This is a genomic window from Falsiroseomonas stagni DSM 19981 (assembly GCF_900114315.1).
In the GTDB taxonomy this organism is placed as follows: domain Bacteria; phylum Pseudomonadota; class Alphaproteobacteria; order Acetobacterales; family Acetobacteraceae; genus Falsiroseomonas; species Falsiroseomonas stagni.
The window spans coordinates 55098-112190 of sequence record NZ_FOSQ01000008.1; the positions used below are offsets into that span (position 1 = coordinate 55098).

The window sequence follows — 57093 nt, forward strand, 5'->3', positions numbered from 1 at the left end:
GGGGCTGGCGCTGTCCGCCACCACCATCCCCGGCACGATCTGCGCCAGGCACTGATACAGCGCGCCGGACAGGAACAGCCCCGTCAGGTGCCGCGCATTCACCGCCGCGGGCCAGCGCGGGTTGAGGATGCTGCCCTCCGGCGCTGCCACGCTGACGGCGCGGTAGCTGCCCTCGTTCCGCGGCGTCAGCGGGTCCAGCGCGCATTTCAGCGGATAGACGGTGTAGGCGTAGGTGTAGTTCATCACGCTGTTGAGGCCGCGCGCGATCTGGGGCGAGGTGCCAGCGTAGTCGACGGAAAGCTGGTCGCCCGCGATGGTCAGCGCGCATTGGATGCGCGTCTCCTGGTCTTCGTACCCGTCGGCGTAGACGGTGCCGTGCCAGGTGCCGTCCGGCAGCGCGGCGATCGCCTTGCGCATGGCCGCATCCGCGCGGGCTTGCAGCGTGGCGGAGAGCGCGACCAGATCCTCCAGCCCCGTATCGTCCAGGAATTCCAGCACGCGCCGCGCGCAGACGCTGGTGGCCGTCACCTGCGCCTGGATGTCGCCCATCACCTGGTCCGGCACGCGGACATTGCCGCGGATGATGCGGGCGAGTTCGCGATTCTCCTTGCCCTCGATCAGGAATTTGGAGGGCGGGATGCGCAGCCCTTCCTCGAACACCTCCGTGCAATCCGCCGACCACAAGGTGCCACCGATATCGGGCATGTGGGACGTGGCACCGGCAAACCCCACCAGCTTGTCCCCGCGAAAGATCGGCTGGGCCATGGTGATGTCGAGGAGATGGCCCGTGCCCATCCAGGGGTCGTTGGTGATCAGGCAGTCGCCCGGCCGCAACTCCGCCAGCGGGATTTCCGCCAGCATGTGGCGCAGCGTCTTCGGCAGTAGGCCGACGAAGCTCGGGATGCCGATGCTGTTCTCCGCCAGGCTGTTGCCCTCCGCGTCCATGAGCACCGTCGCGAAATCATTGGATTCGCGGACGATGGTGGAGAAGGAGGTGCGGAGCAGCGCGGCCGCGGCCTCATCCGCCATGGAGATCAGCCGGCTCCAGAGGATCTGGAGCGTGACAGGATCGAAGGCGGGGCCTTGGGCGGTCATGCGGCGTCCTTGGTGGTTGGCGCGCAGTCTGGGGCGGGGCTGGCGGGGGGGAAAGGCGCGGGATAGGCTCGTCAGCCATGAGTTCAGCTCAAGGCATGGCCGGGTTGCCGTTGCAGGCACTCAGGGCCTTCGATGCGGCGGCGCGGCACCTCAACATGGCCCGCGCGGCGGCGGAGCTTGGCGTGACGCAGGGCGCCATCAGCCGGCAGGTCAAGGCGCTGGAGGAAAGGCTGGCGGAGCCACTCTTCACCCGGGGCCCGCGCGGGTTGCGGCTGACCGAGGCAGGCGACGTCCTGGCGGATTACGCCAGGCGGGGGCTGGAGACGCTGGAGAGCGGGCTGTTCCGCATCGGCCAGCCGCGCAGCCGCACGACGCTGGTCGTCAACGCCGCGCGCAGCTTCGCCATGCGGGTGCTGGCGCCGCGCATCGGCGATTTCGCCCGCGCCCATCCCTGGATCGACCTGCGGCTGGAAACGCATCGCTACTTCGCGCAGCTGCACGGCGCGGATGTCGATGTCGCGATCCGCACGGGGAACGGGGACTGGCCGGACTACGTCGTGCGGCGCCTGACGCGGGAGCAGATGCTGCCGGTCTGCACGCCGGCGCTGCGTACCACCCTGCCGGATGACGCCACCGCCGCCCTGCCGCGCGCGACGCTGCTGCATTACGCGGAACGCCCGTATTGGCGAAGCTGGGCGGAAGCCGCGGGGATCGACGCTGGCCTCGTCGCCGCCGGCCCGCGCTTCGATGAGACGGCGATGGCGCTGGCCGCCGCCGAGGCCGGCCAGGGAATCGGCATCGGCTGGGGCGTGCTGGTGCGGGACGCCATCGCGGAGGGCCGCCTGGTGCGGGCCTTCGACGGCGTGATGGAGGATGGCACGGGCTACCATTTGGTGATGACGGAAATGGCGGCGCGACGATCCACCGTGCAGGCGTTTTCGGAATGGCTGGCGCGGAGCCTGGGCACGGATTAGCGCAGCGCGGTATTGGCCGGCGCGTCGGAGGGCCAGAGATGCCGGCGCCAATGCAGCGCGATCGCCCCCGTGCAGATCAGCCCGAGCCCGGCATACATCGTGATGGTGCGCGTGAAGCCCATCCATTCGATAAGCGGCCCCGCCACCACCAGCCCGAGCGGCAGCCCATAGACCGCCAGGATCCGCAGCCCCATCACGCGGCCCCGGAAGCGTTCCTCCGCGCAGCGCAGCAGGATCACGGACATGGGCACGAGAGCAAAACTCTGCACGAAGCCGGCCAGGCCCATCAGCACCAGGCCCGTGCGGGGATCGGTGACGGTGGCGAAGGCGATCAGCAGGGGGAACCAGATGGCGCAGGCCACCAGCATCACGCGTCCCGGATAGGCCACGCCGCCGCGCCCGATCATCACGATCGACCCCAGCAACCCGCCGCCCGCGAAGCAGGCGATGAGGTAGCCGAGCACGGTGCGGTCCACGCCATAGACCTCCCGCGCCACATAGGGCAGCAGCCCGCCAGAGACGGGATAGGCGAGCAGATTCACCAGGAAGGCCAGCAGGATCGCCGCCATCAGCGGCGGGGTTTCCCGCAGATGGCCGAAGCCGTCGCGCAATTCCCGCAAGGGGGAGGCCGGTGCCGACGTGATGCGCCGTGGCGCCGGCACCGCCAGCGTCAGGCCAAGGCTCGTCAGGTACAGCCCCACGACGACGCAATAGGTCGCACCGATGCCGAGCATCGCCACAAGCCCCGCCCCCGCCAGCGCGCCCATCACGCGCGCCGTGTCCGCGGTGGTGCGGGAAATGCCCATCGCGGCCGGCATCTGCACCGCGGGCACGCTGGCCGCGATCAGCGCGTTGCGCATGCCCATGTCGGAAGGCCGCACCAGCCCCGCCACCGCGGCCACCGCCATCACCGCCACCGGCGTCATCGCCCCCGTCAGTGCCATCACGCCGATGACGGAAGCCAGCACCGCATAGAGCCCGCGCATGACGCACAGCACGCCGCGATGGCCCAGCCGGTCGCCCATCACGCCGAACATGGGCGACACCAGCGTGCCGAGATACTGCACGGAGGCGAAGGCGGTCAGCCACACGACCGATCCCGTGCTGACCAGGATGTACCAGCCCAGCACCAGGGTCTCGATCTCGAAGCCCCAGGATGTGGCGATATCGGCGGGGAATTGCCGCCGGAATCCCTTCTGGCGGAAGGGCGCCAGGCCGGGCAGGCGCATCATGCGCGCGCACCGGCGCCTGCGCGCCCTGCCCGTGTCGTTTCCTCCGTCATTCCGCGCAGTATGCGGGAATGGCGGCGCGCGCCTACCCCCCGAGGAAGTCGCGGATCGCCGCGTCGTAATGCGCCTCGCGCTGCAACCGCTTCATGGTCGCGCCATCGGCGATGCCCGGCAGGTCCTTGGGCGCGGTGCCATCGCGCAACGCCTGCAGCGTGTCCCGCATGGCCTTCACCGCGGCGGGGAAGGTGTGGTGGCCCTGCAGCGCCACGCGCGCGCCATGCGCCGCCAGCACGGCCGCGCCGCCGATCCCCGCCTTGGCGCTGCCGACCAGCAGCGGCAGGCCCGTCGCATCCCGCAGCGCATCCAACTGCGCCAGATCGGACAGCCCCGTGACGAAGATGCCGTCGGCACCGGCCCCTGCATAGGCGCGGGCACGGGCAATCGCGTCCTCCGTGGAGGTGACACCCAGCGCGCCAGTCCGCGCCACGATGACGAGCGAAGGATCGCTCCGCGCCGCCAGCGCCGCGCGGATCTTGCCCAGTCCTTCCTCCAGCGGCAGCAGCGCCGTGGCGTCGGGGCCGAAGGGGCGGGGCAGCAGCGTGTCCTCGATGGTCAGCGCCGCGACGCCGGCGGCTTCCAGTTCCTCCACCGTGCGCATCACGTTCAGCGCATTGCCGAAGCCGTGGTCCGCATCCACCAGCAGCGGCGGCGCGCCGCCGCGCGTGATGCGCCGCACCAAATCGGCCAGTTCCGTCAGCGTCAGGATGATGTGGTCCGGCGCGCCGAGCACGGCCTGCGAGGCGACGGAGCCGCCCAGGATCGCTGTCTCGAACCCGATCTCGGCGGCGATGCGGCCGGAGATGGCATCGAAGACGGAGGCGGGGTGCACGCAGGAATCCCCCGCCAGGATGGCGCGGAAGGCCTGGCGGCGTGCTGTGGCGTTCATGGAAATTCCCTGCCTGGATGATCCGGCCAGGGTAGCCACGGGAGGGGCGGGGCCGGAACCCCGCCCCCCTTCGTCAGCCCGCGTTCAGCGGCAGGGCGATGAAGGCTCGCCCGCCATCCCGCACCACCTGAAGCGCGATGGCCGGGCGGCCGGCGCTGCGGGCGGCGGCGACGGCCTCCGTCACATCCTGTGGGCGGCGCACCTCACGCTCCCCGGCGCGCAGGATCACGTCACCCGCCTGCATCCCGCGCGTGGCGGCGATGCTGCCGGGCTCCACCGCGGCCACCGTCACGCCATCGCCCGCCTTGCCGGTGGACAGGCGCAGGCCGAGCGAGGCCTGGCGCGGCGCCTCCGCCCCGCCGGCGCGGGCTTCCTGCCGCGGCGCCTCCCGCTGGCCGAGCGTCACCGCCTGGTCCACCCGCTGGCCGTCGCGCAGCAGGGTCAGGGTCGCGGTGCTGCGGGGGGAGGCCTCGGCCACCGCGATCGCCAGGTCCCGCGCCGCGGCAACCGGGCGGCCACCGATGCCCACCACCACGTCGCCGGGCTTAACGCCGGCCTGGGCCGCGGGGCTGCCGGGCTCCACCCCCGCCACCAGCACGCCGCGCGTATCCGGCAGGCGCAGCGCGCTGGCCAGTTCCGCGTTCAGCGGCTGCATGGAAACACCGAGCCAGCCGCGGGCCACGCGGCCATCCTGCTGGAGGTCCGTGATGACGTGCCGCGCCATCCGCGCCGGCACCGCGAAGCCGATGCCGACATTGCCGCCCGCCGGCGCGTAGATGGCGGTGTTGATGCCCACGACCTCCCCATTCGCATTGAACAGTGGGCCGCCGGAATTGCCGGGATTGATCGGCGCATCGGTCTGGATGAAGTCGTCATAGGGGCCCGCGCCGATCTGGCGGCCGCGGGCGGAGACGATGCCCGCCGTCACGCTGCCGCCCAGGCCGAAGGGATTGCCCATGGCCACCACCCAGTCGCCGACGCGAAGCTGGTCGCTGTCGCCCCAGGTCACGGCGGGCAACGGGCCACCGGCCTCCACCTTCAGCAGCGCGAGGTCCGTCTGCGGGTCCGTGCCGATCACGCGCGCCGGCAATTCGCGGCCATCGGTCAGCTCCACCTTCACGGAGGAAGCGTCGCCGACCACGTGGTTGTTGGTGACGATGTAGCCCGCGGCATCGATGATGAAGCCGCTGCCCTGGCCGACGCTCCGGCGCTGCTCCCCGCGCTGTTCCCCCCTGGGGGCGCGCTGCCCGCGCTCGAACTGCCGGAAGAATTGTTCCAGTGGCGTGCCGCGAAGCTCCGGCGGGATCTCGACCGAGGCCGGCGTCGCCTCCACCTGGCCCGTCACGGTCACGCGCACGACGGAGGGCGCGACGCGGGCGGCGAGATCGGCAAAGCCCTGCGGGCCGCGCTGGTGCGGCAGGACGATGGCGGGGGTGGTGGGCGCGGCGGGCTGGGCGCGCAGCGGCAGCGTCGTGAGCGCCGTGGTGCCGAGGGCCAGGGCCAGGAAACCGGCGGCCCAGAGGCGGCGTGTCTTACGGGCGGGCTGGGTCTTGTCACTCATGGTAGATCCCTCTGCGAAGCGTCCATCCCCGTGTGGGGTGGCGTGCCCTGGAGGTAGCGGGTCGCCCTCACGGGCTGTTCGCGGCAGGCATACGGATTGGTAAGGAGGCGCGGGGGTTGCGGATCCTGCTGGTGGAGGATGATGCGGCCACGGCCGCCGACATCGCCCGCGCGCTGGGCGGCGCGGGGCACCTGGTCAGCCATGTCGCCGATGGCAGGCAGGGGCTGATGGAGGCGATCGGCGGGGGGTTCGAGGTGCTGGTGGTGGACCGGATGCTGCCGGGCCTCGATGGGTTGGGCCTGATCCGCGCGCTGCGGGCCGCCGGCATCGCCACCCCCGCCCTGATGCTGACCGCGCGCGGGTCGCTGAATGACCGCGTGGAGGGGCTGGATGCCGGCGCCGATGACTATCTCCCGAAGCCCTTCGCACTGCCGGAGCTGCTGGCGCGGGTCCATGCGCTGGGTCGCCGCCCCGCGGTGATGGCGCCGGAGGCGACGGTGCTGCGCGTCGCCGAGCTGGAGATGGACCTGCTGCGCCGCACCGTGACGCGGGCGGGGCAGCGGATCGAGTTGCAGCCTCGGGAATGGCGATTGCTGGAATACCTGATGCGCCATGCCGGCCGCGTCGTCACACGCTCCATGCTGCTGGAAGGCGTGTGGGACATCCATTTCGATCCGCGCACCAGCGTCGTGGAGACCCATGTCAGCCGGCTGCGCGCCAAGCTCGGCGAACCGGATCTGATCCAGACGCTGCGCGGCGCGGGCTATACGATCCGGCCGCCTGACGCATGAACGCGCTGCGCCGCTGGGCCGGCACCACGGGCTTTCGCGTGACCCTGCTGCACCTGGCGCTGACGCTGCTCGGCACGGCGCTGCTGGCGGGCATCGGCTACTGGGCGACGTCGCGCTTCGCCGTGCGGCAGATCGCGGCCGAGATCGAGCGCGATGTCGGCGTGCTGCTGAACGCGGCGCGGATCGGCGGCGTGCCGTCGCTGGCCCTGTCGATCGAGGCGCGGATCGCGGCCGATCGCAGCGGGACGCAGTTCTTCCTGCTGGCCGGCGCCGATGGCGGGCGCATCGCCGGCAACCTGGCCAGCGCGCCGCACCAGGCGGGCTGGGCGAGCATCGAGGTCGATACCGCGCGGGAGGACAGCGTGATGCTGGCCTTCGGCACCGCCTTGCCCGCCAACCACTTCCTGCTGGTGGGGCGGGATCTGGCGCCGGTGCGGGCGCTGGAGGCGCAACTGCTGGGCGCGGCGGGCTGGGTCGGTGGCGCGGCCATCCTGCTGGCGCTGGGCGGGGGCCTGCTGGTCGGGCGCGGCGTCGCCCGCCGCGCCGCCAGCATGGAACGCGCCCTGGCGCTGGTGGAGGAAGGGCGGATGGAGACGCGCCTCACCGCCCGCCCCGGCGGCGACGAATTCGACCGCCTGGCGCGGCGCGTGAACGCCACGCTGGACCGGCTGCAACTGACCATGGCGGCGCTCCGCCAGGTCAGCGACGACATCGCCCATGACCTCCGCACACCCCTCACGCGTCTCCGCCGCCGGCTGGAATCGATGGAGGGGGCGGAGGAAGCCGTCGCGGAATGCGACCGCATCCTCGACATCTTCGCCGCCCTGCTGCGCATCGCGGAGGTGGAGAGCGGCGCCCGCCGCGCCGCTTTCGCGCCCGTGGCGCTGGACGAGGTCTGCGCGACCGTCGCCGAACTCTACGCCCCCGCGGCGATGGAGCGCGGGCAGATCCTGGTGGCGCAGATCGACCATGGGCAGACCATCCAGGGCGACCGCGAATTGCTGACGCAGATGCTGGCGAATCTGGTGGAGAACGCGATCCGCCACGGCCGCGCGGATGGCACGGTGCGCCTGGCGCTGGAGGATCGCGCGATCACCGTCGCGGATGATGGGCCGGGCATCCCCGCGGAAGCGCGCGACCTGGTCTTCCGGCGCTTCCACCGGCTCGATGCCTCCCGCACCACGCCGGGCACGGGGCTCGGGCTGGCCCTGGTGGCGGCGGTGGCGGCGTTGCACGGGCTCCGCATCACGCTGGAGGATGCGGGCCCTGGGCTCAGGGTGCGTCTGGCGTGGTGAGGGGCGGCGGGTCCTGCTGCGCCTGCGCCAGCCGGACCAGGGTGCGGTTCTCCGCCGGCACCGCCAGGAAGTCGAACACGCCGGGCAGGCGATCCGCGCGCAGGAAGCGGTCCTTCACGCGCAGCGGATTGCCGATGATGTCGAACAGCACGTAGCGACGCGCCTCGAACCAGTCGAAGACCGCGGCGGGATCGACGCCGTAGACGCCATAGGCGCGGCGGCCGAATTCGAAGCTGATGGCGGGACGGTGGCGTTCCAGAAGCCCTTCCGCCCCCCGCAGCGCATCGAATTCCCCCCCTTCGATGTCGAGCTTGATGTAGGCGAGGCTGGGCAGATGCGGCAGCAGCCAGTCGAGGCGCACGGTATGCACGCCGATGCGCCGCGTGGTGACATCGGGCTGGTCGTAGTCCCGCTGGCGCAGGCCGCTATAGCCCGGCGCTTCCACCGCGATGATGAATTCGGCGATGCCGTTCTCCGCCGCCGCCGCGCATTCATGCAGCATCACGAAGGACAGCGCCGGATCGGCGGCGATGCGATCCCGCAGCGCGGCCGCCATCTCCGGATTGGGCTCGATCGCATGCAGCGCGGCGCCGGGGCCGGCGATGGCGGCGGCGATCGGGATGGTGTGCTTGCCCTTGAAGGCGCCGACATCGACCGCCGTGTCGCCCGGCTTGAGGAAGCCGGTGTAGAAGCGGCGGAGCAGCGCCTCGAAATCCGGCGGATCGCCGGCCTGGCGGCGATCCCGCAGCGCGCGATACTGCTCGGCCAGCGACGCCATCAGGGGAAGACCACGTTCACCAGTTGGCAGGTGTCGACGGCGCGGCGTTCCTCCGGCCTTCCATCCATCCAGACGATGCGGATGTCGTTCACGCAATCGCCCTGCGGCAGTTGCACCGGCAGGTGCTGGCCGATGGGCAGGGTATTCTGGCCCAGCCGGTCCGGCCCCCAGTCATTGTCGCGGGAGGAGGAGACATAGATCTCCCGGATCTGCGCGCGGCCGCGATTGACCAGGTTGAAGGACGGGTTCCCGCCCTGGGCCGGTGCCGGCACCGGCCCGGCATTGGGCGCGCGCGGCGCGGCGGTGCCGAAGACCATTTCCGTGATGGCGCAGGTATCCTGGTTCCGCCGTTCCTCCGGCCGGCCATCCGCATAGACCACGCGGATATCCTGCCGGCAGCCCGCCGCGGGGGCGATGCGCACCGGGAAGGTGGCGCCATTGGCCAGGGTGGATTGGCCCAGCAGGTCGCGGCCCCAATTCGGCTCCCGCGTCGCGGAGACATAGATCTCATTGATCACCTGGCCGCTGCGATTCACCAGGTTGAAGGAGGGATCGCCCGACTGGGCGCGGGACGGGGCCAGCGGCAGGGCGGCGGCCAGCAGGCCGAGCACCAGCGGGATCAGGGCGGTCAGGCGGCGCGGCAGGATCATGGTCGGCATCCGGCAGGGGTCGGGGCGGTTCGCATGAACGGCCCCCGCCGAAAGCTAGCCCGCCCGGCGGTCGTACCGCCAGGGTGCGGGCGGCCTGCTAGACCGCCACCGGCCGGGCCAGCAGGCCGGGCTGGGCGGGGCCGGACCAGCCGGCCATCTCCTCCAGCGCCTCACGGTCCAGGATTTCGAGCCGCCCCTTGTTGAGCGTCGCGATCCCGTCCTTCCGCATGGCGGCCAGCGCCCGGTTGGCGTGTTCCACCGACAGCCCCAGCGCATCCGCCAGATGCGCCTGCTTCAGCGGCACCGCCGCCCCCCGCGCATCCGCGCCGCCGCGGCGCATCAGGCGGCCATGCAGTTCCAGCAGCAGATGCGCCACCCGCCCCGCCGCATCGCGCCGGCCGAGGCTGGTCAGGCGTTCGCGCATCCGGGCGCGGTCGCGGGTCAGGCCCTCGGCATAGGACATGGCAAGGCCCGGATCGCGCCCCATGAATTCGCAGAGGCGATCGCGGGACAGGACGCAGAAGGAGGCATCGGTCAGCGCCTCCACCTCCGCCCCATCCTCGGTGCGCTCCACCAGGTCGCCGGGCAGGTGGAAATCCAGCACCTGGCGGCGGCCATCCGGCGTCGCGGTCCAGGAGAAGGCCCATCCGGCATAGAGGGTGAAGACGCTGTCATGGATCGCTTCCGCGGCCCGGACCAGGCGCACGCCCGACCGGACCTTCGCGATCTCGCCAACCCGGGCCTGCGGCACCACCCGGAACAGGGCGAAGGGCCGGACGGCACAGGCAGCGCAGGAGCCAGGCAAGGGCGTCAGGCTCGCATTACGGCTCATTGTTTCCCCGTCGATCAGGCACCCCGCCGGCGCCATCCAACACTTGAAGGGTAGCCGCGCCGGATCGCGATTGGAATGGTGTTTTCCGTCATGCGAAACGCTCCCGGAATGGGAAAGTCGTTGCAATGCCTCAGGCTTGCGCTAGTCACGCAGTGGCGCCATGCCACGGCTGCAGCAAGGGCGGAGGAAGCGACATGTCCGGATTCGCATCGGCGAATGACCTCTCAGACAAGATAATTTCCTTCGATGAGCTCGGTCCGGGCCTGTTTGCCTACACGGCGGAGGGCGATCCCAATTCCGGCGTGATCGTCGGGCCGGACGGCGTGGTGGTGGTGGATGCCCAGGCGACGCCGGCGATGGCACAAGATGTGATGGCGCGGATCGCCACCGTCACGCCGCGCCATGTCGGCCAGGTGGTGCTGACACATTACCATGCGGTCAGGGTCCTCGGCGCCAGCGGCTACGGGAACCCCACCATCATCGCCAGCGAGACGACTCGCGACCTGATCGTGGAACGCGGCCAGCAGGACATGGACAGCGAGATCGGCCGCTTCCCACGCCTGTTCCGCGGCAAGGAAAGCATCCCCGGCCTCACCTGGCCGACCCATTCCTTCAAGGACCGCATGACGATCTGGCTGGGGGACCGGGAGGCGCAGATCATCCATGTCGGCCGCAGCCACACGGCGGGCGACACGGTGGTCTGGCTGCCGAAGGAGAAGGTGCTCTTCGCCGGGGACACGGTGGAGTTCGGCGCCACCCCCTATTGCGGCGACGCCCATTTCGCCGATTGGTCGCGCACGCTGGACGCCGTGGCGGCGCTGGGGGCGGAGAAGATGGTCCCCGGCCGCGGCCGCGCGCTGATGACAAAGGATGATTGCCGCGAGGCGATCGAGGGCACGCGATCCTTCACCACGGACCTCTTCACCCGCGTCCGCGAAGGCGTCGCCAAGGGCTGGGGCCTGAAGGACATCTACGACGACACGATGGGCTTCATGCGGCCGAAATACGGGTCCTGGGTGATCTTCGAGCACTGCATGCCCTTCAACGTGACGCGCGCCTTCGACGAGGCCGGCGGCCTGGACCACCCGCGCATCTGGACGGCGGAGCGGGATGTGGAGATGTGGAAGGCGCTGGAGCATGGGACGGCGATGAAGTCGGCCGAAGTGCATTCCTGATCCGTCGTGGCGATGGCAAGCTTTGCCAAAATCCTTGACCAGACTTGCCGGCCCCCCATAGGGTCCTCGCCATGGCCACGATGAATGTCTCCCTGCCCGATCCGATGAAGGCATGGGTCGAGCGCCAGGCCGAGAGCGGCCGCTACGGCAATGCCAGCGACTACATCCGCGACCTGATCCGCTGCGACCAGGAGCGTCGGGAGGCGCTGGCCAGCTTGCAGGCAGCCATCACCGAGGGGATGGAAAGCGGCGCGCCGCAACCCCTCGACGTGGCCGGCTTCAAGCGCCGGATGCGGGAGGCGCATGGCCCAGGCTGAGGCGGGGGTATACCGGCTGACGCCGCGCGCCCTTTCTGACCTGGAGGAGATCTGGCGGTATTCCGCGGAGAACTGGCCCATCGCCCAGGCGGATCTTCATGTGGATGGGCTGGCGCAGGTCTTCGCCATGATCGCCGCCATGCCGGGCCTGGCGCGGGAACGCCCGGAATTCATCCCGCCGGTGCGTATCCATGCGCATGAGGGGCAGTTGGTGATCTACCGGCTGGCCGAGGGGCAGGTGGTGATCCTCCGCCTGCTCGGCGCGCGGCAGGATTGGCGCGCGATCCTGGCGGCGGCGGAGTCCTGAAGGGCGAAGGCCCTTTGCGGGAGCGACGATGCGCCGCTTGCTCCCCGGCCACAGGGCGCGATACGCCCCTCGCATGCCCACCTACGCCAACCCCCGCTACGCCGCGCCGCCGCCCCCCCCGGGCGATGAATCGCGCCGCGTCGTCGTCGTCGGCGCCGGTCTTGTCGGCCTGACCCTCGCGCTCGACCTCGCGCGCCAGGGCATCGCGGTGACGGTGCTGGATGATGACGACACCGTCTCCACCGGCTCGCGCGCCATCTGCTTCGCCAAGCGCACGCTGGAGATCTATGGCCGGCTCGGCCTCGGCGACAGGCTGCGGGCCAAGGGCGTGACCTGGAAGACCGGCCGCGTCTTCCACCGGGACCAGGAGGCCTATGCCTTCGACCTGCTGCCGGAAGAAGGCCATGAATACCCGGCCTTCGTGAACCTCCAGCAATACTACGTCGAGGAATGGCTGGTGGAGGCCTGCGTGGCGGCCGGCGTCGACCTCCGCTGGAAGCACCGCGTCACGGGCATCACGCCCGGCGCGGATGCCGTCGCGCTGGCGGTGGAATCGCCCGGCGGCGCCTATACGCTGCGCGCGGATTGGCTGCTGGCCTGCGATGGCGCGCGATCCCCGGTGCGGGAGGCGCTGGGCCTGCCCTTCACCGGCCAAATCTTCCGCGACCGCTTCCTGATCGCGGACGTCGTCATCAAGGGTGATGTCAGTTTCCCGACCGAGCGCTGGTTCTGGTTCGACCCGCCCTTCCACCCCGGGCAATCCGTGCTGCTGCACAAGCAGCCCGACGATGTCTGGCGGATCGACTTCCAGCTGGGCTGGGATGCGGATCCGGAGGCCGAGAAGCAGCCGGACCGCGTCATCCCCCGCGTCCGCGCCATGCTGGGGCCCGAGGTGCCCTTCGAGCTGGAATGGGTCAGCGTCTACACCTTCCGCTGCCGGCGGCTCGAGAAATTCCGCCATGGCCGGGTGATCTTCGCCGGCGACAGCGCGCATCAGGTCAGCCCCTTCGGTGCCCGCGGCGGCAATGGCGGCGTGCAGGATGCGGACAACCTCGCCTGGAAACTCGCCGCCGTGCTGCGCGGCGATGCGCCGGAAGCGCTGCTCGACAGCTACGATGCCGAACGCGTGCCCGCGACGGATGAGAACATCCTCAACTCCACCCGCAGCACCGACTTCATCACGCCGAAATCGGACGCCGCGCGCGCCTGGCGGGATGCGGTGCTGGAACTGGCGCAGCACCATGAATTCGCCCGCCCGCTGGTGAATTCAGGCCGCCTGTCCCGCCCCGCCACGCTGGCCGGCAGCCCGCTGAACAGCGCGGATTCGGGCCACTGGCCCGCAGGCGCCCTGCCCGGCGCCCCCGCGCCCGATGCGCCCGTGATGCGGGACGGCGCGGCGGATTGGCTGCTCCGCCACCTCGGCGGCGATTTCTGCCTGCTCGTCTTCGACGCGGTCTGGTCGCCGACCCTGCCGGGGCTGCGCCTGGTCTTCGTGACGGCGGAGGAGACGCCGGGCGCGCTCTGGGACCACAGCGGCCTGGCCGCCGCGCGCTATGGCGCGCCGCCCGGCGGGGCCGTGCTGGTCCGGCCGGACCAGCACATCGCGGCCCGCTTCGCGGCGCTGGACGAGGCATCGGTCAGCGCGGCGATCGACCGCGCGATGGGGAGGTCACCGTGACGCTCGATACCTCACCCCGGCTGCAGGACCCCGACGGCTTCCTCGCCCTCATCATGGAAGCCCATCGCGGCCTGGATGCCGAGGCGGCGCGGCGCTTCGATGCGCGCCTCGCCCTCATCCTCGCCAACCATATCGGCGACATGGCCGTGCTGCGGCAGGCGATCAGCCTGGCTCGGGAACCCGGCCGGGGCTGAACCGCCCATGCGGTCCAGCCAGGCGGGCCAGAGCGGCGGCATGGTCATCGCCGCCATGGTCAGCGCATCGCGCTCAGGCGGAGTGCCGGTCCGGGCCCGACCGCCGGCGCCGCCTGGTCCAGCCGCACGCCGGTGACCTGCCAGCGGGGGGCCAGCCCCTCCTGCTTCAACTCCAGCTGGAGCGTCATGGGGGAGGCCGCGCCATGCAGCGGCATCTCGAACCGCGTCAGCCCCACCGGCATGGCACGGCGCACGCCCTCCGTCGTGGCACCGGGGCGCACGCCGCGGGCGCGCGCGACCTCCGCCAGCGCGGCCGGGGTGGCCCAGCCGGCGGCGATATCGTCGGCCATCGCGGCCAGGAAGGCATTGGCCTGCTCGCCTTCCGCCACCGCGGGGTTCAGCGCGGCGCGAACGGCGCCCTGCAGGGCGGCGGGGTTCACATGGCGGGCCAGCGTCTCATGGTCCCGGCCTTCCAGCGCGGTGGCCAGGTGCCACGCCGTGGCATAGGGGGCGCCGATCCAGGCCAGCGCCGCCAGCGGCAGCAGGGCCCAGGCCATCATGCGGCCCAGCCGAGGCGGGATGACGGGGCGGGCCGATGTCGGGGCGGCGGGCTCGGCGAAGGAGGGGCGCGCGGGCCGGGCGGCCGGCAGCGGCGCCGCCGCCGGTTGGCGCGCGTCGTAGTCGCTCCAGACCTCGTCCCACTCGCTGTCCGACATCATGGCCCGTTGCCGCGTTTTCATCGCCAGACCTGCACGTTAAAGTTGTGCTAACGGCGATCAAGGCCATTAACGCAACTTTTTGGTGTATCTCCTGGCGCGACACAGCCCTTGCCATCCAATCGGGTGGATGGTGCGGGAGGCCGTCTTGGCTGCGTCAGGAACGAGACAGCAGGGGACCCTGTGTCTGAACCTGAGATTGCACGGCAATTCCTGGGAAAACCGTTAACGCCAGATGGGCGTCAGTCGCAAAATAGAGAACACGCCCATTTCGCGCATTTTTGTCTCACGACGCTCCGGGCGGGCGCCCCGCCCCTGCCAGCATCACGGTTGCGTGATTTCTCAGCGCGGCAGGACCAGCCGCGCCTCCAGCTCGGCAAAGGCGCCGCCCAGCGCGGCTTCCAGGGCCTGAGCCTGCTGCGGCGCCGTGGCGTTGGCGGGTAGCGGTGCGGTGCCGGTGGCCTCCAGCGTGCCGAGGATGCGGGAGGAGAGCCGTTCCTCCCGCATCAGCACCGCGGCGATGGCGGCGCGAGCCTCGGCCGGCTGGCTGCCCCGGGGGGGCACCGTCTCCAGCACCGTGAGCTGGGATTCGAGCACGAAATCCGCATCCGCCCGCGTCCCCGCCTGCACCACCGCGGCGAAGCGGCCGCTGGCCTGGAGCCAGGCGCGGAGCGCGGCATCGGCCAGGTCGGCGGGCGGCGCGATCCATTCCTCATAAGGCAGGAATTCATAGGCGCCATCGGGCCGGGCGCGCCGCAGGCCGAGGTCCTGCAACCCCGGCACCGCCCGCATCCGCCGCTGCAGCAGCACCGGCGCGCCCCGCGGGGCCGCCTGGGTGGTGGGCCGGCGCGGGTCGAGCGCGTAGCGCCGCACCGGCACGTTGGGCCGGTCCGGCAGGATGCTGCACCCCGCCAGCAGGACGGGCGCGGCGAGGATGAAGGCGCGCCTGTTCATCGCCGGCGCAGCGGCGTGGGCGGTCATCGCCGGCGCAGCGGCGTGGCGGCTCATCGCCGGCGATCCGGCGTCGGCGGCGCGCCGAACAGCGCCTGGGAGGGGGCGGCCCTGAGCTGGTCCGCCATGGCCCGCAGGCTGGCCGTGGTGGCCCGAAGGTCGATCAGGATCGGCAGCAATTCGGCCTGCACATCCACCGTGGTCTCCCGCGCCGCGCGCATCGTCCGCTCCATTCCTTCCACCGCGCCGGGCAGGCGCTGGGCCGTGCGCCGCAGCTCCGCCGCCGCGGCGCCCGCATTCGCCACCGCGCCGCGCATCTCCGGCCCCGCCAGCAGGTTGCGCGCATCCGTCGCCGCGGCGCGAAGCTCGGCCAGCGCGCCGGCGAGGTCGCTATCCTCCACCGCGGCGCGCACCAGCGTCATGGTGCGGGCGACTTCGCGCAGCGCCACGGCGGCATCGCCATCCCCGGTCTGGCGCTTGAGGTTGGCCAGCAGGGCGGAGAGGTCGGCCGCCATCTGTTCGATCGGCACGCCCTGCAGGCGCTGCACCATGACCTCCGCCGCGCTCGTCACCTGCGCGACGGTGGAGGGGATGGCCGGCAGCACCGGGTTGCGCGGCTGCCAGGGCAGGTCCGGCACCGGGAAGCGCTGCGGATTGGCGAAATCCAGTTCCACGTAGTTCACGCCGGTGATGCCCTGCGCCCGGATGCGCGCCCGCAGGCCGAGTTGCACGGCATCCGCCAGTGACGGCGTCTCCCCCACCAGGCCCGGATCGATGCCGAAGCGGACGAAGACCAGCTGGAAGCCGGCGTTGAAATCGGCGCCCTGCGGCCGGCGGTATTCGGCGGCCACCAGGCCGATCTGCGTCACCCGGCCGACCGGCACGCCGCGGTAGCGCACCGGCGCGCCGACATCGAGGCCCTGGACCGATTCCTCGATATAGGTCTCGAACACCTCGGTCGCCTGCAGGCCGCGGCCGCCGGCCAGGAAGACCACGAAGCCGACGGCCAGCACGATGCCGGCGATGGCCAGCACGCCGACCCGCAGATAGAGCCCCCGCGCGGCCATCAGGCGGCTTCCCGCCGGAAGAAGGCGCGCACGGTGGGGTGCGTGCTGTGGTCCCGCAGGTCGCGCGGGTCGCCCTCCGCGATCATTCCCTTGGCCTCCCGGTCCAGCATGATGCAGCGGTCTCCGATGGCGAGGATCGAGGCGAGCTCATGCGTCACCACCACGAAGGTGGTGCCGAGCGAGCGCGAGAGGTCCCGGATCAGCTCATCGAGCCCCGCCGAGGTGATGGGATCGAGCCCGGCGGAGGGCTCGTCCAGGAACAGGATGGCTGGGTCCAGCGCCAGTGCCCGCGCGATCCCCGCGCGCTTCAGCATGCCGCCCGAAACCTCCGACGGCAGGCGGGAGGCAGCTTCCGACAGCCCGACCAGGCCGAGCTTGGCGCGCGCCACCTCCTCCCGCGCCGCGGGGGGCAGGGTGGTGTGCTCGGCCAGCGGCATGATGACGTTCTCCAGCAGGGTCTGGGACCCGAACAGCGCGCCCTGCTGCCACATCACGCCGATGCGCTTCAGCAGGCCGAGCCGCGCCTCGCCCTCCGTCGACCAGACATCGGTGCCGAGGATGGAGACCGTGCCCTCCGCCGGCGGCACCAGGCCGATCATCAGCTTGAGCAGCGTCGACTTGCCGCAGCCGGAGCCGCCGAGGATGACGAAGACCTCGCCCCGCTTCACCGCGAAGCTGACGTCGCGGAACAGGGTGTTGGTGCCGAAGCGCGCCGTCAGGTGCTCCGCCACGATCACCGCGGGGCCGAAGGCGGGCGCTTCCGGCTTCGCGGCCTCCCCGGGCCGGCGCAGCAGCGCGGGGGCATCCCCGGTCACAGGCCGAGCCTTTCGTAGAGCACGGCGAAGCCGCCATCGAGCAGCACGATGGCGACGATGCCGCCCACCACCGCCGCCGTCGCGGCATCGCCCACCGCGCGCGGCCCGCGCCCGGCGCCGAGCCCCGCGCGGCAGCCGATGGCGGCGATGGCCAGGCCGAAGAACAGCGACTTGAACAGGCCGCCCAGCAGGTCGCCCAGCGTGATCGTCGCCGCCAGCTGCTGCGTCACCGTCGTCAGCGGGAAGCCCAGCATCCCCATGATCATCGCCATGCCGATCAGGCCGGCCAAGGTCAGCAGCAGGGACAGCACCGGCATCACCAGCATCCCCGCCAGCACGCGGGGCAGCACCAGCAGCGCCATGGGATCGATGCCCATGATGCGCAGCGCGGCCACTTCCTCATTCACCGTCATGGTGCCGAGTTCGGCGGCATAGGCCGACCCCGTCCGCCCCGCCAGCACGACGCCCGCCATCAGCGGGCCGAGTTCGCGCAGCAGGGAGATGCCGACCAGGTTCGGCACGAAGATCTCCGCCCCGAAGCGGCGGAGCGGGATGGCCGACTGGAAGGCCAGGATGACGCCGAGCAGCGAGCCCAGCAGCACCGCGAGCCCGAAGGCGCGCGTGCCGGCCTCATCCAGATGGCGCAGCAATTCGCGGAAGCGCAGGCGGTGCGGGCGGATCAGGGTCGCCAGCACCACCACCAGCAATTCGCCGAGGAAACCCACCGCATCCAGCGCGTTGCGGCCGGCCTCCACCACCCGCCGGCCGATGCCGGTGATGGGGGCGAAGCGGTAGGGCACGGGCTTCGGCCGCGGCGCGGCGAGCGCGGCCCGCACCCGGTCCAGCACGGCCAGGACCGGCGGGCTCGCGCCCTCGATCCGCGCTCCGGCGGTGGCTTCGGCGGTCAGCACCAGCGTCGCGCCGGTGGTGTCCACCGCCTCCACCTTCGAGAGGTCGAGCACCAGGCCCTTCGCCGCCCGGGCCTCCGCCATGAGCGGTTCCCAGAGTCGCGCGGCGGCTTCGGTATCGACGCGGCCGGACAGCAGGGCGGCACGGCCGGCGCCATCCCCCCGCATCTCCAGCCCCGTCAATGCCTGCGCCTGCTTCGCCATCAACCCGCCAATGCCGCCATCGCGCTTCGCATCGCCCCCGCCCCGGACCGCCAGGCGCCGCCGACGGTGCCGGCCATACCCACATCCGTGGCCTCCCCCGCCAGGCAGAGCCGGCCGCCCGCCAGGGGTTCGGCCAGGATGGCGCGCGCGCCGGCGCAACCTGTTCGTGCATAGCTGTACACGCCACGCGACCACCGGTCCCGTCCCCATTCCGAGACGATGGGACCCGCCCGCAGCACCCTGAGGGCCTCGGCGCCGAAGCGGGTGGCGATCTCCGCCCGCATGAAGGCTTCCACCGCCGAATCGCCCCCGGCCTCCAGCGCCTGCGCGGCATCGCCGCCGACATGGCAGGAGATGACGGGCCGGCCGAAGGGAAAGAGGCTCATCGCCACCAGGGGCTCGCCCGGCGCGACCTGGCGGTCCACGGAACTGAAGGGCGGCAGGCCGAAGCGTTCCTCCCCCTCCACCCGGAAGCCGAGCTTCACCACCTGGCCGAGCGGCAGGTCATGCGCGGCCTGCAGCGTGGCCGCGGGCAAGGGCGGGTCGAAGCGGATGGCTGCCGCTTCCAGCAGGCTGGTCGGGATGGTGACGACCACGGCTCGGGCGCGGATGGTGCCGAAGGGGCCTTCCGCCACCGCCTCCCGCCCGCCCCAGGCCAGGCGCGTGACGGGGGCGCCGAGCCGGATGGGCAGGCCCTCGGCCAGCCGGGCGACCAGCGCGCCGAAGCCGCCTTCCGGCAGGCGGTTGCCGCCATCCAGGGCATTGGAGTGGAAATCCTGCAGGCTGACGCGGCCGGCGGGGGCGGCGGAGATGATATCGCCCTGCCAGCCCTCGATCGTCGCGGCCCAGGGGCCTTCCGCCGCCATGCCCGCCGCCAGGCTGCGGTCGGGGCCGCCATCGGTGGCGGCGGCGGCGATCCGCGCCTCGGCCGCCGCCCAGGCGGCGCTGTAGGCGGCGTCCTCCACTGGCGTCACGGGCCGGGCGCCGATCTGGCTGCGCTCCCGCCGCAGCGCGTCCGAATCATGCAGCGTAACGCCGATCCCCGCCGCCAGCGGCACCAGCGGGTTGGTCGCGGCCTGGTGCAGCCAGGTGGCGCCGAGGTCGTAGGGCAGGCCGAGCCGCGCCGTATCCGTCACCGCCCTGCCGCCGATGCGGTCGCGCGCTTCCAGAACCAGGACGCTGCGGCCGGCCTCCATCGCGGTGCGGGCGGCGGCGATGCCGGCGGCACCGGCACCGATGACGAGGAGATCAGGGCTATCGGGAAGGCTGGGCATTCGGCGTCCATGTGGGGGCCGGGGCGGCCCGGGAAGCGCCCCGATACGCAGGCGTGATCGTCAAGCCCACCCTGGCGGCCGGAACAAGGCATCGGGATGTGACATTTAGGTCGCTTAGCCGTTTAAGCCGTTTATGCCGATTTAGGACGTTTAGCACCGTTTTCGCGGCGGGATCGGGGCCGCCGGACATGGTTTGGCCAGCGACGCGATGAACATAGCAGGAACGCAAGGCGGATTGCCAGTGTCCCGCATCAGTCGAGGCGCGCGCCGCTGATCTCCACCAGGCGGCGCCATTGCGGGCGTTCCCGCTCCACCAGCTCCGTCAGCGCGGCCGGGGTGGGGCTGGTGACGGTGCCGTAGCCCAGCGGCCGCAGCCGGTCCCGGAAGGCGGCATCGGCGGCCACCGCCTGGATCGCCTGGTGCAGCCGGGCCACCACCGGGGCGGGGGTGCCACCCGCCGCCATGATGGCGTTCCAGTTGACCAGATTGTGCTCGCCCAGGCCGAGATCCGCGAAATCGCCCATCCCCGGCACCTCCGGCAGGATCCCGAGGCGCGCCTTGCTGCTGACCGCCAGCGCGAGGAACTTGCCGCTTTCCACATGCGGCATCAAAGCGGGCATGACATCGAACATCATGTCGATGGTGCCGGACAGCAGATCGTTGATGGCCGGGCCGCCGCCGCGATAGGGCACATGCAGGATCTTCGCGTTGGCGAAGCGGTTGATGGCCTCGATGTTCAGATGGCTGTTCGTGCCGGGGCCGGAGGAGCCCATCTTCACCTGCTCGGGATGCGCGCGGCTCCATTCCACCAGCTTGCGGAAGTCGGTCCAGCCGTTCCGGCGGGCGGTGTCGGCATTGACCACGCAGAGCAGCGCGCCGTCCGTGATCTGGCTGACGGGCGCCAGGTCCCGCGCCGGGTCGAAGGGCATGCGCGCCGTCATGTACTGCACGGCGCAGAGGGTGGTGACGCTGATGACGCCGAGCACGGTGCCATCCCGGTCCCCCTTCGCCACCGCATCGGCGCCGAGCAAGCCGCCCGCGCCGCCGCGGTTGTCCACCACCACCGCCTGGCCGAGCGCGGGGGCGAGGCGTTCGGCGAGGAGGCGCGCCAGGATGTCCACCGCGCCCCCCGGCGGGAAGGGCACGATGAGGCGCACGGTCCGGCCGCCCGCCACGGGCTGGGCCAGGGCGGGCGCGGCGAGCAGCGCGCCAGTGGCCCCGAGGATGCTACGCCGCTTCATCATGGTCCTGCCCCTGCCCTTCCCGATTGGGGAAAGGGTGCGCCGATCCGGCCCGGCGGGGCAAGTCACGCGGCGCAACGGGGAGACCATCGCCGCCGCCGACGATTTTCATTGCTCTATTGAAAGATTAATCGCTAGGCTTCGGTGATTGCGGAGCAAGATCGATGCGTGGCGCGACCATCCTTCCGCTTGCCCTGATGTTCCTGTCAGGTTGCGCGAATCTCAACTCGATCTACCGCGCCGAAGACATGGGCGGGCGTGACGGCACAGTGGCCAGGACGACGCTGATCGATACGGAACAGCGCGCGATCAATACCATCCTCCGCCGGGAATTCGTGACCCGGCCGGATGGCAATCTTCATCTGGACCGCAACAACCAACCGGTCCGGGAAGCCTATGCGACGATCTGCGCGGAAAAGAGCCCGGACACCTTCTCCGCGCAAAGCGGCAGTCTCAGCGGGGGGCTGGAATTGCCGCGCGCTACCGGGACCATCGCCGCGGCCTTCGCGGAATCCGCTGCGAGCATCGCCTTGCGTACTCAACTGACCCAGGCGCAGGCCGAGCTGCTCTATCGCATCTGCGAAGCCTATGCGAACCGCGCCATCAGCGGCTTCGAGGTGCACCGGCAATTGCGTCGGTTCCAGAACACGATGGTCGCGCTGCTGGCGATCGAGCAACTGACCGGCGCCGTGCAGGTGCAGAATGTCGCGCTGACGACGGCAGCCAGCGCCACGACCGACCGGGCCGTGATCGCCGCGCAACGCAACCTGGACGCGGCAAGGGCGGCGACGCAGCGGGCGGAGGAGGCCGTCACGAAGGCTGCGGAGGATCAGGCGGGGGCAGCGACGGCGGCCGACCAGGCGGCAGCGGCCGTCGCGGCGGCGGAGCAGGCCGGATCGACCAACAGGACCGCGCTGGAACGGACGCGCGATACGACGGCGCAGGAGAAGGCGCGGATGGATGCGCGGCTTCAGCAGGCGACGGCGAGCCGGGATGCCGCGCGCGTCGCGCAACAGCGGGCGCAGGAGGCGCTCGCCAATGCCGAATCGGGGTCGGCGAACGCGTCTGGCGGCGCAGTGCCTCTAGGGGCGGTGCCCAACCGCCAGTTGCGCGCCGAGGAGGCTGTTTCGATCGCGGATGCGGTGCAGAACATCGTCAACACCGTCATTCGTGATCAGCAAACAACGCTCGAGTTGTGTCACGACGTCATCGCAGGCGAAGTCGCAGAGATCCGGGCAGATCAACCGAGTGGTTCGCAAGGCCAGCGTGGAACTCCGACAAACTCCGCCAGGGATGCGGCACGCGATAGAGCGGTTACTGAATGCTGGTCGTATCTGAGGACGCGGAACCAGAACGCCCACGAGATCGACCGGATCAACGCGGGGGGACGCCAGCCCGAAACCCAACGCTCGGCGAGTCCGACCGCGCGTGTCGCTCCGCAGCGCGTTGCGCCGCAACTGGCGCGCTGACGCTACCCCCCAGCGGGCATCCCCATCGCGTGGATCAGCACCGCCGCCGCGACCGAGACGTTCAGGCTCTGCACATGGCCGCTGCCCGGCAGGGTCACGCGGTGGGCGCAGGCGGCGATGGTGAGGCCGGGGAGGCCCCGTTCCTCATTGCCCAGCACCAGCACGAAAGGTTTCGTTCGTGGCAGTTCGGATGGGGCCATGCCACCGGCGGCGACCGCGGCCACCGTCGTGAACTTGGGCGCCAGCGCCCGCAGCGCGATGGCGGGATTCGCCAGCTTCATCAGCGTCAGGTGCTCCAGCCCCCCCTCCGCCGTGCGGAAGGCCGCGTCCGACAGGCCCGCCTGGCGCGGATCGCCTGACAGCAGCAGGCCCGTGCAGCCGAAGAAGGCGGCGGACCGGGCGATGGCGCCGAGGTTGTGGGGGTTGCCGATGCCGTCCAGCAGCGGCAGCACCGGCGCGCCCAGCAGCGCCTGTGGGAAGGGTCCGGCGCCGAGTTCGGGCACCTCCCGCGGCACGGCGATGGCGCAGATGCCGCCATGGTGTTCCGTGCCGGCGATGCGGATCATCTCCTCCGGCGAGACCTCCCGGTAGGGGCGGCGGTTCTTCGCCATGATGGCGCAGACCGGCCCGGCCTCCCGCTTCCGGGTCTCCGTGTAGAACAGGCGCAGCACGGCATCGGGTCGCACGGCAAAGGCTGCCGTGACGGCGGCGGGGCCGCAGAGGCGGTCGAGGTCGCTGTCGCGCCACCCCCCCTCCGGCGGGCCGCCGGGGTTGGGGCGCGGGCGGGGCGTCAGGCCGCCGGCCGGGCCGGCGGGGCCGTAGCCGCGGCCGCTGGCATGGCTGCCCTCCGGCGGCAGCCGGCGTTCGGCCCAGCCTTCGGGGCCGCGCTCGTCACGGTCGAAATTGCCCCTCACGCCACCGGAGAAGGAGCCCCGGCCGCCTCGCCCAGGGGGGGACCCGGGCGGGCCGCGTCGTTCGTCACCAGGAATTTTGCACCCTCCTCGCGGATCGCCGCGGCCTCGTCATCATACAGGAAAGGCAGGAAGGCGTATCGCCGCCCGGCCGTCACGGGACGGGCCTCATGCAGCAGGGAGCAGGAAAACACCACAGCCCCGCCGGCCGGGGCCACATAGGTCCTGGGGCCGAATTCGGGGAAGGACAGTTCGCCGCCCTCATAATCCCCGGTATTCAGGTTGATGGTGACGGCGAAGCGGCGATGGGCCGTCGCCTTCGTGGTGTTGTCGCGATGGGCGCGGAAGAAGCCTTTGTCCGCGCTGTCGTAGCAGGCGACGATATAGCGTTCGAGGCGCGTGACCCTGTACTGGAAGGCGCGCTGGATTTCCGGCACGAGGCGGGCGGTGAGGCGCGCGCGGATGGCGGTTTTCAGGGCCTCATCCTCGATGATCGCGTCCTTGCGGCGCTTGTGGCCGGGGTCGAGGATGCCGACCGTCTTGCCGCCCTGGTCGCGCATGAAGCCGCTCTCGCCCCCGCCCTGGCTCTCATAGAGGTCGATCAGGCGGCGGCAGAAGGCGGGTTCGAACAGGCGCGGCACGATCAGGACCGGGGCGTGGACCGGCACGCCGGCATGGTCGGCGGGGTCCGGCAGGGCGGCGAGCGTCGCCATCGCCTCCGCCCCCTTCTCCAGCGGCCAGATGGCGAAGACGCGGAGCATGGGGTCCAGCAGCACCCAGCCCGTGCGCAGCCGGCCATCGGGCTCCGTCGCGCGGAAGGCGCGCCGCGCCGCGCCGTCATCATCCCACAGCACGCGATGGCCCTTGCCATCCTTGAGGCGACCCTGGCGCTCATCCTCCGGATCCGTGCCGATGACGAGCATGTAGGCCCGGACCGTGTCGAGCAGCGCGGCATGTGGGGCGACCATGGCGGCCAGGCGGTCGGCCAGGCCGGGCTCCCCCATCGATCCGGGGATCAGCACCATCAGCCAGCGCCCCGCCGTGGTGTCGAAGGCGTAGCGGGGATTGGTGCTGGACCGCGCATGGAAGGCGGGGATGGGCTCGCCCGGCGTATAGGCGGGGATCGGCATGGCGCGTCCTCGTTTCGTCAGGCGACGGATGCCCCATCCGTGGCCTGGCCGGCAAGGCCTTGCAGCGTGGCCAGCAGCGGGGCCGGGACCTCGATCCCCTCATCCGCCGCGCGGGTGGAAAGCGCGTTCCGGCGGCTGCCGGGCAGGCGGACGCCGGGATCGGCCTGCATGGCGGCCAGCAGGAACTCCACCCGGTCCAGGAAGGCCGCCTGCCCCGCCAGCGCGCCCGGATCGATGGCGATCAGGGACTGGCCGAGGCGGGGGCGGTTGCCCTCATCCTGGAAGAAGCCATCGGCCTCGAACCCGAAGGCGCTGCCGGTCAGCGCGCAGCAGAGGAGTTCGACGACCAGCGCCAGCAGCGCGCCCTTGGTGCCGCCCATGGCCAGCATGGCGCCGCCGAGCGCGGCCTTGGCATCGGTGGTCGGGTTGCCATCGGCGTCCAGCGCCCAGCCCAGGGGAATGGGCTTGCCGGCCTTGGCGGCCACCATGATCTTGCCGCGCGCGACTTCCGACAGCGCCATGTCGATGACCAGCGGCGCGGCATCGCGGCGGGGGAAGGCGGCGGCCACGGGGTTGGTGCCCATCAGCGGGCGGCGGCCGCCGGGCACGGGCATGGCGGCCGGGGAATTGGTGAAGGCCAGCGCCACCAGCCCCTGCCGGGCCAGTGCCGCGACCGGCAGGCCCATGGCGCCGGCATGATGGCTGTTGGTGATGCCGGCGAAGGCGATGCCGTGCGACCGCGCCCGCGCTTGCGCCTGTTCGACCGCGAGCGCGACCGCGGGATAGGCCAGGCCGTGGCGCGCATCGATCAGCACGGCGCCGCCGCGTTCGGCCACCACCGCGGGCACCGCCGCGCCATCCGCCCGGCCATTGGCCAGGAAGGCGGCGTATTGCGGCACGCGGGACAGGCCGTGGCCCGCCTGGCCCTCGGCCTCCCCGGCTACAAGCGCCTCGGCCGTCAGCCGCGCCATGGCCGGGTTGGCGCCGGCGCGGGTAAGGGCCGCTTCGGCCAGGGTGCGGGCTTCGTCGAGGCTCAAGCGGGGCATGGGGGGCCTTCAGGCGGTTTCAGGCATCGGGCCTGATCTGCGCCTCCGTCACAAGACTGGCCCAGCGATCCGTCTCCTCGGCCACGAAACGGGTGGACCGGTTGCTGTCCCAGCCCAGCACCTGGAAGCCCGCTTCCTCCGCCCGGCGGACCATGTCGGGGTCGCGCATCGCGGCCAGCACGTCCTGTTCCAGCCGCGCCTTGAGGGGGGCGGGCACGGCGGCCTGGGTCAGCACCGCGGTCCAGTTGGTGATCTCCAACTGCGGCAGGCCGAGTTCACGCACCGTGGGCACTTCCGGCACCAGCTTGTGACGCTCCGCGCTGGTGATGGCCAGCGCGCGGAGACGCCCGCCCCGGATCTGCGCGAGGCACTCGGGCAGATTGGAGACCATGACATCCAGCGTGCCGCCGGCGAGGTCGGTGACGGAGGGTGCGCCGCCGCGATAGGGCACATGGGTCAGCCGGTCCCCCGCATTGGTCACGCGGCGCAGCAATTCCAGGCCGAGATGCGGGGGCGAGCCGTTGCCGGAGGAACCGCCACTCATCGGCGTGCTGCGCATCTGCGCGACGAGGCCGGCGAGGTCGCGGGCCGGCGATTTCTCGGCATTCACCACCACGACGAGGGGCAGCGAGCCGAGCAGGGAGATGACGTGGAAGTCGCGCCGGAAGTCGTAGGGCGCGTTGGGGAACAGCGTCGCGTTGACCGCATGGGTCAGGGTGATGGCGAGCAGGGTGTGGCCATCGGGCGGGGCCTTGGCGGCGATGTCGGCGCCGATCAGCGCGTTGCCGCCGGCGCGGTTGTCGATCAGGACGGCCTTGCCCCAGGCCTCCGACAGCTTCTGCGCCAGGAAGCGGGCCATGATGTCGGTGAGGCCGCCGGGCGGGAAGGGAACGATGTAGCGGGGGTTGCGATCGGGAAAGGGCGCCGCGCCCTGCGCCGCGGCAAGGCCCGGCAGGGCCAGGGTTGTCGCGAAGCCGAGGGCCGCGCGGCGGCCGAGCCTGTGGCGGTGCATGGAGCCTCCCCTGTGTTCTGTTGGGGAAACTCTGGCCCCTTCGCGGGCGCGGCGTCCAGCGAAGGATGCCGGGCGGGGTCGATCAGGCGGGACGCGCCTCGATCGCGGCGTGGCAGATGCGGTCATCCATCGGCGCGCGGCCCAGCCGGACGGGCGCGCGGCCGGGCGGCTGGGGCCAGAGGCCGCGGCCGGTGACGGTGGCGGCGAAGCCGGCCTGCCCGAAGGCACCGAGGATCTGCGACAGGCCGAGGCGATTGCAGTAGAGGCCGGATCGCGCGACGGCCGCGCCTTCCCAGAAGTCATCGGGGAAGGCCAGGTGGCGCAGCCTGCCGCCGAGATGGTCGTGGAAATCCACGACATGCATGGCCAGCCCGTCGGGGGCGGAGACGCGGCGCAGCGCGCGCAGCAGCGGCAGCATCGCATCCCGCCGGACATGTTCCAGCACCACCTCCGACACCGTCAGGTCCACCGACCCGGCGGCGATGGCGTCCAGCCGCTCCGGCCCGCCGATCAGCGCCCGCGCGCCGCAGGCGGCAAGGACATCGGCGGCGGTGGCGCAGCCGGACAGGTCGGGCGGCGTCAGCCCCGCCTGGCGCGCCGCCTCCGCCGCCTGGCGATAGGGGGCTAGGTCGCGCGGCGCGTCATCCTCCACATCCAGGTACCAGATGGGGCCGAGGCCGAGGGCGGCGGCGATGGGTGCGCGCAGCACCATGGCCCCCGGGCCGATCTCCAGCATCGTCCGCGCCGGCCGGCCGGCCAGGGTGGCGAAGCGGCCGGCGCGGGTGGCGACGGGCTCCACCAGCCGGTCCGGGTGCAGGGCGCGGAAGGAATGGCGGCGCAGGCCCATCGCACGCCAGGCGCGCGCCGGCACGGGCAGGCTGCCCACCACCAGCTTCACGCCGAGCTTGACCCACCAGGGCAGCGGCGCGCCGGCGGCGTAGCCCGGGCCCGCCATCCAATCCCCGGGCCTGTGGCCTTCCGAGAGGGCATCGACCCGATCGTGGGGTGCTTGCAGGTCGGGCAGGCTGTCCGGCACCGCGATCCCCATGGCTGCCAGGCCGCCCGGCGCGGCCTTCCACCCGGCTATAGCCCATCCGCATGGGGTCGGAGAACCCGACCAGTGCGCGCGCGTTCCGGTCGGGCAGGCCGCGCCGAGGACCACCCAGACCCGATGCCAGACTTCCCGAGTTCCTCCCGCCGCCGCATCCCCGCGGCCGGCCTGCCGCAGGATGGCGCGACGATCGCGCAGGCGGCGCTGGTCGTCGTCGCCGTGCTCTACTTCGCGCGCGACCTGCTGGTGCCGCTGGCGCTGGCCATCCTGCTGTCCTTCATCCTGGCGCCGATCGCCCGCGCGCTGCGCCGCTGGGGCCTGCCGCGGGTGCCGGGGGTGATCCTGTCCGTGCTGGCGGCGGTGCTGGTGCTGGCGTCGCTCGGCCTGGTGATGGGGCGGCAGCTGGCGGAACTCGCCGCCGAACTGCCGGCCTACCAGGCGGAGGTGACGCGCAAGCTCGCCTCCATCAATGCCAGCGGGGGGCTGGTGGAACGGGCGCAGGCGATGCTGCGCGGGCTGTCGAACGGCGTGGAGCGGGAGCCGCGCGCGCCCCTGCCACGCGGGCTTCACGCGGAGGCGGTGCAGCCCATCCCGGTCGAGATCCGCCAGCCCGACCCGGCGGCGCTGGAGACGCTGCAGAACGTGCTGGCGCCACTGGTCACGCCGCTCGCCACCGCTGGCATCGTCATCGTGCTGGTGATCTTCGTGCTGCTGTACCGGGAGGATCTGCGCGACCGCGTGATCCGCCTGGTGGGCGCGCGGGACCTGCATCGCACGGTGGCCGCGATGGATGACGCGGCCTACCGGCTTTCGCGCTTCTTCCTGGCGCAGACGGCGCTCAACGCCGCCTTCGGCGCCTTCATGGGCATGGCGCTCTTCGCCATCGGCGTGCCGCAGCCCATCCTGTGGGGCATCCTGGCCGGGCTGATGCGCTTCGTGCCCTTCGTCGGCACCTTCGTGGCCGTCGCCTTCCCGCTGCTGCTGGCGCTGGCCACCGATCCCGGCTGGACCATGCCCATCATGGTCCTGATCCTCTTCGCGATCGGAGAGGGCGCCATGGGGCAGGTGGTGGAGCCGATGGTCTTCGGCCATTCCACGGGGCTGTCGCCCATCGCCATCATCGCCGCCGCCACCTTCTGGACCTGGCTCTGGGGCCCTGTCGGCCTGCTGGTGGCGGTGCCGCTGACGGTCTGCCTGGTGGTGCTCGGCAAGCATGTGGACCGGCTGGAGTTCCTCGAAGTGGCACTGGGGGACCGGCCGCCGCTCGACCCGCCGGAGACCTTCTACCAGCGCGCCCTGATGGGCGATGCGGATGGGCTGGAGGAGCAGGCGGAGATGGTGCTGCGCGATGCCGCGCTGTCCGCCTACTACGACACCGTGGCGCTGCCGGCGCTGGCGCTGGCGCAGGGCGATGCGCTGCGCGGCGGCGTGGCGGAGGAACGCATCCTGGCCGTCCATGCCCGCGTCGCCGCGCTGCTGGAGGATCTGGAGGAGGAGGAGGAAGGACCGCCGGAGAAGCCGCTGACGGACCCCGCCTCCGACCTGCCGCCGCCCATAATGGCCCAGGCGCCGGCCAGCCTGGTGGGCCCGGGCAGCGTGCTGTGCCTGCCCGGCCGCGGGCCCTTCGACGATGCGGCGGCGATGATGCTGGCGCAGGTGCTGCGCAAGCGCGGCATCGGCGCGGTGGTGGCGCCGCCGGAATTGCTGCGCGGGGAGGTGACGGGCTTCGACCTCCGCCTGGTGCGGCAGGCCTGGCTCTGCGCGGTGGAGGGCGGTTCCTCCTCCGCCGCCGCGCGCTATCTGCTGCGGCGGCTGCGCCGGCGGATGCCGGAGGCGCAGATCTGCGCCATGGTGGCCTGCGCGGGGCCCGAAGCGCGGCTGCCGGCGGCGCTGCGGGCGGAGGCGGCGGTGGCGGTGGAGCCCGGGATCGCGGCGGCGGTGAAGGCGGCGATGCGGATCGGCTAGCCTTCAAGCCGGCGCAGCGTCGCCTCGATGTTGCGGCGCGCGCGCTTCTCCCGGTCCAGGTAGAAGCGGTCGGTGCGGTAGATGCGGTCCCGCCACAGCAGCATGCGCAGCGCGGCGATGCGGCCGAATTCGAAGCGGTCATCGGGCAGGTGGGCGAATTCGCGGCGGATCGCGGCCTCATACGCATCGTAGCGGGCGGGCGGTTCGCCCAGGATCGCGTTGTCCATGTCGAGCAGCAGGCAGGCATCGCCGCGCAGCGAGGGATCGTCGGTCTCCGGCAGTTCCTGGCGCGTGACGGCGTGGATCAGCGCCTCCGCCCGGCCGAGCATATGCGGCGGCATGAGGGGCGTGAGGTGGCGGCGCATGAGCGCGATGGAGGCTTCCGCCTGGCCGGGCACGGCGCGGTCGAAGACGGCGCTGTGGAACATGGTGGCGATGATGAAGGCGGGCCTGTCGGCGATGGCGGCGGCGATGTCCTCTGCCATGGCGAGGATGCCGGCCACGCGGTTCCAGTCATGCCAGGCGCGGTGCGGCTCCGCATGGCGGTGCCGGAGATCGGCGAGGATGGCGGGGGTCATGGCGATTGTATAGCGCGGCGGCGGGCGGGCGGCACGCGGGTGATACGGGGAAGGCGCTGCCTTCCCCACGCCCCATCCGCCCAGGGGGAAGACGGGGGCCGTGACGGCCCTGGACCGTCATCAGTGAAAAAACCTGGCGGTCCAGGGTCGCCTTCGACCCTGGCGTGGGGGTGAAGGGGGAGTGGAACTCCCCCTTCAATCCGCCAGAAACCCCCGATGTGTGATTGCCCTAGCCCCGATGGAGGGAGAGGGCTCAACCATCAGGCGCTTTCGTAGATGCGGGTCAGGCTGAATTCGCGGTGGCCGAGGATCTCGGCGGCCGTGAGTTCGCCATCGGCGGTGCGCAGCATGCAGTCCAGCAGCGCCTCACCGGCATCGTCCATGTTCATCCGCTTCTGCAGCAGGCCCGTGACATCCACGTCGATGTGTTCGGACATGGTGCGCTGGGTGCGCGGGTTGGCGGTGATCTTGATGACGGGGACGATCGGGTTGCCGATCACGTTGCCCTGGCCCGTCGGGAAGAAATGCACCGCGTAGCCGGAAGCGGCGCAGAGCGTCACCATCTCCGCGGCCGCGGAGCTGCTGTCCATGAACCAGAGGCCGGAATGGGTCGGCGCCTCCGCCTTGTCCAGCACGCCATCGACCAGGCACTTCTTGCCGATCTTCTGGATGTTGCCGAGGGCCTTCTCCTCGATGGTGGTCAGGCCACCCTCGATGTTGCCCTTGGTGGGCTGGCTGTCGGAAAGATCGCTGGTCTTGTTCTTCTCGACGATCGCCTGGTAGCGGTCGAACATCGCCTGGAACTGCGTGCGAATCTCCGGCGTGCGGCAGCGCGCGGCGACCAGGTGCTCGCCACCCGTCAGCTCCGTCGTCTCGCCGAACACCAGCGTATTGCCGTTCTCCCAGAGCTTGTCGAAGGCATTGCCGTTGGTGGGGCAGGAGGCGAGGCCGGAGGTGGTGTCGCTCTCCCCGCACTTCGTCGAGACCCAGAGATCGACCACGGGCGCCTTGGTCTTCTTCAGCTTCGACGCGTGCTTCACCATGCGGTAGGCCGCGCGCGACGCGCGGGCGATGGTGTTGATGTCGCCATGCTGCTCGATGCCGAAGAACTCGACCGGCTTGCCGGTGGCGGCGATGCCTTCCGCGATCTTGCCCGCCCAGCCCGGCTCGATGCCGATCACGACGACGCCGGCGACATTCGGGTTGGAGCCCGTGCCGATCAATGTACGAAAGTGCAGTTCAAGGTCGTAGCCGAATTGCAGGCGGCCATAGGCGTGCGGGATCGCCATGCAGCCCTTGATGTTGTTGGCCACGGCCTCGCACGCCGCGTTGGACAGATCGTCCACGGGGAGGAGGAGGACGTGGTTGCGCACGCCCATGCGGCCATTCTCGCGCCGCCAGCCTTCGAAGCTGGCGTTCTTCAGGTCGATGCCCATGATGCCGCCCCCCTTACCAGCGCTTCGTCTTGACGTTGTGGACATGGGCGTGTTCGCCCGCGCCGATATCGGCGACGGCACGGCCGATATCGATGCCGTACTTGATGATGGTGTCGCCCTTGGCGATCGACCGGATCGCCAGCTTGTGACCGATGGGGATGTCGTTCCGGGCCTGGAACTCGATCATCTTGTCCTGGTCCATGATCCAGCCCGTCAGCGGCGTGCCGGCCGTCAGGCCTTCCACGACCACGACGCCCACGCTGTCACCTTCGTCATGGACGACGAAATGTATCGTCATCGCGCTCCCCCCGAGAAATTCGTGCTGCCGCGCAGCCTAGGCGGGAGCCAGCCCCCCTTCAACCCGCCCCCTTCTACGAACCCCCGGGGATGTGCCATGCAGGGGGCAGGAAACACCAGCACAAGGGATCGGACGCCATGGCGGGCGTATACTGGTACGGCGGCATCTGGTTCACCGAGGAGCCGAAGATCCTCGGCCCGATGGACCACGCCTTCTGGCTGGGCTCCGTGATCTTCGATGGCGGGCGGTCCTTCGGCGGCGTGGCGCCGGACCTCGACCTGCATTCGGCCCGCGCGGTGCAATCCGCGCGCAACATGCTGATGAAGCCCACCATGACGGCCGCGCAGATCGAGGAATTGTGCCGCGAGGGCATCCGCCGCATGGGGCCGGAGGCGGAACTCTACATCCGCCCCATGTTCTTCGTGCGCAAGGGGCTCGGCGCCGCGCGGCCCGATCCGGACAGCACGGATTTCATCCTGGCGATCTATGACAGCCCGCTGCCGCCCTACAAGGGCTTCAGCGCCTGCATGGCGCCCCAGCGCCGCCCCGCGCCCGACCAGGCGCCGACGGATGCCAAGGCGGCCGCGCTCTATCCCAACGGGTCCCGCGCCGCGCTCTTCGCGCAGCAGAAGGGGTTCGACAATGCGGTGGTCTGCGACCCCATCGGCAATGTCGCGGAATTCGCCAGCGCGAACCTGATGCTGGCCAAGGGCGGCCGCGTCATCACCCCCGCGCCGAACGGCACCTTCCTGGCCGGCATCACCCGCGCCCGCGTCATCGCCCTGCTGCGCGACGCCGGCGTGGTGGTGGAGGAACGCGCGGTGAAGCCGGAGGAATTGCTGGAGGCGGACGAGATCTTCTCCACCGGCAACTACGGCAAGGTGCTGCCCTGCACCAACTACGAAGGCCGCGCCATGCAGCCAGGGCCGCTCGCCCAGAAGGCAAGGACGCTCTACTTCGACTGGGCGGAGCAGCACTGGCGCGTGCTGCCGAAGGTCGGCTGAACCGGCCAGCCGGTAACGCCAGGGTGAACGCTTCGCCCCGGCGTTAAGATGACAGTTACGGGCGTCCCCGATCTCTGCCAGGGGACGCCAGCATGGCCGCGCCATGCCCGAGGCGTCCCCGACCCAACCCCGCGCGCCATCCGTCGGCGCACGGGATTGCCAGGGACCGCCATGCCCAGCGAATTCGCCCGATTGACGATCCTCGTCGTGGATGACGACCCGACCATGCGGTCCGTCATCACCAGCGCGCTGCGCGCGGCCGGCTGCAACCAGGTGCGCCAGGCCTCCAATGGCGAACAGGCGCTGAACATCGTCCGCCAATCCCAGATCGACCTCATCACCTGCGACTGCCAGATGGCGCCGGTGGATGGGCTCACCTTCGTGCGGCGCCTGCGCGAATTGCCGGAGGGCGCCAGCAAGCCCGTGGTGATGCTGACGGCGAACAACCGGCCGGAGGATGCCTGGGCGGGGCGGGAGCTCAAGGTCTCCGCCTGGCTGGTCAAGCCGATCACGCCGCAGGCCGTCATCAAGCGCGTCGCCGGCGTGCTGGGGCTGAACATCGGCACGGCCGATGTGCCGGAGGATGTGCTGACCGCCCTGGCCGATGCCTATGAGAAGCGGCTGCCGAACGAGATCCAGACGCTGGAAGGCATCGCCGCGCGCCTGCCCGCGCGGCCCGAGCATTTCAACATGACCATCCAGGACCTGGTGCGGCGCCTGCATGTGGTGAAGGGCCAGGCGGGCACGCTGGGCTACGCGCTGCTGGGGTCGGTCGCCGGGGAGGTACATGACGTGCTGCAGGAGGCCGAGCGCATCCTGGACGATGGCGACACCTTCCGGCCCGAGCTGATCCGGCTGGTGGAAAGCGGCTTCAAGGTGATGCGGCTGATCGTGGACCGCAATGTGCGCGGCACGGCGGGCGCGGTCGGCGCCAAGGTGCTGTCGGACATCGCCGCCTTCGCGCGGCCGCTGCACGCCCGCATCGTGGCCGCGGCCGAGGCGGCGGAAGCGGCCGAGCGCCAGCGGCGCGACCACCATTCGGACGTGCTGCTGGCCTCCGAACAGCACCGGCTGATCGTGGAACGGCGCATCCGGCTGACGCAGGCGGAATTCGCCGAGAAGGACCGGTAGGGGCATGAACGCCATCTCCTCAGCACGCCAGCGCGCCAGCGCCCCGCCACCACGGCGCGCCGGCGTCGTCGCCCTGCTGCGGCCCTGGCTGGCCCTGCCGCTGCTGCTGGCCCTGCTGTGGGTCGGCATCGGCCTGCAGGTGAGGGAGATGGCGCGGCAGACGGAAGCCGCGGCGGAGCGCGACACCGCGAACCTGGCGCGCAGCGTCGAACAGCACATGATCCGCAGCATCGACCAGCTGGACCAGGCACTGCGCTTCATGCAGTCCGCCTACCGGCACGACCCCGCGGGCTTCAACCTGCTGGAATGGACCGACGCCTATTTCGCCGGCGGCGGGCCCACGGTGCAGATCGCGATGATCGGGCCGGATGGGCGGCTGATGGCGTCCGGCCTCAACGGCGCCACGGTGACGACGCCGGTGGACCTGTCGGATCGCGAGCATTTCCGCGTCCATCTCGGCGCCACGGAGGACAGGCTGTTCATCAGCCGGCCGGTGCTGGGGCGCGTCAGCCAGCGGCAGACCATCCAGTTCACCCGCGCGCTGCGCAGCCGCGACGGCGCCTTCGGTGGCGTCATCGTCATCTCGCTCGACCCGGAGCTGCTGTCCGCGCCCTATGACCTGCTGGAACTCGGCGCGGGCGGGCTGCTGCTGGCGGGGACGGATGGCGTGATCCGCGCCTGGGCGCCGCGCGGGACGCAGCCGCAGAGCCAGTTGATCGGCCAGACCCTGCCCGCGCCGATGGCCCGCGCCTTCGCGGCATCGGCCCAGGGCAGCATCCTGGATGACGGGCAGCTGGATGGCGTGAAGCGGCTGCTGAGCTTCCGGCAGGTGGACGATCATCCGCTGGTGGTGGCGGTGGGCGTCGATTTCGGCTCCGCCTTCGCCGATTTCCGCGGCCTGCGCGACCGCTTCGTGATCGCGGGGCTGGTGCTGAGTCTGGCGGTGCTGCTGGTGGGGCCCTTCCTGCTGATGCAGCGGGCGCGGCGCATCCGGTCCGAACACGCGCTGCGGGACACGCTGCGCGGCATGGACCAGGGCGTGGTGATGGCCGGGCTCGATGGCCGCGTGCTGGTGGCCAATCTGCGGGCGGCGGAGCTGCTGGACCTCGACCCGCGGCTGCTGGACCGGGGGCGGCGCATCAAGCCGATCCTGCGGCTGCTGGGCCAGGCGGATATCAGCCACCGCCGCGGCCACCGGCAGCGCGTCTACCTCCGCACCCGCAGCGATGGCAGCCGGGTGGAGACCAAGGCGATCCGCACCGAACAGGGAAGCCTGCTGCTGACCTGCACGGATGTGACGGAACAGCAGGCGGCGATCGCCGCCCAGGCCGCGGCGCGCGCGGCGGCGGAGGCGGCGAGCCGGACCAAATCCGAGTTCCTGGCCAATATGAGCCACGAGATCCGCACGCCGATGAACGGCGTGATCGGCATGATCCAGGTGCTGCGCCATTCCGGCCTGAACCAGCACCAGCGCGACATGTGCGAGGTGATCACGCGGTCCGCGTCATCGCTGCTGACCGTGCTGAACGACATCCTGGACTATTCCAAGCTGGAAGCCGGGCGGCTGGAGCTGGAGCCGAAGCCGGCGCGGCTGGAGGTGCTGGCGCGCGACGTGGCGGAGCTGATGCGCCATGCGGCGGAGGCGAAGTCCATCGGCCTGTGGTTCCAGAACTGGTCCGCCCTGCCGCCGGTGATGATCGACCCGACGCGCATGCGCCAGATCATGTCCAACCTGCTCTCCAACGCCATCAAGTTCAGCGACAAGGGCGAGATCGCCGTGACGCTGGAGGCGGAGCCCGATCCCGCGGCGCCCGACACCCGCGTGCTGGTGCGGCTCTGCGTGGAGGACCAGGGCATCGGCATGTCGGAGGAGGAGGTCTCCCGCCTGTTTGTCCGCTTCACGCAGGTGGACAGTTCATCGACGCGGCGCTTCGGCGGCACGGGCCTCGGCCTCGCCATCACGCGGGACCTGGTGAAGATGATGGGCGGCCACATCGAGGTGAGCAGCCGCCCGGGGCTGGGCAGCGAATTCGTCGTGCACCTGTCCCTGCCCGTCAGCCCGGAGGAGCCGCGGCCGGAGCGCGAGGTGGTGGAGGAGACGGCGCCGGAAGGCCCCGTGCATCACCTCAACATCCTGGTGGCGGAGGATGACGAGGTGAACCGCGTGGTCATCCGGTCGCTCCTGGCGCCGGGCGCGCATGAGGTGACCTTCGCGGAGAACGGGTCGAAGGCCGTGCATGCGGCGCAGGGGGAGCCCTTCGACCTGATCCTGATGGACGTGATGATGCCGGAGATGGACGGGCCCACGGCCACGCGCTGGATCCGGGAGAATCCGGGCCCGAACCGGGAGACGCCGATCATCGCGCTGACCGCCAATGCGATGTCGGGGGACCGGGAACGCTACCTCGGCCTTGGCATGACGGCCTATGTCAGCAAGCCGATCTCGCGGCGGGAATTGTACGCGACGATCGAGACGACGCTGGGCTTCCGGGCTTTCCCGCGCAATGACGCGCCGGTGGAGCGGGCGGAGCCGGAGGCGGAAGTGGCGGATGACCTGGGCAACGCCTTCGACGACCTGCTGGCGGAGCTGAAGGCGTAGGCCCGCTTCATACCGGTTGTTCCAGAAGCAGCTGTTCCAGCATCGCGCGGTCGGGCGTCGCGCCATCCCGCGCGCGCAGGCCGCCGGCGGCGGAGGCGAAGCGCATGGCGCGGTCCACGGGCTGGCCCTCCGCCACCGCCAGCGCATAGGCGCCGTGGAAGACATCGCCGGCGCCGGTGGTGTTGGTGGCCTGGACGCGGAAGGCGGGCGTCACGCGCGGGGTCGGGTCCTCGGCCGTCATCCACAGCGTCCCCTTCTCCCCCCGCGTCACGGCGGCGACCTTGCAGCCATCGGCGATGGCCTTGCGCAGCGCATCCACGGGCTTCAGGCCCGGCGCGTAGTTGCCGAGGCCGGGCTGGGAGAAGACCGCATGGTCCACGCGGGGGATGAGGTCGAGGAGGATGCGCGTCTCGCTCTTCTCCCCGTCGATCACCGTGGGGATCCCCCGCGCGCGGGCGTAGTCCAGCGCGGCGGCGCTGCCTTCGGGCCAGCGCGGGTCGCAGAGGAAGGCCCGGGCCGTGTCCAGCAGATGCAGCGGCAGCCAGGCGGGATCGGTGCCGAGGTTGTCGCCGCGATAGGCGAAGATGCTGCGCTCCCCCACCGGATCCACCAGCACGGCGGAGACCGGGGTGCGGGCATGGGGCGCGCGGCGGCAATGGGCGACGTTGACGCCCTGCGCGGCCAGGGCTTCCAGCAGCGGCGTGCCGTTCAGGTCATCGCCGACGCGGCCCCAGAAGATGCAGTCGCCGCCGAGGCGGCTGACCGCGATGGAGGCATTGGCCGCCAGGCCCCCGGCGCCGAGGGCATAGGAGGTGGCCCGATTCTTCGATGGCGGCTGAACGACCTCCTGGACATGGAAGGTGTGGTCCATCACGACGGAGCCGAGGCAGACCACGATGGGTCGGAGTGCGGGGAGGGTCATGGCGCCCAGGGTTCCATCGCGGGGGGGTTCACGCCAAGCGGCAATTGCGCCGCCCGACTGGTTGCGCGCGCGCATCCTGCATCTGGGGCCGGAGGTGATGGTGCTGGACAAGCCCGCGGGCCTGCCGGTCTCGGCACGGGGCGGGGAGAGCCTGGAGGCGTGGCTGCCGGCGCTGCGCCTCGGCAAGAAGCGGGACCCGCAGCCCGCGCACCGGCTGGACCAGGACACGGCGGGCTGCCTGGTGCTGGGACGCACGGCGCCGATGCTGGCGCGGATCAACGGCCTGTTTGCCGACCGGCGCGTGGCCAAGACCTACTGGGCGGTGGTGCGCGGCGGGCCTGCCGCCGAAGCCGGCGTGATCGATGCGCCCCTGCTGAAGGTGAGCAGCGCGGCGAAGGGCTGGCGGATGGTGGTGGACGCGAAGGGCGATCCCGCGCGCACCGCCTGGCGGGTGCTCGGGCGCGGTGACGGGATCACGCTGCTGGAGATGGCGCCGGAGACGGGACGCACCCACCAGCTGCGCGTGCATTGCGCGCATCTCGGCTGCCCGATCCTGGGGGATGCGATGTATGGCGGCGGCGCCGGGCAGCTGCATCTGCTGGCCCGCGCCATCGCCCTGCCGCTGGAGCCAGCATTGCGGGTGGAGGCGCCGGTGCCCGGGCATATGCGCGCGGCGGTGGCGCGCTGCGGGATGTGACGGGCGGCTACCGCACGCGCAATTCCGACCGGGCGGAGACGCCATCCGCGTCCAGCACGGTGATGCGGTAGAAGCCGGGGCCGGGCGGGGTCCAGGCGGCCTCCCGCCGCGCGCGCTCCGCCGCCAGCGGCGCGCCATCCACCAGGAAGGTCAGGGGGCGGCGGCCGCCGGTGGCGCGGATGGTGACGGGGCCGCCCTCCGCCAGCACGGCGCCTTGCATGGGGAACAGAAGGCGCAGCCGGTCCGCGGCCTCCGCGAAGGGTTGCGCGGCGGGGCGGATATGCAGGGGGTCCCTCGGCGCGGCGGGGAGCAACGCGAAGCTGCGGGCCAGCACCGGCAGGGCGGCGGCGCGGCCCGTCAGGCCGGGGATGGGCGTGCCGTCGGGGCGACCCACCCAGATTCCGGCGACATGGCGCCGGTCGAGCCCCAGCGCCCAGGCATCCCGCCCGCCCCAGCTCGTGCCGGTCTTCCAGGCGATGCCCGGCGGGCCGCCGCCGGGGAAGGGTTGCACGAGGATGCCGGCGACGGCGGCGGCGGCGTGGGGCACGATCACATCGGTGCGGGGCGGTGGCGGGCCGGGGATGGCGGTCAGTGGCGCCGCGCGCCCGCCATCGCCCAGCAGCCCGTGCAGCGCCACCAATTCCCGCAGCGTCGTGCCGGCGCCGCCCAAGGCCAGCGGCAGGCTGGGCTCCGCGCCCGGTGGCAGCCGGGGCGGGCTGCCGGCGGCTTTCAGCGCGGCGGCGTAGCGCAGCGCGCCGACCTCCTGCAGCAGGGCCACCGCGGGCAGGTTGAGCGACTGGCGCAGCGCATCGGCGGCCGTCACGCGCCCCGTGAATTCGCGGGAGAAATTCTCCGGCGCATAGCTGCCGAAGCGGAGTGCGATGTCGCTGACGATGGTGTCGGGCCGCGCCACGCCCCCCTCGAAGGCCAAGGCGTAGAGGAAGGGCTTCTGGGCGGAGCCGGGGGAGCGGATGGCGCGCGTCAAATCCAGCATCCCCGCCCGCGACTCCACGCCGAAGCTGCCGCCGACCAGGGCGCGGATCGCGCGCGTCTCGACCTCCGCCACCACCAGGGCGATGGCGGCGCGGTCCGGCAGGCCGCGCAGCGCCTCCTCCGCCAAACGTTCCACCGCGCGTTGCAGGTCGCGGTCCAGCGTCGTCGCGATGCGGGCGCCGGGCGGCGCACCCCGGGAAACCTCTCGCGCCAGATGCGGCGCCAGGCGGGGCATGGGCAGGCGGCTTGCGGGGACGGGCTCAGCCAGCGCCACGGCACGTTCATCGGCGTTGACGGCGCCGGCGCCGGCGGCGCGGGCCAGCAGCACGGCATCCCGCGCGCGGCGGGCGGCATCGGCATGGCGGTCGGGGCGCAAGGCTTCGGGACGGCGTGCCAGGGCCACCAGAAGCGCGGCTTCCGCCGCATCCAGCTGCGCGGGCGGGCGGCCGAACCAGGCGAGCGACCCGGCGCGCAGCCCTTCGAGGTTGCCGCCCTGCGGTGCGAGGGTCAGCCAGACTCCCAAAATTTCGTCCTTGGTGAAACGGGCTTCGAGCTGGAAGGCGCGGGCGATCTCGATGAGCTTGGACCGCAGCGTGCGCGGCCGGGGTTCCAGCAGGCGGGCGGCCTGCATGGTCAGGGTCGATCCGCCGGAGACCACCTGCCCCGCTTGCACCCATTGCAGGGCGGCGCGGGCCAGGGCGATGGGGTCCACGCCGGGATGCCAGTGGAAGCGCCGGTCCTCCGCCGCCAGCAGCATGGCGGTCAGGTGGGGCGGCACATCGGCCACATTGGTCGGCAGGCGCCACACGCCGCCCGGGGCGGGCAGGACGGAAAGGGTCCTCCCCTGCCCGTCCAGCACCTCCACCCCCGCGGTGAGGCGGGAGAGGTCGGGCGGCAGCGCCCGGTCCGCGGCGATGACCGCCGCGGCGCAGGCGATCAGCGCGAGGCCAAGCCGTTTCATCAATCCGCCGGCAGCACCACGATCCGCGCCGCGTTCTGCCGGGCGAAGACACCGGGGCGGTACATGTCCTGCGCCTCCAGCCCCGGCAGTTCGAAGCGCCCCGCCGTCACGGCCCGCAGCCGCACGGCGAGGCGCGCCAGCGGCTGCTCCGGCGTCAGTTCCACGGCCGCCGCGAAGCGGTCATCCCGCGCGGGCTGCGATTCCGGCGCGGTCAGCGTGCCGAGGAAGGGCATGCCCGGCACGTCGCCCGGGCCGAGGCGGCCCGCGATCTCCCACCCCGCGGGCAGGCCCTGGGTCACCATGGCCTGCATGCGCTCATTGGTGGTGTTGCGGGCTTCCAGCAGCAGGATGATGGAGGCCCCGGCCCGCAGCGTATCCAGGTTCACGGGCTGCCCGGCCAGGTCATAGAAGCGCCGCGCCACCCGCATGCCCTGCGAAGCCGCCGGCAGCGGTGACGTGGTCACGCCCGTGATGGAGACGGCCTGCGCCACCGGCGCATCGCCGCGGTTGCGGGCGGTGGTGGCCGCCGTCAGCGCCTGGGTCACGATGGGCTGCACGGGCAGGTCGCGGTCGCCGACCGCGATCCGCACCGGGCGGCCATCCCGCCCCAGCACGAAGGCGGCGGCGACGGCCCAGGCCTGTTCCTGGGTGTTGGTGGTGGCGGGGGTCAGGTCGGCGCCCGGCAGCCGCGCCATCAGCGCGGGCAGGCGGTCCTGCGCCACCCCCGATTCCCGCAGCAGCAGGGCGGTGGCCAGGGCATCGCGCGTCGCGCTGCCATAGTCGCCATACCAGACCTGGCGGCCGGGATTGGCCAGCGCCGCGGCGAAGATCGCCTCCGCCCTTCCCCGATCGCCCGCACGCGCGAAGGCGGCGGCGAGCTGCGCGCGGGCCAGCGGCGTCGGCAGTTGGTCCAGCTGCTCCGCCAGCCGCCGCGCGGCGCCCAGTCGGTTGCGCCCGGCCAGCGAAAGGATGTGCACCCGGTAGGCCTGGGCGGCGCGTTCCTCCGCATTGTCCGGCGTCATCTCCAAATCTTCCTCCGCCGCCCGCAGCGCGGCGGCCAGGGCGGCTTCCGGCACGGGGGCATTGGCGGCGCGGGCGCGGAGCAGCGCCTCCGTCGCGTAGAGGCTGGCCCAGGGATGAATGTTGCCCTCGGCGGACCAGAAGCCGAAGCGGCCGTCGAAGCGCTGGCGGTCGAGCACCGAGGCGATGGCCCGGCCGAGCAGGGCCTGGTCCTCCTGCGCCGTATCGGCATTGGCCGGCGCGTAGGACAGCGCCAGGACGCGGGAGGAGGCCTGTTCCAGGCAATCCAGCGGGAAGCCGCGCAGGGCGCGCAGCAGCGCCTGCGGGTCGTAGCGCACCGGCGCGCCCCAGCTGGCGGTGGCGCGCCAGGTGCCGGGGATGAAGCGGTCCGATGGCAGGGCGACCGGCGCGGATTCGTTCGGCGCCAGGCTCCGCACCGCAACCTCCGTCACGGCGGGGCGGGAGGAGCGGATGGTGATCGTGCTCTCCCGCGTCACGGCGAAGCCGCCGGGGCCGGTGATGGCGAGGCGCAGCGTGCCCTCCCCCGCCATGGTGCCGCGCAGCGTGGTGAAGGGCGCGGCGCGGGCGCCGGTGGCGAGCGACTGGTCCAGCCGCGCGGGACCGGCGAGCTCGATGGCGCCCGTCGCCGTCAGCGTCGCGGTGAAGGTGCCGGCGGGGAGTTCGATGTTGTGCAGCAGCAGCGGCAGCCGCGCCTCATCGCCCGGGGCCAGGAAGCGGGGCAGCATCGCCTCCGCCACCGCCTGGTCCCGCACCGCCATGGGGCGGGCTGCATTGCCGATGCGGTTGCCGTCCCAGGCCACGACCATCAGGCGGAGTTCGCCCGCGAAATCGGGCAGGTCGAGCGGGATGGTCGCGGTGCCGTCCGGGTTCACCGTGACGATGCCGCTGAACAGCGCGACCAGGCGCTGCGGGATGTTCTGCATCGCCGCCGCATCCATGCCATCGCCACCCTGGCGCAGCACCGCGGCATCGCCCTCCGCCGGCGCGATCAGCCGGCCGTAATCGTCGCGGATGTCGAGGCCGAGGCGACGCCGCGCGAGGAAATGCGCGACGGGATCGGGTGACGGGAAACTGGTGATGCGGAGGATACCCTCATCCACCGCGGCCAGCGTGACCATCGCCGTGCTGCCCGCGCCCGTCAGGCGCAGCGGCACCTCGATGCGCGTGCGCGGGCGGGCGAGCGGGGGCGTCTCGATCGCCACCTCCATCCGCCGCGCGGCGGGGTCGAGGCCGATCCAGGCCAGGCCGAGCGCGCGGCCGGGGCGACCGGCAGGGGCATTGCCGGGCCGGAAGACCGTGACGGCGACATGCGCGCCAGGGCCCCAGGCGGCATCGACGGGGATGGCGATTTCCGCGCCGGCTTCCGGCACCTCGATCTCCTGCGTCGAGAGCAGGCGGTCCGTCAGCACGGCGACGCTGGCGCGGCCGGCGAAGGGGGGCGTGATGCGCAGCCGTGCGGTGTCGCCGGCCGCATAGGCGCGGCGATCGGCGGCGACATCGACGCGGTCGGGCACCTCCGCCGCCTCCGCCTGCGCCCAGCCCGCGCGGAAGCGATAGCTGGCAATGGCGAGGCCGCTGGGCTCCGTCACCTCGATCCGGTAGCGACCGAAGCCGAGGTTGCGGGCGAAGCGGCCGGGCTGGCCGGGGGCGACGCGGAGTTCCGTGCTGTCCACGGCTTCGTCGCGCCACACCGTCTCGTAGCGGGCCAGGCGTTCGCGGACGACGATCCGCCAATCCGGGCGTTCGCGCACCAGCCGGACGCGCAGCGTCGCGGGGATGGCGGCGCCGTCGGGGTTCACCGCGGCGATGTCGAAGGCGGCTTCCGCGCCGTCATTCACCGCGCCGCCCTCGAAGGCCGGGCGGATCGCCAGCAGCGTGCCGGCGGCGCGGACGGGGAGTGACAGGCGCGCGCCGCTGGTGCGGCCGCCGGGATCGGCCATCAACACGGTGATGTCGGCCTTGACGGGGCGCGTGGTGTCCGGCGCGGCGGGCAGCAGCAGGGCGACGCGGGCGCGGCCTTCCGCATCCGTCTCCGGGATGTCGGCGGTGATGAGGTCCGGGGCGAAGCTCTCCTCCATCAGGCCGAAGCGCCAGCCGCGCCAGGCCTCGAAGGGTTCGGGGTCGGTGGAGAGGCGGAGTTCCGCGCTGCCGGTCAGGCCCGATCCGGGCGCGCCATAGAGGAAGCGGGCGAGCACGGGCAGGTCCAGCGCCCGGCCGGGGACGAGCTGGCCGGTGACGGGGCCGGCGGTGACCTCCAGCCGTTCCGGCACGAAGGCATCGACGCGGAAGCTGGCCGTGCCGATGGGGGGCGCGTCCGGGTCGGCCAGGACCTCCACCGTCCAGGCGCCGACGGGGGCGGTGGCGGAGAGGGTCACGGGGGCGACGAAGGCGGCGCCGGCGACGCGGGCGGGCACGCTTTCGAAGAAGACCTGGCCGTTGGGGCGCTTGATGCGCAGCCGCGCGGGCAGGTCCACGGGCTGGCCGCCGCCATCGCGCAGCAGGGCGCCGATACTCACGACCTCACCCGGGCGATAGATGCCGCGATCCAGCCAGACGAAGGCATCGAGCGGCCCGGGATGCGGCGCGCCGGCCGCGCCGCGATCCGACAGGTCGAAGGAGGCGCTCTCCAGGTCCAGCGCGGCGAAATCATCGGCGCCGAAGGCATGGATGGCGACGGGGGCGAGGTTGCCCTGGCCGCGCAGCGCGGCCGCGTTGAAGCGCGCGATGCCATCGGCGGCGGTGGTCGCCTCGGCCAGGATGTCGTTGTTGCGCGCCATCAGCGCCAGGCGGATATCGGCGCGGGGCGCGGCATCGGTGAAGCCGCGCACCTGCACGGCGATGCCCTGCGGGCCGCGCCAGGCGGTCAGGCCGAGGTCGGTCGCCAGGATCGGCAGCGCCGAGGCCGCGCCGCGGGACTGGCCATCGCCCGGGCGCGCGACCAGGACATAGAGGCCAGGGCCGGCGCTGCGCAGGGCATCGGGCAGCGGCAGGGCGTTGCGGCTGGTGCGGTTCAGCACCGTGGCGGGCAGGTCTGCGCGGCCTTCCCAGACCACGCGGCCCATATCCTCCGCCAGGTTCTCCGCCGTCCACTCCTCCATCTGCTGGCCCGGGCGCCAGTCCCGCGTCAGCGGCACCAGATTGCGTTCCGTGACGCGGATGAGGCGCAGCGACAGGGCGGTGACGTTGACGGTGGCGACCGTCACGCGCGGCTCCTGCCCGCGGGGCAGCAGGAAGGCGCGGTTGTCGAAGGCGATGCGGGCGGTGCGGTTGGGCATCGCGACGTTGATCGGCACGTCCCGCAGCACGCGCAGCCCGTCCTCCCCCGGCAATCCGGCGCGCAATGTCAGCCGCGTGGTGGCGCCCCAGGGCAGGCCGGCGACGCAAAGCGCGTCACCCTCCCGCACCACCGCCATGCCCGGGATCGCCGGTTCGGCCCGCACCCAATCCTGCGGCTGCCAGTCGTTGCGGCGCGCGGGGGCGACGGTGAAGTCCAGGCAGGCGCGGGCGGGCTCGGCATCCGGTTCCGTGCGGAAGCGGCTGACCAGCAGGCCGGCGGCGCGGCGGGCGGTGGCGAGCGCATCGCGGTGCTTCGCATCCTCCGGCGCGCGTTCCACCACCGCCTCCAGCGCCTGCAATTGCAGGGCCGGCTGGTCCAGGCGGCGCAGCGCCTCCGCCATCACGACCAGGGAGGGGATTTCCGGCGCGCCGCCGGGGACCAGCATGAAGGCCTGCCAGCCGGCCTGGAGGGCGCGCGTCGCCTCCGGCGGGTTGCGGCGGAGCTGGGCGTTGGCGAGTGACATCCAATGGTCCGCGCTCGCCTGGCCGGCGCCGATCCGCTCCTCCCACGCCGTGGCGGCGGCGGCCCAGTCATTGCGGGCCTCCGCGGCGCGGGCGCGGGTCTCGGCCTGGGATCGCTGCTGGGGCGTGCCGCCGGCGGGGAAGCGGCGGGTCAGGGAGGCTTCGTAGCGCTGCGCGTCGCCGGACAGGCCGGGCAGTTCGAAGGCCATGGACGCGGCGGGCAGCAGCCACCCCAGCATGAGCAGCAGGGCGAGCAGGCGACGAAACGTCATGGACGGCTCCGTGAGGCGGCGTTCTTGGCGGGGAGCATGGCACGGGCCCGGCCAGCGGGGCAGCGACGAAAGGGTTACGCGCGTTTCGCGCTGCCCTGGTGCCCGGAGACGCGCGCCCCGGCATCGGCCGGCAGGCGCATGACGCCGAGGAAGGAGACCAGCATCAGCGCGCCGGCGATGACGAAGCCGAGTTGGAATTCCCAGAGCTGCGGCGTGGCCTGGCCGCTGATCCACATGCCCGCTTCCAGCGACAGCGACCCCAGCACGACGCCCAGCGCCACGGAGAATTGCTGGATGGTGCCGGACATGGCGGTGGCCGCGGCCAGCTTCTCCTGCGGCACATCGGCGAAGGAGAGCGTCGCCATGGAGGTGAATTGCAGGGAGCGGGAGAGGCCGCCCAGCGCCAGCACGGCGAAGATCGCGGCCATCGGCCAGGAAGGCGTGAAGGCCGCGCAGACCGCGACGCCGGCGGCGGCGAGGACGACGTTCACCATCAGGATGCGCCGGAAGCCGAAGCGGCGCAGCAGCGGGCGGATCATCGGCTTCATCAGGATGGCGCCGAGCGCGGTCGCGAAGGTGACCAGCCCGCTGCCCCCGGCCGACAGCCCGAAGACGAGTTGCAGCGACAGCGGCAGCAGGAAGGGCACGGCGCCCGCGCCTGCGCGGAACAGCGTGCCGCTGACCATCGGCACGCCGAAGCTGCGGATCGACAGCAGGGAGAGATCGACGGCAGGGCGGACGGAAGCGCGGGAATGCAGCACGGCGGCGATGCTCGCCATCAGCCCCGCCACCACCGCGCCCGCCGTCACGAAGCCCGGCACCACGCCACGGCCGATCGTCTCCAGCCCCGTGACCAGCAGCGCCAGCGCCAGGCCCCAGAGCGTGAGGCCCTTGATGTCGAGCGGCCCGGGGTCCTGGCGCTCCACCTCCGGGATGAAGCGCCAGACCAGCAGCAGGCCGAGCGCGCCGACCGGCAGGTTGATCCAGAAGACCGCGCGCCAGGACACCGCATCGGTGAGCAACCCGCCCAGCGGCGGGCCGCAGACCGGGCCGAGCAGGGCCGGCATGGTCAGCCAGGTCATCGCCGTCAGCAGCTCCTCCTTCCGCACCCGGCGGAGCAGGAGCAGGCGGCCGACGGGGACCATCATGGCGCCGCCGATGCCCTGCAGGATGCGCGCGGCCACCAGCGCCCCCATGCCCTGGGACAGGCCGACCAGGGCGGAGGCGACGGTGAAGACGATGATCGCCGCCATGAAGACGCGCCGCGGCCCGAAGCGGTCCGCCACCCAGCCGGAGACGGGGATGAAGACGCAGAGCGCGACGAGGTAGGAGGTGATGGCGACGGAGAGATGCACCGCATCGACGCCGAGGTCCCGCGCCATGGCGGGCAGCGCGGTGGCGACCACCGAACTGTCGAGGTTCTGCATGAACAGCGCGGAGGCGACGATGGCCGCGACCGTGCGGGGGTCGCGGGTGGTGGCGGGTGGGCTCACCCGGCCGCCATCCGGCGCAGCTCGGCACGCTGGATCTTCACGCCATTCGGGCCATCCGTGACGGGGAAGGCGTCGAGCGTCACGATCCGGTCGGGCTGCTTGAAGCGCGCCAGGCTGGCCTGGCAGGCGGCCATGACGCTGGCCTCGTCATAGCCGTCGCCCGGAATGACGAAGGCGACCGGCCTGCCGCCATGCTCCACCACCTGCGCCGCCGCGACGCCGGGCTGGGCCTGGAGAAAACCCTCGATCTCCTCCGGGGAGACAAGGAAGCCGCCGAGGCGGAGCGCATCGCCGCGGCGCGTGATGAAGGCGAAGCCGCCCTCCGGCTGCGCGGTGGCGAGGTCACCGGTGTGGAACCAGCCCTGCGCCGTGCGGGCCTTCGCCGTCGCGGCCTCGTCACCGAGGTAGCGGTCGAAGAGGGACGGGCCGCGCAGCAGCAACTCCCCATCCTCGGCCACCGCGAAACCGGCCTCGGCACCGGCGGGGACACCGCCGCCCACCGCGGCATGGGGGCCAGCCTGGTCCTGGAGGGCGAAGAGGGCCTGGGCCTCCGAACTGCCATAGACGCCGCGGACGGCGAGGTTGAGGGCGGCGGAGGCCTCCATCACACGCGCCGCCTGGCCGTGGAAGCTGGCGAAGCCGGTGAAGGTGAAGGGGGCATAGGGGCGGCCATTCGCGGCCTCCGCCAGCTTCAGCAGCAATTCATCGCCGCCGACCATGTGGGTGATCCATTGGGCGCGGATCAGCGCATCGGCCTCCGCCGCGTCGAAGCGTTCCATGCAGGCGATCAGCGCGCCCCCGGCCATCGCCGCCATGGCGGAAGCCAGCCCGAAGGTGCCGCAGAGGGGCACGGCGGCCAGCAGCGCGGCGCCCGGCTGCCCCGTGCCGATCCGCGCCGCCACATCCGCCGCATGGCCCGCGATGGAGGCCTGGCGATGCAGCACCAGCTTCGGCCCGGCCGTGGTGCCGGAGGTGGTGAAGGTCAGGCATTCGGCATCCGGCGTCGCGAGGTCGGGCGCCTCGGCCGCCGAGAGCAGCGTCGCGCGGCGCTTCACCGGCAGGTCCAGGATGCGGTCCATGCCGCGGGCATCCATCACCAGCACCTGGCGGAGCGAGGCGCGCTGCGCGGGGGGCACCGTTTCCAGCAGGGCTTCCGCATTCACCGCCGGGAAGTCGCGGGCGATGGCGATGGCCGTGGGCGCCGCGCGTTCCAGCAGGTTGCCGATCTCCGCCGCACGGAAGCGGGTGTTCAGCAGGATCGCCGTCGCCCCCCGCCGGGCGAGGGCCAGGAGCAGCAGGAGAAAATCCGGGCGGTTGGGAAGGAAGATGGCAACCCGGTCGCCGGGGCCTATCCCCGCCTCGGCCAGGCCGCCCGCCAGGCGGCGGACGGTGCCGGCGACCTCCGCCCAGGTCAGGCCGCCAAGCGCCAGGGCATCCGGGCTGCGGCGGGCGGTGGTCTCGAGGAGCTGGGTCAGGGTGGCGGGGCGCGACATCGCGCCCATCTTGCGGCGGCCTCAGCGGCGCCGCCAGACCTCCACCCGGCCGTCGCCGTCCTCGACCTGCGCGATGCGGTCATAGCGGACCAGCGCGGCCTCGATCATCGCCCGCGCCGCCGGCCGCACCAGCCACCAGCGGGCGGGGGCGATGACGATGAGGCGCGGCGGCAAGGCCAGCACGCGGGCGAGTTCCGCATCCTGGTCGAGGCCCGTCAGCCCCGCATGAAGGCCGGCCAGGTGGCTGGGGAAGGCGAAACGGGTCGGCGGGTCCAACCCCGCCAGGGCATAGACCACGGGGTGCCAGTTGACGATGAAAACGGAATCCCCTGGCCCGACCTCCACCCGGGCGATGGCGGCGACCTGGGCGGGGGGGTCCGCCCCGCGCCAGCCGAAGCCATGGCCGAGGCGCGGCAGCAGCATGGCGGAGACGGGCAGCGCCGCAATGGCGGCGGCCAGCACCACCACCGCCCCCGCCCGCGCGCCGCGCCGCGCCGCCCGCAGCGCCGCCGCCTGCAACCCCAGCGCCGCCAGGGCGCAGAGCGGCGGCAGCAGCATCAGGAAGTAGTGGTCGAAATACTTGCCGGGCGCGACCGCCTGCACCAGGGCGGCGCCGAGCCAGGGCAGCAGCAGCGCGCCGCGCCGGATCGCGGGGCGCGGCCCCAGCCCCAGCAGCGCCGCCGCCGCCAGCAGCCACAGGAGAAAACCCACCGCCGCCGCCAGGCCACGCCGGAGGCCGGGCGACCCATCCTCCACCGCCGCGTAGTGCATCAGCACGGTGACGTTGCTGTGCCACCACTCCCCGAAAGCACCCATGGCGGCATAGGCGGCGGCGGTGACGGCGGTGGGCAGCGCGCAGCCCAGCGCGAAGACCAGCGCCAGCACCAGCACCCGCGCGATGCCGGCCCGCTTCTCGGCCAGCGCGACGCAGGCCAGGGTGAGCCACAGCGCCGAAGCCTCCAGCCCCGCCACCTGCTTGACCCAGAGCGCGCAGCCGAACCAGAGGCCGCCGAGGAAGACCATGCCTGGCCGCGGCGGGCAGGCCGCGAGGCCCGGCCGCGGCGCGCCGGCCGCGAGGGTTTCCGCCAGGATCAGCGTGGCACCCGCCACCATGAAGGGCGCGAAGAGGATTTCCGTGTTGGTGGCGAGGCCCCCCAGCACCAGCGTGTGGCAGGCATAGAGCAGCCCGGCCGCGAAACCGGCGGCGCGGCCGGCGCCAAGCCGCATCACCAGGCGCATCAGCAGCAGCGACGTCACCGCCACGGCGACCATCCCCGCCAGGCGCAGCGCGACCAGGGGGCTCGGCGCCAGCGCCACGGCGACGGTCAGCAGGGCGGGGGCGCCGACCGGGTGCATGTCCCACACCGCGAGGTAGGGCCAGCCCCCCTTCAGCCAGGCAATCGCCTGGACGAGGTAGAGACCCTCATCCGGATCGAGGACGCTGGCCGGCAGCGCGACGGCGCGCAGCAGGAAGGGGAGGAGCAGGAGCAGCAGGGGCGCCACGATAGGGGGCCATCCGGCCACGGCCGGTCGCCGGCTGGCCCGGGCAACGGTGGTCATGCGCGTGACGAACATCGGGTCCCCATGCCCTTCCGCCCGGCGAAGCGCGCCAATTCCCCAAGGGTTCGGAAGCGAGACGATCACGTGCGCGCGCGCCGGCATCGCCCCCGGACCGGCTTGACGACGGGCAGTGGCGGCGGGACCGTCCGCGTCCATGAACGCACCCCCGACCGAAACGCCCGATCCCGTCACCCTCGCGGTGCTGGAAAACCGCTTCCGCGCGGTTGTGGAGGAGATGGGGGAGGCGCTGCTGCGCACCGCGACCTCCCAGATCCTCAACTCCTCCCGCGACTTCTCCATCGCGCTCTGCGATGACCAGGCGCGGCTGGTGGCGCAGGCGGACCACATCCCGGTCCATGTCGGCGCCATGCCGCTGGCGGCGAAGGCGGTGCTGGATGCCTTCGGCGGGCGGATCGCCCCGGGCGACTGCTACCTGCTGAACGACCCCTGGCATGGGGGTTCGCATTTGCCGGACCTGACCATCATCCAGCCGGTCTTCGGGGACGGGTCGCTGCGGTTCCTGGCCGTGGTGCGGGCGCACCAATCCGATATCGGCGGCGCGACGCATGGCGGCTACAACCCGGCGGCGCATGAGATCTGGCAGGAGGGCATCCGCATCCCGCCGATCCGCCTCGGCGAGGGTGACGTGCTGCGCGACGACCTCGTGCGGATGCTGGCGCTGAACACGCGCATCCCGCGCGACTTCACCGGCGACCTGATGGCGATGTGGGGCGCGGCGCGGCTCGGCGCGAAGCGGATGGATGCGCTGCTGGCGAGCCATGGCGGCGCGACGCTGGCGGCGGCGGTGGAGGCGATCCTCGACCTGTCCGAAGCCCATGCGCGCCGCATCATCGGCGAATGGGCGGATGGCGACTACGCGGGTGAGGCCGTGCTGGATGATGACGGGCACGGCGTGGAGGACATCACCATCCGCGCCAAGGTGCGCAAGCGCGGTGGGCAGGTCTCCGTCGATCTCTCGGGCTCCGACGACCAGGTGCGCGGCTTCGTCAATTCCTCCTGGCCCAACACGCTTTCCGCCGCGCGGATGGCGCTGGCCTATCTGCTGGACCCCGAGGTCGCGAAGAATGACGGCGCCTTCCGCGCGCTGGACCTGGTGGCGCGGGAGGGGTCGGTGGTGAATGCGCGGCCCGGCGCGGCGGTCACGCTCTGCACCAGCCACTGCTCCAACGAGATCGTGGAGGCGATCGTGAAAGCCCTGGCGCCGGCCTGCCCGCAGCGCGCCATGGGCGGCTGGGGGCGGCGTTTCCGCGTGGCGATCCAGGGCACGGACCCCCGCCGCGCGGGGCGGCGCTTCGTGTGGCACCTGTTCCATGCCCGGCCCGGCGGCGGCGGCCATGCGACGGGGGATGGCTGGTCCTCCGCCGGGGAATGGCATTCCGCCGGCGGGCTGAAATTCGGCAGCGTGGAGATGGCGGAGGCCCGCTTCCCGCTGTTCTTCGCCCATCACGAGCTGCGCCCGGGATCGGGGGGCGAGGGGCAGTATCGCGGTGGCCTTGGCGCGGAACTCGACCTCCGCATCGAGACGGAGGGCGAGGCGCGCGCGAATACCGCCGGCGATGGCGTGCGCCACGGCGCGGCCGGGATGCTGGGGGGCGAGGATGGCGCGCCGCACCACTACACGCTGCGCCATGCCGATGGATCGGAGCGCGACCTGAAGACCAAGGAGGCCGGCGTGGTGCTGAAGCCCGGGGACCGGCTGATCGTGCGATCCGGTGGCGGCGGCGGCTGGGGCGACAGGGCGGCGCGCGATCCCGCGGCGATCGAGGCCGACAAGCGCGAAGGGCTGGTCTGAGCCATGATGGGTCCCTATCGCATCGGCGTCGATGTCGGCGGCACCTTCACCGATGTCGTCTGCGTGGGCGCGGATGGCGCGACGCTGCTGGCCAAGGCCGCGACCACGCCGGATGACCAGTCCCGCGGCGTGCTGGATGGGCTCGGCGTGCTGGCTTCCATGCTGCACATCACCGTGGCGGAGATGCTGGAGGTGACGGAACGCCTGGTGCACGGCACGACCGTCGCCACCAACGCGCTGCTGGAACGCCGCACGGCGCGCATCGGCATGATCACCACCGAGGGCCATCGCGACATCATCGAGATGCGGGAGGGGCTGAAGCCCGAACGCTACGACCTTCGCCTGCCCGTGCCGGCACCGCTGGTGCCGCGCCGCCTGCGCCTGCCGCTGCGGGAGCGCATCCGCCCCGACGGCACGGTGGAGACGGCGCTGGACCAGGCATCCCTGGATGCCGCCATCGAGACCTTGAAGGCCGAGGGCGTGGCGGGCGTGGCGGTGTGCCTGCTGCATGCCTGGCGCGACCCGGCGCATGAGCAGGCCGCGGGTGCCGCGGTGAGCGCCGCCATGCCGGGCGTCTATGTGACCCTGTCGTCGGACGTGCTGCCGCAGATCAAGGAGTTCGAGCGCTTCTCCACCACCGTGGTGAACGCCGCCGTCGGGCCGATCGTGGCGGGGTATCTCGCGCGGCTGGAGACCAGGCTGACGGAGGCCGGCTTCCACGGGCCGCTCTTCGTCATCCTCTCCCATGGCGGCGTGGCACCGGTGGCGGAAGCCGCGCGGCTGGCGGCGGGCACGGCGCTGTCCGGCCCCGCGGGCGGCGTCGCGGCGGGGCTGGCGCTGGCGCGGGCGGGGCTCGGGGACAACCTCGTCACCTTCGATGTGGGTGGGACCTCCACCGATGTGGCGCTGATCGAGGGGGCGGAGGCCGCGCTCGGGCGTGGCCGCGTGGTGGGAGGGGAGCGCATCGCGCTGGAGAGCCTCGACATCGTGACGCTCGGCGCGGGCGGCGGGTCCATCGCGCATGTGGGCGCGGGGGGCATGATGCGGGTCGGGCCGCGCAGCGCGGGGGCGGTGCCGGGGCCGGCCTGCTATGGCGGCGGCGGGCAGGAACCCGCCGTGACGGATGCGAATCTGGTGCTGGGCTACCTGGACCCCGACCGCTTCCTCGGCGGCGCGCGCAGCCTGGACCGGGCGGCGGCGGAGGCGGCGGTGGACCGGCTGGCGGGGCGGCTCGGGCTGGATCGCATGGCCTGCGCGGCGGGCATCCATGCGTTGGCGAATGTCGCGATGGCGGATGGCATCCGGGTGGCGACCGTCCGCCGGGGCGTCGATCCGCGGGGCTTCACGCTGCTGTCCTTCGGCGGCGCGGCCGGGCTGCATGCCAGTGCGGTGGCGCGGGACCTCGGCATGGGGCGGGTTGCGGTGCCGCTGCTGGCGGCGGGGCTTTCCGCCTGGGGGATGCTGCAGACGGACCTGCGCTACGAGGTGTCCCGGAGTCTGGTCGGCGCAGCGGGGCTGCCGGACGAGCCCTCGATCCGCGCCCTGTTCGCGGCGCTGGAGGCGGCGGCGCGCGCGCGCATGGCGCAATGGATGGCGGGCGATCCGGCCATCCGCCGCAGCGCCGACATGCGCTATGGCGAACAGGTTTTCGAAGTTGGCGTGCCGCTGGATGCGGTCGATTGGCCCGCCGCCGGCCTGCCCGCCGCGCTGGCCGAGGCTTTCCACGCGCGGCATGAGGCGCTGTTCACCTATGCGCTGCGGAGTGAGGAGGTGGTGCTGGTGACGGCGCGCGTGGCGGCGGTGGGCCGCCTGCCCCCCCTGCCCGCGCCGCTGCTGCCGGATGGGCCGCCCGCCGCGCCGGTCACCACGCGCCGCGCCTTCGTGGAGGGCGCGATGGTTGATCTGCCGGTCTTCGCCTTCACCGCGCTCGCCCCCGGCCAGCCCGTGCCCGGCCCCGCGATCGTGGAGAGCGATACGACGACGGTGCTGCTGCTGCCGGGCGATGTCGCCCGTCTGGATGCCCGCGGCTGGCTTGAGGTGATGGTCAACTGAGGACGGTCCAGGGGGGTCTCCCCCCTGGCGGTAGGGGTCCGGGGAAGGTGGCGCCTTCCCCGGGACTCACCCCTTGGCGTAGTGCAGCACCGTCTCCCCCGGCGCGGCGGTCGCGACCACCGCCGCCATCGCCGGGTCGGCGCCGGGCTGTTCGGCCATCCAGCCGCTCCAGAGTCCTTCAAGCACCGCGCCGATCCAGGTGCCTTCCGCATCCGCGCCGGTGCCGATGGACGGGGCCGCCAGGTGGGTGATGACCAGGCGGCGGGCGCCGGTATCGACCGCCAGGCGGCAGAAGCCCCATTCGGCGCCGGCCAGGACCTCATTCACCTGGGCTTCCAGGCCGGACAGCGTGTCGCAATGGCGCAGCGGCAGGGATTCGGCCATGCGCCGGCCGATGATGTGCATCAGGGAGGCGCGTCCGGCCTCATCCAGATGCGCGTCCAGCGTTTCCACCAGGGCGCGCAGGAAGGCGCGCCACTGGGCGGAGACGCCGCGCCGGGCCAGGTAGGCGGCGGTCATGGGGTCCGCCGGGGTGTTCTCACTCATGCCGCCTTGGTCCTGTCCCACGTCCCGGTCAGCGGTCGAAGCGGTAGCGGGCATAGACCAGGCCGCGCGTCTCGCTCCAATCCGCCGCCTGGTCGAAGCGCAGCGCGCCGCCGATGCGCAGCTGCGGCGTCAGCATGTATTCGATGTCGCCGCGCAGGCCGCCTGTCAGGCCGGTCTTGGTCTGGCCGGCATAGAAGGCGTTGATGGAGCTGTCGGCGGCCGCGGCCGATGCCAGCGCGCCCTGGCGGGCGGCATCGTTCGGGAAGACCGCGGTGCGGTCCTCCGTGAAGGTGGTCAGGCCGACTGTCGCGCCGACGCGGTAGGACAGGTCCCCCGACCGGCCGCGATAATCCAGCGGGACGTTGGCGGACATGAAGCTCTGCGGGCTGAAGTAGCCGCCATGGCCCAGCGTGAAGAAGCGCAGGTTCTTGTCATAGGCGAAGTAGACGAGGTCGAGGCCGGTGACGAGTTCCTCGTTGGCGGAGCGCCAGATCGGCGTCTGGAAGCCGGCGCCGGCTTCCATGCGGCTGTTTTCCGCCACGCCGTCGCCGGCGAAGGTGAAGTAGCCGCCGGCGATGTAGAAATTCGTCTCGCCGCTGCTGAATTCGATCTGCGCGCGGCCGCCGGTGCGGACCACGCCGCCCCAGATGGTGCTGGTGACGGGGTCGCGCCGCCCGCCCCAGGACAGCAGCGTGTCCGTCATGGCGCGGCGCTCCGCGGTCAGGCGCAGGCGGACACCGTCGCCGATCTCGGGCGCGATCTCGATCCCGCCGACATAGTTCTCCTGCAGGAAGCCGAGCGGCGTGGTGCCGAGGTCGACTGTGAAGCCCGGCCGCGCATAGGCGACGCCCAGCGCCACGCCGGACTGGCTGGACCCCGTATTGCCGGCCTGCGCCGCCTGCTGGGAGGAGAGCGTGCCGCTCGGCGCCGGCAGGGTGGAGGCGAAGCCGCCATAGCGGCGCATGGAGCCGAGCTGCGGCGACAGGTCCCCGGCATCGAGGCTGACGGCGCTGACGCGGGCCGTCAGCCGCCCGCCAACGCCCGGCATGGCGATGCTGCCTTCCGCGCCGGCATGGCTTTCGTTCAGCTTGTCGATGCCGCCATCGCCGGACCGCACGCGCATGCCGAGGGCCGGGTTGATGCGGGGTGCCGCTTCCTCCCGCACCTCGGCCAGCTGGCGCGTGATCTCGTTCAGCAGCGGGTCGGGCGGCTGGGCGGTCTGGTTCGGCAGCTGCGCCTGGGCGAATTGCAGGCCCGGCATGCCCGGTGACCGTGTGGCCGGCGCCAGGCCCTGGCTCGCCTGCATCATCTGCAACTGGGCGGGCGAGAGGTCCTGGCCGGCCAGGGGGGTGCGGCGGAAGGGGTTCTCATAGCCCGGCACGGCGCGCTGCTGGGGCAGCGTCGCCTGCGGCAGGACGCCGCCGGTGATGATGCTGGGCGGCTGGACGTCCATGCCGATCTGCTGCCGGCGGAGCTGGGCGGCCTGCTGCAAGGCGGTCTGCGCGCGGCGCTGGTCGCCCCAGGCACGGGCGAGGCGTGCTTCCAGCAGCGGGATGCGCGCATCGTTCGGCATCAGCGCGCGGCCTTCGCTGATCAGCGCTTCCGCCTTCCCCCAGTCCCGCGCCGCGATGGCGGCATCGAGGGAGGCGGTGCGGGCATCCGTGTCCCGCGGGTTGCGGGACAGCACGGCATCGGCGATGCGCCCGGCCTGCTCATGGTCCCGCGCGCCCTGGTACAGGCGCGCCAGCGCCAGGTTCGCGGCGGGGTTGGCGGGATCGTTCTGGAGGGTGGGCACCAGCACGTCGAAGGCCGAGGCGCGGTCGCCGCGGGCGGCCAGCTGGTCCGAGGCGCGAATGGAAAGGCCGGAGGCGAGGCCGCTTGCGACGCGGCGCTGTTCGGCGGTCAGCCGGTTGGGGTCGATCTGGGTGGCGCGCTGCGCCGCTTCCTGGTCGAGCCCCGCTTCCATCAGCGCGCCGGCGGCGGCGAGCTGGGTGGCAGGCTGCTGCGCGCGCGCGTTCACGGCATAGAGCCGCGCGGCTTCCTGGGCGCCGCGCGGGTCGTTCATGGCGTTCAGCGCGCGCACCACGGCGGGGCCGACCTCGCCGCTCGGGTCCGGGCGGGACGCCATGGCGAGGAGCTGCTGGCGGGCTTCCTGGCGGCGGCCCTGCGTCGCCAGCGCGGCGGCCGCGGCCACCTGCGCCTGCACCCGCATGGAACCCAGCATCCGCGTCTGGTCCTGGCTGCGGACATTGGCCGGGATGCGTTCCAGCAGCCGCACCGCTTCCGCCGGGCGCGACTGTTCGCTGGCGAAGATGGCGGCGGCGTGGATCGTGTCCGGCGTCGCGCGGCTGGCGACGCTGCCATCGATCAGCGCGCGGGCATCGCCCCCCTGCCCGCTCCGGGCCAGAAGGCGGGCGAGGTCGAGGCGGGGCCAGGGGTTGGACGGGTCGTTCTGCACGGCCGCGCGCAGCAGGGCGGCGGCGGCGGCGGGGTCGTCCGTCCGCTGCGCCTCGGCCCGCAGCGCATCGGCGCGGACCTGCGGCGCCTGGGTGCCGCCGATGCGGCGGAAGACTTCCTCGGCCTCGTTGAACTTGCCCTGGGCCTGCAGCGCATTGGCCAGGCCCGACATGGCCGCGCCGAAATTGCCGCGCCGGGCGAGCGCCGCGCGGTAGCGCTGCTCCGCCAGGCCGGCATTGCCCTGGCGCAGCGCGATGTCGCCCAGCAGTGCCTCGGCATCCGGACGGTCGCCGCCATTGCGCGCGGTGATGCGCGCCAGCAGGGTCTCGGCCTGGGAGAAGTTGCCGGCATCGACCAGGTTGCGCGC

46 protein-coding genes (2 of these 46 running past the window's edge) are annotated in these 57093 nt (G+C 72.3%); 16 read left to right on the forward strand and 30 right to left on the reverse strand.

Annotated elements, in window-relative coordinates; genetic code table 11:
* Nucleotides 1–1095: the 5' portion of a hydantoinase B/oxoprolinase family protein gene (locus BM041_RS19190; protein WP_092961515.1), read on the reverse strand. It extends 558 nt beyond the left edge of the window; 1095 of the gene's 1653 nt are visible here — the first part of the coding sequence; the start codon lies at nt 1093–1095; its stop codon lies beyond the left edge, outside the window.
* Nucleotides 1096–1172: 77 nt separating this feature from the next.
* Between BM041_RS19190 and BM041_RS19195 the strand changes: the two genes are divergently transcribed.
* Nucleotides 1173–2069 (forward strand): LysR substrate-binding domain-containing protein, encoded by an 897-nt coding sequence (locus tag BM041_RS19195; protein ID WP_092961516.1) that lies wholly within the window; start codon nt 1173–1175, stop codon nt 2067–2069.
* On the opposite strand, the gene BM041_RS19200 is transcribed toward BM041_RS19195, so the two are convergent.
* From BM041_RS19200 to BM041_RS19210, 3 genes are all read right to left on the reverse strand, one after another.
* On the reverse strand, nt 2066–3301 hold the full coding sequence (locus tag BM041_RS19200) for an MFS transporter (RefSeq protein ID WP_092961517.1): 1236 nt from the start codon (nt 3299–3301) through the stop codon (nt 2066–2068). The genes BM041_RS19195 and BM041_RS19200 overlap by 4 nt on opposite strands.
* An 82-nt stretch (nt 3302–3383) precedes the next feature.
* The gene (locus tag BM041_RS19205) at nt 3384–4244 is read right to left on the reverse strand and encodes an isocitrate lyase/PEP mutase family protein (RefSeq protein WP_092961518.1); all 861 of its coding nucleotides are present in this window, start codon (nt 4242–4244) and stop codon (nt 3384–3386) included.
* A 73-nt stretch (nt 4245–4317) separates the two neighbouring features.
* Nucleotides 4318–5805 carry a Do family serine endopeptidase gene (locus BM041_RS19210; protein WP_092961519.1) on the reverse strand — a complete coding sequence of 496 codons (1488 nt, stop codon included), beginning with the start codon at nt 5803–5805 and terminating at the stop codon, nt 4318–4320.
* 116 nt (nt 5806–5921) lie between these two features.
* Between BM041_RS19210 and BM041_RS19215 the strand changes: the two genes are divergently transcribed.
* Nucleotides 5922–6596: a response regulator transcription factor gene (locus BM041_RS19215; protein ID WP_092961520.1), complete on the forward strand. Its 675-nt coding sequence runs from the start codon at nt 5922–5924 to the stop codon at nt 6594–6596.
* On the forward strand, nt 6593–7891 hold the full coding sequence (locus BM041_RS19220) for a sensor histidine kinase (RefSeq protein WP_092961521.1): 1299 nt from the start codon (nt 6593–6595) through the stop codon (nt 7889–7891). The genes BM041_RS19215 and BM041_RS19220 overlap by 4 nt, the downstream gene beginning before the upstream one ends.
* On the opposite strand, the gene BM041_RS19225 is transcribed toward BM041_RS19220, so the two are convergent.
* The 3 genes from BM041_RS19225 to BM041_RS19235 all read right to left on the reverse strand — a co-directional run bounded on the left by BM041_RS19225 (nt 7869) and on the right by BM041_RS19235 (nt 10151).
* Nucleotides 7869–8669 carry an FkbM family methyltransferase gene (locus BM041_RS19225; RefSeq protein ID WP_092961522.1) on the reverse strand — a complete coding sequence of 267 codons (801 nt, stop codon included), beginning with the start codon at nt 8667–8669 and terminating at the stop codon, nt 7869–7871. The two genes, BM041_RS19220 and BM041_RS19225, sit on opposite strands and share 23 nt — an antisense overlap.
* On the reverse strand, nt 8669–9319 hold the full coding sequence (locus tag BM041_RS19230; RefSeq protein WP_092961523.1) for a hypothetical protein: 651 nt from the start codon (nt 9317–9319) through the stop codon (nt 8669–8671). Before BM041_RS19230 ends, BM041_RS19225 begins: the two co-directional genes overlap by 1 nt.
* Nucleotides 9320–9416: 97 nt before the next feature.
* Nucleotides 9417–10151: a Crp/Fnr family transcriptional regulator gene (locus tag BM041_RS19235; protein ID WP_175534025.1), complete on the reverse strand. Its 735-nt coding sequence runs from the start codon at nt 10149–10151 to the stop codon at nt 9417–9419.
* A gap of 194 nt (nt 10152–10345) precedes the next feature.
* On the opposite strand from BM041_RS19235, the gene BM041_RS19240 reads away from it, so the two are divergent.
* From BM041_RS19240 to BM041_RS19260, 5 genes are all read left to right on the forward strand, one after another.
* Nucleotides 10346–11326, forward strand: a complete 981-nt coding sequence (locus BM041_RS19240) for an MBL fold metallo-hydrolase (RefSeq protein ID WP_092961525.1) — start codon at nt 10346–10348, stop codon at nt 11324–11326.
* Between the two features lie 71 nt (nt 11327–11397).
* The gene (locus BM041_RS19245; RefSeq protein WP_092961526.1) at nt 11398–11643 is read left to right on the forward strand and encodes a type II toxin-antitoxin system ParD family antitoxin; all 246 of its coding nucleotides are present in this window, start codon (nt 11398–11400) and stop codon (nt 11641–11643) included.
* A complete protein-coding gene (locus BM041_RS19250; protein ID WP_092961527.1) occupies nt 11630–11950 on the forward strand; it encodes a type II toxin-antitoxin system RelE/ParE family toxin in 321 nt (106 codons plus the stop codon). The genes BM041_RS19245 and BM041_RS19250 overlap by 14 nt, the downstream gene beginning before the upstream one ends.
* Nucleotides 11951–12023: 73 nt before the next feature.
* Nucleotides 12024–13628 (forward strand): FAD-dependent oxidoreductase, encoded by a 1605-nt coding sequence (locus BM041_RS19255; RefSeq protein WP_092961528.1) that lies wholly within the window; start codon nt 12024–12026, stop codon nt 13626–13628.
* On the forward strand, nt 13625–13822 hold the full coding sequence (locus BM041_RS19260) for a DUF2783 domain-containing protein (protein ID WP_092961529.1): 198 nt from the start codon (nt 13625–13627) through the stop codon (nt 13820–13822). The genes BM041_RS19255 and BM041_RS19260 overlap by 4 nt, the downstream gene beginning before the upstream one ends.
* A gap of 59 nt (nt 13823–13881) precedes the next feature.
* Here the strand turns inward: BM041_RS19260 and BM041_RS19265 are convergent, their stop codons facing one another.
* The 7 genes from BM041_RS19265 to BM041_RS19295 all read right to left on the reverse strand — a co-directional run bounded on the left by BM041_RS19265 (nt 13882) and on the right by BM041_RS19295 (nt 21001).
* The gene (locus BM041_RS19265) at nt 13882–14541 is read right to left on the reverse strand and encodes a DUF2939 domain-containing protein (protein WP_175534026.1); all 660 of its coding nucleotides are present in this window, start codon (nt 14539–14541) and stop codon (nt 13882–13884) included.
* A gap of 339 nt (nt 14542–14880) precedes the next feature.
* Nucleotides 14881–15546 (reverse strand): hypothetical protein, encoded by a 666-nt coding sequence (locus BM041_RS19270; RefSeq protein ID WP_092961531.1) that lies wholly within the window; start codon nt 15544–15546, stop codon nt 14881–14883.
* Nucleotides 15543–16556 (reverse strand): MlaD family protein, encoded by a 1014-nt coding sequence (locus BM041_RS19275; protein WP_092961532.1) that lies wholly within the window; start codon nt 16554–16556, stop codon nt 15543–15545. Before BM041_RS19275 ends, BM041_RS19270 begins: the two co-directional genes overlap by 4 nt.
* Nucleotides 16556–17293 carry an ABC transporter ATP-binding protein gene (locus tag BM041_RS19280; protein ID WP_092961686.1) on the reverse strand — a complete coding sequence of 246 codons (738 nt, stop codon included), beginning with the start codon at nt 17291–17293 and terminating at the stop codon, nt 16556–16558. Before BM041_RS19280 ends, BM041_RS19275 begins: the two co-directional genes overlap by 1 nt.
* Nucleotides 17294–17367: 74 nt before the next feature.
* The gene (locus BM041_RS19285) at nt 17368–18483 is read right to left on the reverse strand and encodes an ABC transporter permease (protein WP_092961533.1); all 1116 of its coding nucleotides are present in this window, start codon (nt 18481–18483) and stop codon (nt 17368–17370) included.
* The gene (locus BM041_RS19290; RefSeq protein ID WP_092961534.1) at nt 18483–19757 is read right to left on the reverse strand and encodes a flavin monoamine oxidase family protein; all 1275 of its coding nucleotides are present in this window, start codon (nt 19755–19757) and stop codon (nt 18483–18485) included. Before BM041_RS19290 ends, BM041_RS19285 begins: the two co-directional genes overlap by 1 nt.
* A 251-nt stretch (nt 19758–20008) precedes the next feature.
* The gene (locus BM041_RS19295; RefSeq protein WP_175534027.1) at nt 20009–21001 is read right to left on the reverse strand and encodes a Bug family tripartite tricarboxylate transporter substrate binding protein; all 993 of its coding nucleotides are present in this window, start codon (nt 20999–21001) and stop codon (nt 20009–20011) included.
* A gap of 161 nt (nt 21002–21162) precedes the next feature.
* Here BM041_RS19295 and BM041_RS19300 point away from each other — a divergent pair, with 161 nt between their 5' ends.
* Entirely contained in the window at nt 21163–22467 is a 1305-nt protein-coding gene (locus tag BM041_RS19300) for a hypothetical protein (protein ID WP_092961536.1), read from the forward strand.
* Nucleotides 22468–22469: 2 nt separating this feature from the next.
* Here the strand turns inward: BM041_RS19300 and BM041_RS19305 are convergent, their stop codons facing one another.
* The 5 genes from BM041_RS19305 to BM041_RS30690 form a co-directional block, all read right to left on the reverse strand.
* Complete coding sequence (locus BM041_RS19305; RefSeq protein ID WP_245762162.1) at nt 22470–23381, reverse strand: TrmH family RNA methyltransferase; 912 nt, start codon at nt 23379–23381, stop codon at nt 22470–22472.
* Complete coding sequence (locus tag BM041_RS19310) at nt 23378–24508, reverse strand: 2OG-Fe(II) oxygenase (protein ID WP_092961537.1); 1131 nt, start codon at nt 24506–24508, stop codon at nt 23378–23380. Before BM041_RS19310 ends, BM041_RS19305 begins: the two co-directional genes overlap by 4 nt.
* 17 nt (nt 24509–24525) lie before the next feature.
* Nucleotides 24526–25554, reverse strand: coding sequence for an Ldh family oxidoreductase (locus BM041_RS19315; RefSeq protein WP_092961538.1), 1029 nt, complete (start codon nt 25552–25554; stop codon nt 24526–24528).
* A gap of 19 nt (nt 25555–25573) precedes the next feature.
* The gene (locus BM041_RS19320; RefSeq protein WP_175534028.1) at nt 25574–26566 is read right to left on the reverse strand and encodes a Bug family tripartite tricarboxylate transporter substrate binding protein; all 993 of its coding nucleotides are present in this window, start codon (nt 26564–26566) and stop codon (nt 25574–25576) included.
* Nucleotides 26567–26648: 82 nt separating this feature from the next.
* A complete protein-coding gene (locus tag BM041_RS30690) occupies nt 26649–27614 on the reverse strand; it encodes a class I SAM-dependent methyltransferase (RefSeq protein ID WP_175534029.1) in 966 nt (321 codons plus the stop codon).
* Between the two features lie 123 nt (nt 27615–27737).
* Between BM041_RS30690 and BM041_RS19325 the strand changes: the two genes are divergently transcribed.
* Nucleotides 27738–29582, forward strand: a complete 1845-nt coding sequence (locus BM041_RS19325) for an AI-2E family transporter (protein WP_175534030.1) — start codon at nt 27738–27740, stop codon at nt 29580–29582.
* Here the strand turns inward: BM041_RS19325 and BM041_RS19330 are convergent.
* The 3 genes from BM041_RS19330 to BM041_RS19340 form a co-directional block, all read right to left on the reverse strand.
* A complete protein-coding gene (locus tag BM041_RS19330; RefSeq protein WP_092961541.1) occupies nt 29579–30160 on the reverse strand; it encodes an HD domain-containing protein in 582 nt (193 codons plus the stop codon). The two genes, BM041_RS19325 and BM041_RS19330, sit on opposite strands and share 4 nt — an antisense overlap.
* A gap of 260 nt (nt 30161–30420) precedes the next feature.
* Nucleotides 30421–31596 (reverse strand): UxaA family hydrolase, encoded by a 1176-nt coding sequence (locus BM041_RS19335; protein ID WP_092961542.1) that lies wholly within the window; start codon nt 31594–31596, stop codon nt 30421–30423.
* Nucleotides 31597–31609: 13 nt separating this feature from the next.
* Nucleotides 31610–31894 carry a UxaA family hydrolase gene (locus tag BM041_RS19340; RefSeq protein ID WP_092961543.1) on the reverse strand — a complete coding sequence of 95 codons (285 nt, stop codon included), beginning with the start codon at nt 31892–31894 and terminating at the stop codon, nt 31610–31612.
* Nucleotides 31895–32031: 137 nt separating this feature from the next.
* Between BM041_RS19340 and BM041_RS19345 the strand changes: the two genes are divergently transcribed.
* From BM041_RS19345 to BM041_RS19355, 3 genes are all read left to right on the forward strand, one after another.
* Complete coding sequence (locus tag BM041_RS19345) at nt 32032–32898, forward strand: branched-chain amino acid aminotransferase (protein ID WP_092961544.1); 867 nt, start codon at nt 32032–32034, stop codon at nt 32896–32898.
* Nucleotides 32899–33069: 171 nt separating this feature from the next.
* On the forward strand, nt 33070–34029 hold the full coding sequence (locus tag BM041_RS19350; RefSeq protein ID WP_175534031.1) for a response regulator: 960 nt from the start codon (nt 33070–33072) through the stop codon (nt 34027–34029).
* A gap of 4 nt (nt 34030–34033) precedes the next feature.
* Nucleotides 34034–36628 carry a hybrid sensor histidine kinase/response regulator gene (locus BM041_RS19355; protein ID WP_092961546.1) on the forward strand — a complete coding sequence of 865 codons (2595 nt, stop codon included), beginning with the start codon at nt 34034–34036 and terminating at the stop codon, nt 36626–36628.
* Nucleotides 36629–36635: 7 nt separating this feature from the next.
* On the opposite strand, the gene BM041_RS19360 is transcribed toward BM041_RS19355, so the two are convergent.
* Nucleotides 36636–37550, reverse strand: a complete 915-nt coding sequence (locus BM041_RS19360; protein ID WP_175534032.1) for a PfkB family carbohydrate kinase — start codon at nt 37548–37550, stop codon at nt 36636–36638.
* Between the two features lie 61 nt (nt 37551–37611).
* On the opposite strand from BM041_RS19360, the gene BM041_RS19365 reads away from it, so the two are divergent.
* Nucleotides 37612–38247, forward strand: coding sequence for an RluA family pseudouridine synthase (locus tag BM041_RS19365; RefSeq protein ID WP_245762163.1), 636 nt, complete (start codon nt 37612–37614; stop codon nt 38245–38247).
* A 7-nt stretch (nt 38248–38254) separates the two neighbouring features.
* On the opposite strand, the gene pbpC is transcribed toward BM041_RS19365, so the two are convergent.
* The 5 genes from pbpC to BM041_RS19390 form a co-directional block, all read right to left on the reverse strand.
* Nucleotides 38255–40201 (reverse strand): penicillin-binding protein 1C, encoded by a 1947-nt coding sequence (pbpC, locus tag BM041_RS19370; protein ID WP_092961548.1) that lies wholly within the window; start codon nt 40199–40201, stop codon nt 38255–38257.
* The gene (locus BM041_RS31885; RefSeq protein ID WP_092961549.1) at nt 40201–45312 is read right to left on the reverse strand and encodes an alpha-2-macroglobulin family protein; all 5112 of its coding nucleotides are present in this window, start codon (nt 45310–45312) and stop codon (nt 40201–40203) included. Before BM041_RS31885 ends, pbpC begins: the two co-directional genes overlap by 1 nt.
* Before the next feature lie 74 nt (nt 45313–45386).
* Nucleotides 45387–46805 (reverse strand): DHA2 family efflux MFS transporter permease subunit, encoded by a 1419-nt coding sequence (locus BM041_RS19380; RefSeq protein ID WP_245762164.1) that lies wholly within the window; start codon nt 46803–46805, stop codon nt 45387–45389.
* Nucleotides 46802–48298 (reverse strand): AMP-binding protein, encoded by a 1497-nt coding sequence (locus tag BM041_RS19385; protein WP_175534033.1) that lies wholly within the window; start codon nt 48296–48298, stop codon nt 46802–46804. The genes BM041_RS19380 and BM041_RS19385 overlap by 4 nt, the downstream gene beginning before the upstream one ends.
* Nucleotides 48299–48319: 21 nt before the next feature.
* A complete protein-coding gene (locus tag BM041_RS19390) occupies nt 48320–49801 on the reverse strand; it encodes a hypothetical protein (protein WP_139226105.1) in 1482 nt (493 codons plus the stop codon).
* A 211-nt stretch (nt 49802–50012) separates the two neighbouring features.
* Between BM041_RS19390 and BM041_RS19395 the strand changes: the two genes are divergently transcribed.
* Together BM041_RS19395 and BM041_RS19400 are read left to right on the forward strand one after the other, a co-directional pair.
* The gene (locus tag BM041_RS19395) at nt 50013–51671 is read left to right on the forward strand and encodes a hydantoinase B/oxoprolinase family protein (RefSeq protein WP_092961552.1); all 1659 of its coding nucleotides are present in this window, start codon (nt 50013–50015) and stop codon (nt 51669–51671) included.
* 3 nt (nt 51672–51674) lie between these two features.
* A complete protein-coding gene (locus BM041_RS19400; protein ID WP_092961553.1) occupies nt 51675–53723 on the forward strand; it encodes a hydantoinase/oxoprolinase family protein in 2049 nt (682 codons plus the stop codon).
* Between the two features lie 66 nt (nt 53724–53789).
* On the opposite strand, the gene bcsD is transcribed toward BM041_RS19400, so the two are convergent.
* Nucleotides 53790–54269 (reverse strand): cellulose biosynthesis protein BcsD, encoded by a 480-nt coding sequence (bcsD, locus tag BM041_RS19405; RefSeq protein ID WP_175534034.1) that lies wholly within the window; start codon nt 54267–54269, stop codon nt 53790–53792.
* 28 nt (nt 54270–54297) lie between these two features.
* On the reverse strand, nt 54298–57093 hold the 3' portion of the coding sequence (locus BM041_RS19410; RefSeq protein WP_092961555.1) for a cellulose biosynthesis protein BcsC. The gene runs 1149 nt beyond the window's last position; only the last 2796 of its 3945 coding nucleotides appear in the window; the start codon falls outside the window, past its right edge — the gene reads right to left on this strand; it ends in the stop codon at nt 54298–54300.

Bases quoted from the DNA above. Each gene is read 5' to 3' on its own strand.
- BM041_RS19295 (WP_175534027.1), bottom strand. From the start codon at position 21,001: ATGATGAAGCGGCGTAGCATCCTCGGGGCCACTGGCGCGCTGCTCGCC.
- BM041_RS19230 (WP_092961523.1), bottom strand. From the start codon at position 9,319: ATGATCCTGCCGCGCCGCCTGACCGCCCTGATCCCGCTGGTGCTCGGC.
- bcsD (WP_175534034.1), bottom strand. From the start codon at position 54,269: ATGAGTGAGAACACCCCGGCGGACCCCATGACCGCCGCCTACCTGGCC.
- BM041_RS19340 (WP_092961543.1), bottom strand. From the start codon at position 31,894: ATGACGATACATTTCGTCGTCCATGACGAAGGTGACAGCGTGGGCGTC.
- BM041_RS19350 (WP_175534031.1), top strand. From the start codon at position 33,070: ATGCCCAGCGAATTCGCCCGATTGACGATCCTCGTCGTGGATGACGAC.
- BM041_RS19355 (WP_092961546.1), top strand. From the start codon at position 34,034: ATGAACGCCATCTCCTCAGCACGCCAGCGCGCCAGCGCCCCGCCACCA.
- BM041_RS19200 (WP_092961517.1), bottom strand. From the start codon at position 3,301: ATGATGCGCCTGCCCGGCCTGGCGCCCTTCCGCCAGAAGGGATTCCGG.
- BM041_RS19360 (WP_175534032.1), bottom strand. From the start codon at position 37,550: ATGACCCTCCCCGCACTCCGACCCATCGTGGTCTGCCTCGGCTCCGTC.
- BM041_RS19195 (WP_092961516.1), top strand. From the start codon at position 1,173: ATGAGTTCAGCTCAAGGCATGGCCGGGTTGCCGTTGCAGGCACTCAGG.
- BM041_RS30690 (WP_175534029.1), bottom strand. From the start codon at position 27,614: ATGGGGATCGCGGTGCCGGACAGCCTGCCCGACCTGCAAGCACCCCAC.
- BM041_RS19250 (WP_092961527.1), top strand. From the start codon at position 11,630: ATGGCCCAGGCTGAGGCGGGGGTATACCGGCTGACGCCGCGCGCCCTT.
- BM041_RS19225 (WP_092961522.1), bottom strand. From the start codon at position 8,669: ATGGCGTCGCTGGCCGAGCAGTATCGCGCGCTGCGGGATCGCCGCCAG.
- BM041_RS19395 (WP_092961552.1), top strand. From the start codon at position 50,013: ATGAACGCACCCCCGACCGAAACGCCCGATCCCGTCACCCTCGCGGTG.
- BM041_RS31885 (WP_092961549.1), bottom strand. From the start codon at position 45,312: ATGACGTTTCGTCGCCTGCTCGCCCTGCTGCTCATGCTGGGGTGGCTG.
- BM041_RS19290 (WP_092961534.1), bottom strand. From the start codon at position 19,757: ATGCCCAGCCTTCCCGATAGCCCTGATCTCCTCGTCATCGGTGCCGGT.
- BM041_RS19300 (WP_092961536.1), top strand. From the start codon at position 21,163: ATGCGTGGCGCGACCATCCTTCCGCTTGCCCTGATGTTCCTGTCAGGT.
- BM041_RS19335 (WP_092961542.1), bottom strand. From the start codon at position 31,596: ATGGGCATCGACCTGAAGAACGCCAGCTTCGAAGGCTGGCGGCGCGAG.
- BM041_RS19235 (WP_175534025.1), bottom strand. From the start codon at position 10,151: ATGAGCCGTAATGCGAGCCTGACGCCCTTGCCTGGCTCCTGCGCTGCC.
- BM041_RS19275 (WP_092961532.1), bottom strand. From the start codon at position 16,556: ATGGCCGCGCGGGGGCTCTATCTGCGGGTCGGCGTGCTGGCCATCGCC.
- BM041_RS19330 (WP_092961541.1), bottom strand. From the start codon at position 30,160: ATGACCCCCGCCATCCTCGCCGATCTCCGGCACCGCCATGCGGAGCCG.
- BM041_RS19385 (WP_175534033.1), bottom strand. From the start codon at position 48,298: ATGTCGCGCCCCGCCACCCTGACCCAGCTCCTCGAGACCACCGCCCGC.
- BM041_RS19310 (WP_092961537.1), bottom strand. From the start codon at position 24,508: ATGCCGATCCCCGCCTATACGCCGGGCGAGCCCATCCCCGCCTTCCAT.
- BM041_RS19325 (WP_175534030.1), top strand. From the start codon at position 27,738: ATGCCAGACTTCCCGAGTTCCTCCCGCCGCCGCATCCCCGCGGCCGGC.
- BM041_RS19345 (WP_092961544.1), top strand. From the start codon at position 32,032: ATGGCGGGCGTATACTGGTACGGCGGCATCTGGTTCACCGAGGAGCCG.
- BM041_RS19220 (WP_092961521.1), top strand. From the start codon at position 6,593: ATGAACGCGCTGCGCCGCTGGGCCGGCACCACGGGCTTTCGCGTGACC.
- BM041_RS19245 (WP_092961526.1), top strand. From the start codon at position 11,398: ATGGCCACGATGAATGTCTCCCTGCCCGATCCGATGAAGGCATGGGTC.
- BM041_RS19205 (WP_092961518.1), bottom strand. From the start codon at position 4,244: ATGAACGCCACAGCACGCCGCCAGGCCTTCCGCGCCATCCTGGCGGGG.
- BM041_RS19400 (WP_092961553.1), top strand. From the start codon at position 51,675: ATGATGGGTCCCTATCGCATCGGCGTCGATGTCGGCGGCACCTTCACC.
- BM041_RS19240 (WP_092961525.1), top strand. From the start codon at position 10,346: ATGTCCGGATTCGCATCGGCGAATGACCTCTCAGACAAGATAATTTCC.
- BM041_RS19315 (WP_092961538.1), bottom strand. From the start codon at position 25,554: ATGCCCCGCTTGAGCCTCGACGAAGCCCGCACCCTGGCCGAAGCGGCC.
- BM041_RS19285 (WP_092961533.1), bottom strand. From the start codon at position 18,483: ATGGCGAAGCAGGCGCAGGCATTGACGGGGCTGGAGATGCGGGGGGAT.
- BM041_RS19320 (WP_175534028.1), bottom strand. From the start codon at position 26,566: ATGCACCGCCACAGGCTCGGCCGCCGCGCGGCCCTCGGCTTCGCGACA.
- BM041_RS19270 (WP_092961531.1), bottom strand. From the start codon at position 15,546: ATGAGCCGCCACGCCGCTGCGCCGGCGATGACCGCCCACGCCGCTGCG.
- BM041_RS19210 (WP_092961519.1), bottom strand. From the start codon at position 5,805: ATGAGTGACAAGACCCAGCCCGCCCGTAAGACACGCCGCCTCTGGGCC.
- BM041_RS19255 (WP_092961528.1), top strand. From the start codon at position 12,024: ATGCCCACCTACGCCAACCCCCGCTACGCCGCGCCGCCGCCCCCCCCG.
- BM041_RS19265 (WP_175534026.1), bottom strand. From the start codon at position 14,541: ATGATGTCGGACAGCGAGTGGGACGAGGTCTGGAGCGACTACGACGCG.
- pbpC (WP_092961548.1), bottom strand. From the start codon at position 40,201: ATGAAACGGCTTGGCCTCGCGCTGATCGCCTGCGCCGCGGCGGTCATC.